55 protein-coding genes and 1 riboswitch (2 of these 56 running past the window's edge) are annotated in these 57,671 nt (G+C 33.7%); of the genes, 52 read left to right on the top strand and 3 right to left on the bottom strand.

Going from position 1 to position 57,671, the window contains the following annotated elements; all coding sequences use genetic code 11:
* The 13 genes from rny to B5X47_RS01070 all read left to right on the top strand — a co-directional run.
* A protein-coding gene (gene rny / locus B5X47_RS01130) for a ribonuclease Y (RefSeq protein WP_041487447.1) crosses the window boundary here: on the top strand, nucleotides 1–698 show its final stretch. It extends 844 nt beyond the left edge of the window; 698 of the gene's 1,542 nt are visible here — the last part of the coding sequence; its start codon lies off the left edge, out of view; it ends in the stop codon at nucleotides 696–698.
* Nucleotides 699–776: 78 nt separating this feature from the next.
* The gene (locus B5X47_RS01125) at nucleotides 777–2,558 is read left to right on the top strand and encodes a DEAD/DEAH box helicase (RefSeq protein ID WP_079588392.1); all 1,782 of its coding nucleotides are present in this window, start codon (nucleotides 777–779) and stop codon (nucleotides 2,556–2,558) included.
* Between the two features lie 76 nt (nucleotides 2,559–2,634).
* Complete coding sequence (locus B5X47_RS01120; RefSeq protein ID WP_079588391.1) at nucleotides 2,635–3,090, top strand: type II secretion system protein; 456 nt, start codon at nucleotides 2,635–2,637, stop codon at nucleotides 3,088–3,090.
* Between the two features lie 10 nt (nucleotides 3,091–3,100).
* Nucleotides 3,101–4,303: a GspE/PulE family protein gene (locus B5X47_RS01115; protein ID WP_079588390.1), complete on the top strand. Its 1,203-nt coding sequence runs from the start codon at nucleotides 3,101–3,103 to the stop codon at nucleotides 4,301–4,303.
* Nucleotides 4,275–5,348, top strand: a complete 1,074-nt coding sequence (locus B5X47_RS01110) for a type II secretion system F family protein (protein ID WP_159446360.1) — start codon at nucleotides 4,275–4,277, stop codon at nucleotides 5,346–5,348. The genes B5X47_RS01115 and B5X47_RS01110 overlap by 29 nt, the downstream gene beginning before the upstream one ends.
* 10 nt (nucleotides 5,349–5,358) lie before the next feature.
* On the top strand, nucleotides 5,359–5,760 hold the full coding sequence (locus B5X47_RS01105; RefSeq protein WP_079588388.1) for a hypothetical protein: 402 nt from the start codon (nucleotides 5,359–5,361) through the stop codon (nucleotides 5,758–5,760).
* Nucleotides 5,757–6,161 (top strand): hypothetical protein, encoded by a 405-nt coding sequence (locus B5X47_RS01100; RefSeq protein ID WP_079588387.1) that lies wholly within the window; start codon nucleotides 5,757–5,759, stop codon nucleotides 6,159–6,161. The genes B5X47_RS01105 and B5X47_RS01100 overlap by 4 nt, the downstream gene beginning before the upstream one ends.
* 3 nt (nucleotides 6,162–6,164) lie before the next feature.
* Nucleotides 6,165–6,512 carry a hypothetical protein gene (locus B5X47_RS01095; RefSeq protein WP_079588386.1) on the top strand — a complete coding sequence of 116 codons (348 nt, stop codon included), beginning with the start codon at nucleotides 6,165–6,167 and terminating at the stop codon, nucleotides 6,510–6,512.
* Nucleotides 6,502–7,116 carry a hypothetical protein gene (locus B5X47_RS01090; protein ID WP_079588385.1) on the top strand — a complete coding sequence of 205 codons (615 nt, stop codon included), beginning with the start codon at nucleotides 6,502–6,504 and terminating at the stop codon, nucleotides 7,114–7,116. Before B5X47_RS01095 ends, B5X47_RS01090 begins: the two co-directional genes overlap by 11 nt.
* A complete protein-coding gene (locus B5X47_RS01085; RefSeq protein WP_079588384.1) occupies nucleotides 7,103–7,567 on the top strand; it encodes a pilus assembly FimT family protein in 465 nt (154 codons plus the stop codon). Before B5X47_RS01090 ends, B5X47_RS01085 begins: the two co-directional genes overlap by 14 nt.
* Nucleotides 7,557–8,108 (top strand): hypothetical protein, encoded by a 552-nt coding sequence (locus B5X47_RS01080; protein ID WP_079588383.1) that lies wholly within the window; start codon nucleotides 7,557–7,559, stop codon nucleotides 8,106–8,108. Before B5X47_RS01085 ends, B5X47_RS01080 begins: the two co-directional genes overlap by 11 nt.
* A gap of 18 nt (nucleotides 8,109–8,126) precedes the next feature.
* Nucleotides 8,127–9,698 carry a lipase family protein gene (locus B5X47_RS01075; protein ID WP_079588382.1) on the top strand — a complete coding sequence of 524 codons (1,572 nt, stop codon included), beginning with the start codon at nucleotides 8,127–8,129 and terminating at the stop codon, nucleotides 9,696–9,698.
* Between the two features lie 25 nt (nucleotides 9,699–9,723).
* Nucleotides 9,724–10,263: a DUF2179 domain-containing protein gene (locus B5X47_RS01070; RefSeq protein WP_079588381.1), complete on the top strand. Its 540-nt coding sequence runs from the start codon at nucleotides 9,724–9,726 to the stop codon at nucleotides 10,261–10,263.
* A 195-nt stretch (nucleotides 10,264–10,458) separates the two neighbouring features.
* Here the strand turns inward: B5X47_RS01070 and B5X47_RS01065 are convergent, their stop codons facing one another.
* Entirely contained in the window at nucleotides 10,459–11,406 is a 948-nt protein-coding gene (locus tag B5X47_RS01065; protein WP_079588380.1) for a metal ABC transporter substrate-binding protein, read from the bottom strand.
* A gap of 148 nt (nucleotides 11,407–11,554) precedes the next feature.
* On the opposite strand from B5X47_RS01065, the gene B5X47_RS01060 reads away from it, so the two are divergent.
* The 3 genes from B5X47_RS01060 (at nucleotide 11,555) to B5X47_RS01050 (ending at nucleotide 13,076) form a co-directional block, all read left to right on the top strand.
* Complete coding sequence (locus tag B5X47_RS01060; protein WP_079588379.1) at nucleotides 11,555–12,280, top strand: energy-coupling factor ABC transporter permease; 726 nt, start codon at nucleotides 11,555–11,557, stop codon at nucleotides 12,278–12,280.
* A complete protein-coding gene (locus tag B5X47_RS01055; protein WP_013361880.1) occupies nucleotides 12,264–12,551 on the top strand; it encodes an energy-coupling factor ABC transporter substrate-binding protein in 288 nt (95 codons plus the stop codon). The genes B5X47_RS01060 and B5X47_RS01055 overlap by 17 nt, the downstream gene beginning before the upstream one ends.
* Before the next feature lie 96 nt (nucleotides 12,552–12,647).
* Nucleotides 12,648–13,076, top strand: coding sequence for a hypothetical protein (locus B5X47_RS01050; RefSeq protein ID WP_242950979.1), 429 nt, complete (start codon nucleotides 12,648–12,650; stop codon nucleotides 13,074–13,076).
* A gap of 132 nt (nucleotides 13,077–13,208) precedes the next feature.
* Here B5X47_RS01050 and B5X47_RS01045 read toward each other — a convergent pair whose 3' ends face one another.
* Nucleotides 13,209–14,939 carry a phospho-sugar mutase gene (locus B5X47_RS01045; RefSeq protein WP_079588378.1) on the bottom strand — a complete coding sequence of 577 codons (1,731 nt, stop codon included), beginning with the start codon at nucleotides 14,937–14,939 and terminating at the stop codon, nucleotides 13,209–13,211.
* A 92-nt stretch (nucleotides 14,940–15,031) separates the two neighbouring features.
* A complete protein-coding gene (locus B5X47_RS01040; protein WP_079588377.1) occupies nucleotides 15,032–15,946 on the bottom strand; it encodes a tRNA modification radical SAM protein MnmL/YtqA in 915 nt (304 codons plus the stop codon).
* Between the two features lie 121 nt (nucleotides 15,947–16,067).
* Between B5X47_RS01040 and B5X47_RS01035 the strand changes: the two genes are divergently transcribed.
* From B5X47_RS01035 to B5X47_RS00860, 36 genes are all read left to right on the top strand, one after another.
* Nucleotides 16,068–16,541 carry an NADH-quinone oxidoreductase subunit NuoE family protein gene (locus tag B5X47_RS01035; RefSeq protein ID WP_013361876.1) on the top strand — a complete coding sequence of 158 codons (474 nt, stop codon included), beginning with the start codon at nucleotides 16,068–16,070 and terminating at the stop codon, nucleotides 16,539–16,541.
* 31 nt (nucleotides 16,542–16,572) lie between these two features.
* Complete coding sequence (locus B5X47_RS01030; RefSeq protein WP_013361875.1) at nucleotides 16,573–17,061, top strand: MogA/MoaB family molybdenum cofactor biosynthesis protein; 489 nt, start codon at nucleotides 16,573–16,575, stop codon at nucleotides 17,059–17,061.
* A gap of 32 nt (nucleotides 17,062–17,093) precedes the next feature.
* On the top strand, nucleotides 17,094–18,044 hold the full coding sequence (moaA, locus tag B5X47_RS01025) for a GTP 3',8-cyclase MoaA (RefSeq protein WP_079588376.1): 951 nt from the start codon (nucleotides 17,094–17,096) through the stop codon (nucleotides 18,042–18,044).
* A gap of 22 nt (nucleotides 18,045–18,066) precedes the next feature.
* Nucleotides 18,067–18,498 carry an MOSC domain-containing protein gene (locus tag B5X47_RS01020; protein ID WP_013361873.1) on the top strand — a complete coding sequence of 144 codons (432 nt, stop codon included), beginning with the start codon at nucleotides 18,067–18,069 and terminating at the stop codon, nucleotides 18,496–18,498.
* A gap of 98 nt (nucleotides 18,499–18,596) precedes the next feature.
* The gene (gene murB, locus B5X47_RS01015; RefSeq protein WP_079588375.1) at nucleotides 18,597–19,505 is read left to right on the top strand and encodes a UDP-N-acetylmuramate dehydrogenase; all 909 of its coding nucleotides are present in this window, start codon (nucleotides 18,597–18,599) and stop codon (nucleotides 19,503–19,505) included.
* Complete coding sequence (locus B5X47_RS01010) at nucleotides 19,495–20,229, top strand: PHP domain-containing protein (RefSeq protein WP_079588374.1); 735 nt, start codon at nucleotides 19,495–19,497, stop codon at nucleotides 20,227–20,229. Before murB ends, B5X47_RS01010 begins: the two co-directional genes overlap by 11 nt.
* Nucleotides 20,230–20,232: 3 nt before the next feature.
* Nucleotides 20,233–21,090, top strand: coding sequence for an RNase adapter RapZ (rapZ, locus tag B5X47_RS01005; RefSeq protein WP_013361870.1), 858 nt, complete (start codon nucleotides 20,233–20,235; stop codon nucleotides 21,088–21,090).
* A 9-nt stretch (nucleotides 21,091–21,099) separates the two neighbouring features.
* Nucleotides 21,100–22,098, top strand: a complete 999-nt coding sequence (locus B5X47_RS01000) for a gluconeogenesis factor YvcK family protein (protein WP_079588373.1) — start codon at nucleotides 21,100–21,102, stop codon at nucleotides 22,096–22,098.
* Nucleotides 22,099–22,203: 105 nt separating this feature from the next.
* Nucleotides 22,204–22,638, top strand: a complete 435-nt coding sequence (locus tag B5X47_RS00995; protein WP_013361868.1) for an NUDIX hydrolase — start codon at nucleotides 22,204–22,206, stop codon at nucleotides 22,636–22,638.
* Nucleotide 22,639: 1 nt separating this feature from the next.
* A complete protein-coding gene (gene whiA / locus B5X47_RS00990; RefSeq protein WP_041487162.1) occupies nucleotides 22,640–23,593 on the top strand; it encodes a DNA-binding protein WhiA in 954 nt (317 codons plus the stop codon).
* Nucleotides 23,594–23,595: 2 nt separating this feature from the next.
* Nucleotides 23,596–23,862 (top strand): HPr family phosphocarrier protein, encoded by a 267-nt coding sequence (locus B5X47_RS00985; protein WP_013361866.1) that lies wholly within the window; start codon nucleotides 23,596–23,598, stop codon nucleotides 23,860–23,862.
* A 95-nt stretch (nucleotides 23,863–23,957) separates the two neighbouring features.
* A riboswitch (SAM riboswitch) is annotated at nucleotides 23,958–24,065 on the top strand.
* A gap of 186 nt (nucleotides 24,066–24,251) precedes the next feature.
* Nucleotides 24,252–25,235, top strand: coding sequence for a methionine ABC transporter ATP-binding protein (locus B5X47_RS00980; protein WP_079588372.1), 984 nt, complete (start codon nucleotides 24,252–24,254; stop codon nucleotides 25,233–25,235).
* A gap of 1 nt (nucleotide 25,236) precedes the next feature.
* Nucleotides 25,237–25,887: a methionine ABC transporter permease gene (locus B5X47_RS00975; protein ID WP_079588371.1), complete on the top strand. Its 651-nt coding sequence runs from the start codon at nucleotides 25,237–25,239 to the stop codon at nucleotides 25,885–25,887.
* Nucleotides 25,888–25,899: 12 nt separating this feature from the next.
* Nucleotides 25,900–26,712 (top strand): MetQ/NlpA family ABC transporter substrate-binding protein, encoded by an 813-nt coding sequence (locus tag B5X47_RS00970; protein ID WP_200805059.1) that lies wholly within the window; start codon nucleotides 25,900–25,902, stop codon nucleotides 26,710–26,712.
* A 93-nt stretch (nucleotides 26,713–26,805) separates the two neighbouring features.
* Nucleotides 26,806–30,258 (top strand): DNA polymerase III subunit alpha, encoded by a 3,453-nt coding sequence (locus B5X47_RS00965; RefSeq protein ID WP_079588370.1) that lies wholly within the window; start codon nucleotides 26,806–26,808, stop codon nucleotides 30,256–30,258.
* A gap of 149 nt (nucleotides 30,259–30,407) precedes the next feature.
* Nucleotides 30,408–31,367, top strand: coding sequence for a 6-phosphofructokinase (pfkA, locus tag B5X47_RS00960; protein WP_013361861.1), 960 nt, complete (start codon nucleotides 30,408–30,410; stop codon nucleotides 31,365–31,367).
* A 22-nt stretch (nucleotides 31,368–31,389) separates the two neighbouring features.
* Nucleotides 31,390–33,141 carry a pyruvate kinase gene (pyk, locus tag B5X47_RS00955; RefSeq protein ID WP_079588369.1) on the top strand — a complete coding sequence of 584 codons (1,752 nt, stop codon included), beginning with the start codon at nucleotides 31,390–31,392 and terminating at the stop codon, nucleotides 33,139–33,141.
* A gap of 106 nt (nucleotides 33,142–33,247) precedes the next feature.
* A complete protein-coding gene (locus tag B5X47_RS00950) occupies nucleotides 33,248–34,252 on the top strand; it encodes an aldo/keto reductase (RefSeq protein WP_079588368.1) in 1,005 nt (334 codons plus the stop codon).
* A gap of 204 nt (nucleotides 34,253–34,456) precedes the next feature.
* The gene (locus B5X47_RS00945) at nucleotides 34,457–36,040 is read left to right on the top strand and encodes a sodium:neurotransmitter symporter family protein (RefSeq protein ID WP_079588367.1); all 1,584 of its coding nucleotides are present in this window, start codon (nucleotides 34,457–34,459) and stop codon (nucleotides 36,038–36,040) included.
* 310 nt (nucleotides 36,041–36,350) lie between these two features.
* Nucleotides 36,351–37,043 carry a hypothetical protein gene (locus tag B5X47_RS00940; protein WP_079588366.1) on the top strand — a complete coding sequence of 231 codons (693 nt, stop codon included), beginning with the start codon at nucleotides 36,351–36,353 and terminating at the stop codon, nucleotides 37,041–37,043.
* Between the two features lie 67 nt (nucleotides 37,044–37,110).
* Nucleotides 37,111–38,472 carry a 23S rRNA (uracil(1939)-C(5))-methyltransferase RlmD gene (rlmD, locus tag B5X47_RS00935; RefSeq protein WP_200805057.1) on the top strand — a complete coding sequence of 454 codons (1,362 nt, stop codon included), beginning with the start codon at nucleotides 37,111–37,113 and terminating at the stop codon, nucleotides 38,470–38,472.
* Nucleotides 38,473–38,797: 325 nt separating this feature from the next.
* Nucleotides 38,798–39,283 carry a hypothetical protein gene (locus tag B5X47_RS00930; RefSeq protein ID WP_143215735.1) on the top strand — a complete coding sequence of 162 codons (486 nt, stop codon included), beginning with the start codon at nucleotides 38,798–38,800 and terminating at the stop codon, nucleotides 39,281–39,283.
* A 238-nt stretch (nucleotides 39,284–39,521) separates the two neighbouring features.
* On the top strand, nucleotides 39,522–40,892 hold the full coding sequence (locus tag B5X47_RS00925) for an AAA family ATPase (RefSeq protein WP_079588364.1): 1,371 nt from the start codon (nucleotides 39,522–39,524) through the stop codon (nucleotides 40,890–40,892).
* Nucleotides 40,889–41,599: an RloB family protein gene (locus B5X47_RS00920; RefSeq protein WP_079588363.1), complete on the top strand. Its 711-nt coding sequence runs from the start codon at nucleotides 40,889–40,891 to the stop codon at nucleotides 41,597–41,599. The genes B5X47_RS00925 and B5X47_RS00920 overlap by 4 nt, the downstream gene beginning before the upstream one ends.
* 163 nt (nucleotides 41,600–41,762) lie before the next feature.
* Nucleotides 41,763–43,274, top strand: coding sequence for a hypothetical protein (locus B5X47_RS00915; RefSeq protein ID WP_143215734.1), 1,512 nt, complete (start codon nucleotides 41,763–41,765; stop codon nucleotides 43,272–43,274).
* Between the two features lie 11 nt (nucleotides 43,275–43,285).
* Nucleotides 43,286–43,489, top strand: coding sequence for a helix-turn-helix domain-containing protein (locus tag B5X47_RS00910; protein ID WP_079588361.1), 204 nt, complete (start codon nucleotides 43,286–43,288; stop codon nucleotides 43,487–43,489).
* A 45-nt stretch (nucleotides 43,490–43,534) separates the two neighbouring features.
* Nucleotides 43,535–45,247, top strand: coding sequence for a type I restriction-modification system subunit M (locus B5X47_RS00905; protein ID WP_079588360.1), 1,713 nt, complete (start codon nucleotides 43,535–43,537; stop codon nucleotides 45,245–45,247).
* Nucleotides 45,247–46,449 carry a restriction endonuclease subunit S gene (locus tag B5X47_RS00900; protein WP_079588359.1) on the top strand — a complete coding sequence of 401 codons (1,203 nt, stop codon included), beginning with the start codon at nucleotides 45,247–45,249 and terminating at the stop codon, nucleotides 46,447–46,449. Before B5X47_RS00905 ends, B5X47_RS00900 begins: the two co-directional genes overlap by 1 nt.
* A 5-nt stretch (nucleotides 46,450–46,454) precedes the next feature.
* Nucleotides 46,455–49,655: a type I restriction endonuclease subunit R gene (locus B5X47_RS00895; RefSeq protein ID WP_079588357.1), complete on the top strand. Its 3,201-nt coding sequence runs from the start codon at nucleotides 46,455–46,457 to the stop codon at nucleotides 49,653–49,655.
* Nucleotides 49,656–49,657: 2 nt separating this feature from the next.
* Complete coding sequence (locus B5X47_RS00890; RefSeq protein WP_242950978.1) at nucleotides 49,658–51,247, top strand: SIR2 family protein; 1,590 nt, start codon at nucleotides 49,658–49,660, stop codon at nucleotides 51,245–51,247.
* A gap of 853 nt (nucleotides 51,248–52,100) precedes the next feature.
* Nucleotides 52,101–53,144, top strand: coding sequence for an AAA family ATPase (locus B5X47_RS00885; protein ID WP_079588356.1), 1,044 nt, complete (start codon nucleotides 52,101–52,103; stop codon nucleotides 53,142–53,144).
* Nucleotides 53,145–53,580: 436 nt separating this feature from the next.
* Nucleotides 53,581–53,874: an SHOCT domain-containing protein gene (locus B5X47_RS00880; protein WP_079588354.1), complete on the top strand. Its 294-nt coding sequence runs from the start codon at nucleotides 53,581–53,583 to the stop codon at nucleotides 53,872–53,874.
* 98 nt (nucleotides 53,875–53,972) lie between these two features.
* Complete coding sequence (locus B5X47_RS00875) at nucleotides 53,973–55,700, top strand: recombinase family protein (RefSeq protein ID WP_079588353.1); 1,728 nt, start codon at nucleotides 53,973–53,975, stop codon at nucleotides 55,698–55,700.
* Nucleotides 55,701–55,965: 265 nt separating this feature from the next.
* A complete protein-coding gene (locus B5X47_RS00870; protein WP_330395719.1) occupies nucleotides 55,966–56,418 on the top strand; it encodes an NUDIX hydrolase in 453 nt (150 codons plus the stop codon).
* A gap of 413 nt (nucleotides 56,419–56,831) precedes the next feature.
* Nucleotides 56,832–57,056, top strand: a complete 225-nt coding sequence (locus B5X47_RS00865; RefSeq protein WP_079588351.1) for a transposase — start codon at nucleotides 56,832–56,834, stop codon at nucleotides 57,054–57,056.
* 80 nt (nucleotides 57,057–57,136) lie between these two features.
* On the top strand, nucleotides 57,137–57,671 hold the 5' portion of the coding sequence (locus tag B5X47_RS00860; protein WP_079588350.1) for a KilA-N domain-containing protein. Its footprint extends 311 nt past the window's final position; the window shows 535 of its 846 coding nt (coding positions 1–535); its start codon is at nucleotides 57,137–57,139; the stop codon falls past the right edge of the window.

Here is a 57,671-nt window from a genome sequence, read left to right as displayed (position 1 = left end):
AAAAAGCTAAAAAGGAAGTAGACAACATAATTAAAGAAGAAGGCGAGAAAGCCGTTTTCGAAACTGGAGTATATGGACTTCACCCTGAACTTGTTAAGCTACTTGGTAGATTAAAGTACAGAACAAGCTATGGACAAAACGTATTGAAACATTCTATTGAGATTGCTCATCTATGTGGAATCATGGCAGCTGAAATTGGCTCAGATGTAAAGCTAGCTAAAAGAGCTGGTTTACTTCATGATATAGGTAAAGCAGTAGACCATGAGATGGAAGGAACACACGTAGAAATCGGAATGGATCTATTAAGAAGATATAAGGAGCCTAAAGAAGTAATCCACGCTATGTCTACACATCATGGGGATTATGAACCTCAGTCAGTAGAGGCAGTTCTAGTGACGGCAGCAGATGCAATATCAGCAGCTAGACCAGGAGCAAGAAGAGAAACTTTAGAAGCTTATATCAAGAGACTTGAAAAACTTGAAGAAATTGCGAATTCTTATGAAGGTGTAGAAAAATCTTATGCGATTCAAGCAGGAAGAGAAGTTAGAATCATCGTTAAGCCTGACAACGTTACTGATGATTTCCTACCACTATTAGCAAGGGATGTAACCAAGAAGATTGAAAGCGAAATGGAATATCCAGGGCAAATAAAAGTAAGTATAATTCGTGAAACAAGAGCAGTTGATTACGCTAAATAAATATGATTTCAATAGGGACTCGCAAGAGTCCCTTTTTTAGTGTAAGATAATAGAAAGCGAGCAATCAGGAGGAGATATATGAAACTTTATTCGAGTAATATAATATCCGACGTTGAAGCATTAAGAGTAAAAGACAGTGAGAGAGAGTTCTATAAGCATCTTAAAAATAAGCTTTCAGGAATTGGCATAACAAAAATAACCCCATTTGAAAACTTCTATGCAGACTTATATTATGAAGAAAATGGACATGTTTTATTTATAAAATTTATGGACACACAAGAAGAGACATTTTCAATACTTGAAGAAGAGCTCATTGAGATTATGAAGGAAGAGCACGATTACTTCATAAGTAAAATCAATGGGTTATACAAAAATTTATATGTGAATTATATATATATAATGCCATATGTAGACTTATCCTCTTATAAAGACGATTTTGCAAAAGCTCATATAGTAGATTCAAATATATTTTATTTGCTAAAAGAAGATAGTATCCAGCTTAAAAAATATTATTCTAAGAAGAATGATGATATTCAATCGAATTTACTTAGGTATAGTATTGCGAGAGAATACCATGTGATAAAAAAAGAGGATGATAAAAGAATTTTAAATAAAGAATTTAAAAAGATTATTTTTAATTATAAGGACCATGAATATCAAGCAACTTTCTTGACTGATAAGCAAATCACTAGAGTAAATTCAATTAGATATGGAAATGCTCTTTTTATAGGGCCGGCGGGTTCAGGTAAAACAACTACACTTATAGCAAGGCTGATTAAATTATCTAGGATATATGATAAAGATAGATTCCTGTTTTTGACTTTCAATAAACAGCTGATGCAAGACATTAGATCGACCTTAGATATGATGGGATTAAAGCTAAACAATGTTGAAATAATAAATTTCCATAGCTACATTCTAAATTTATCTAAAAACTATGGTCTGAAGGTAGATAAAAATAATCCAAAATCCTTTGATGAACAATTTGAAACCATATTTACAAAAACAAGCCAGATTTATAAAAGCCAGCATATCTATAAAGGAATTATTATCGATGAGGCTGAAAATTTTAAGGAAGATTATATCCAGTTTCTTAAAAATTTACTTTATAGAACTAAGCATTTTTTTATGATTTCCTCTGATAAAGCAAAGGATATAAGGGGATTTATGAATAACTTTACTGGTGGCTGGGAGAACTTGGAGTATGCGGAAATAGCAGAATTTAATAAAAATTATAGATGCACAAAAAATCTCTCGGAGTTTACGAACAACTTTATAGATAATGTAACAAAATATATAGATGAAAAGAATTTGATTTTGCCTGAAGATTACTATATCAAGAGCACATCTCAAAGGCATAAAGGACAAACTGCAAATATAATTAAATGTGATACAGTAGAGGATAAGCTTAAGCATATAACTGAGCTTATATCAAAGCTCACAGATAAGGGCATAAAATACAGCGATATCTGTATTATCTATCCATTTAACAAGAGAAGGACAAAAAATAAATCTGTTATATACTTTCAGTATCTATTAAAGATGGCTTTAGAAGAGGCTGGAATTGCTTTTATGATAGCAAATGAGGACTTTACTAACCTGACCTATAAATCAGGTATAACAATATCAAACATATTTTCTATAAATAATTTAGAATATAAGGTTGTAATTCTTTGCGAATTGGAAATGCTTTATGCTCACAGCTTAGCTAATGAGTATTCATATACGGATGCTTTGTCATTTATAAAAAACATAAATATGGTGTATACTGCCATAACTAGGGCAACAGAGGAACTCTATATTTTCACTTTGATGGAGGACTCAGACAGCACTATATTATCATTGTTAAAAAAACCATAAATTTTATTCTTTATAATTGAATATTCTGAAAATAACCACTATAATTTAACTAATACATATATTAGGAGGGATTATAGTGGACTATTATTCTTTTGAAAGAACTAAAATGATGTTAGAGTATAAGAAAAATAAAAACAGAGGCTTCACATTAATAGAACTAGTTGCTGTAATTACCCTACTAATGCTACTAGCATCATTAGCACTTCCAAAATACACTGAGATAGTAGACAAGCAAAGGCTTAAAACAGATGCATCAACTGCAGTCCAATTAGCTAGCATTGCTGAGACTTGGTATTTAGAAAACAAAACATCCTCAACTTTTGATGTATCTAAATTGACAGATCACATAAAAAAAGTATATGGAGGAATTGAACCAAAGTCACAGTATTTAAAGGATAAAACTTTTTCTGTATCTCTTAATGATGGAAAAGCAACGGTTAAGCTAGAATCGATAGAATTTGTTAAGGACGGTATTTTTAATGAAGCCTCTATAGAGACTACGGATTTAACTCCTACACCTGTAGAAGAGTGAGGCAGGTAAAATGATAAACTTAAAATACTATAATGAACAAAGTAATAGCATTTGTGAAACTATAGCAGATTATAAAGTGAATTATAATAATTCTATATTAAATGATAAGGTTGAAGAAATACTCGATTTTATTTTAAAAAGTGCTATTGAGCTAAACGCAAGTGATATACATTTGGATTTAATAAGCACTTCAATGACAGTGAAATTTAGGATTGATTCGCTTTTAAGAACCTTTGTAGTTTTAGATAGTAGATATTCTAATCAGATTATTCGTTTTATAAAATTAAAATGCAATATAGATATCAGTAAAACTCTGCACCCACTAGAAGGAAGATTCAGCCTCGAAGTTTCAAAGCTATCGATGGACTGCAGAATTTCAATAATACCAACGATTAAAGGCGAGAAGCTGACAATTCGATTATTAAATGTCAAAGATTATGGATGGAATGTAGAACAAATTGGATTCAATATAGAAGAATTAAACATAATTAAAAGAAAAATAAATGCACTAAACGGATTTATTTTAATTTGCGGACCTACTGGAAGTGGTAAGTCTACTACCTTATGCGCATTAATAAATGAAATCAACGATGGAACAAAAAACATTATAACTATCGAGGACCCAGTCGAATATTTTATTGATGGTGTAGTTCAAGTAAATATAGCAAAAGGTGAAAATTACAGATTTAGCAATATGCTAAAGTTTTCGCTTAGACAAGATCCGGATGTACTCATGATAGGAGAAATAAGAGATCAAGAAACAGCTGATATAAGTCTTAAAGCAAGTATTACAGGCCATCTGGTTTTTTCTACTATACATACAAAAAGCTCTATAGGTGTAGTTGAAAGGCTTATTGATTTAGAGATGCAGCCATATATGGTGGCGGATGCAGTATCACTTATTATAAACCAAAGATTAGTTAGAACCCTATGCAACAAATGCAAAACAATAGATAGCTCAAACTATAATAATTTATTTGATGGAGTACCTATCTATAAGCCCTTAGGATGTCAAGAATGCCTAGGAACAGGATATAAAGGAAGAAAAGCAGTATTTGAAATTTTAGAGATTACAAGTGATGATTCTGAGCTTATAAGAAATAAGCAATGGAGCAAATTAGAAAATAAATTTATCTCTCTTGAGACTAAAATTTTGGACATGATAAAAAGGGGTGATACTTCTGTTGAAGAAGGATATCGTTACATCTTTTAAGCCTTTATTCGAAGTAAAAAAATTATCTTATGAAGATAAAGCCAAGCTTTTTGAAAACTTCGCTATTCTACTTAAAAGTGGAATTCCCATAGTTAAAAGTCTTGATATTATTAAGCAGCAAGGTGAAAAATTAAAATTTTTAGATATCGTCAAGGAAAACCTTTTCTTAGGAAAATCTCTTAAATTTTCGATGGAGCAGACTTCATGCTTTGATGAGCTTTCTCTTACCTTAATAGAAGTTGGAGAAAAAACCGGAAAATTAGATGAAGCCTTTTTAAGAATGTCTAAATATTACAAGCATATGGATGAAATGTATAAAGATGTGAAAAGTGCTTCTTATTATCCGATATTTATTCTATCAATGCTGCTTTTTCTTTTTGGATTTATAATATTTTATTTCATCCCAAATATCATTTCCCTTTATGGTGGAGAAATACCTAAAATCGGAGGCTGGGCGGAGCTTCTTATTAGCCATAGTCTTTTTATCAAAGAGTATTTTATGGAGCTATTTCTTACTTGTTCAATCTTAATAGCGTTAATTATAAAGCTAGTTATCGTAAGTATAAATCCCTTGTTTTTTTCACAAATAAAATTCAAATTACCCTTAGTGGGAAACTTAATTTTCAAGCAGTCACTTAATAATTTGGTTTGGGCCTTGGAAACAATGTTAGGGTCTGGGGTGGACATTCTCAATGCATTATCTGTTTTGGAAAATGTAACTAATGATCCTGTGGTATTGAGTAAACTAAAAATAATTCAAACAAGTGTACTAGGTGGAAATAGCTTAAGTGATAGTATAGTTGATGCAAAAATATCTGAACCTAATTTGCTTTATTTTGTAAATATAGGAGAAGAAACTGGCGATTTAGAAAATAGGTTGAATAATTTGAGCTACCTATATACGCAAGAAATAAAACGAAAAAGTAAAGAACTTACTTCAATGGCGCAACCTGTATTTATAACGATAATAACCTTAGCGATAGGCATAACTATGCTTACAATTATAATGCCACTTCTTGATTATGAGTTACTGTATAAAATATAGGAGAAAAAGTATGAAAAATAAACTGCTGATTTTTTTATTGCTAGGAGTTTTTTGTATTAATATAAAGCTTATAGCTGATAACTACAGATTGAAAAATGACTACAAATTAGCCTATCTCTCAGCTGAAAATGTTCAAAGCGAAATGATAGATAATGTTGAATCGAATAATAATCTTGAAAATATAAATAGGCTAATGGTACTTGTAGATAATCTTGAAATTAAAGAGCTAAGTAGTATAGATATAAATTCAAATTACTTGATTTTGACCTTAGAAGTTGCAGATATAGAAAGCTTAAAGCTGATAGAAACAGCTCTATCTGAAGAAATTAAGCTTGGGACACCTGAAATGGAAATATATTTTGATGATAATGGAATAACAGGCTTATTAAAATATAAAGGTGATAGACTATGAGAAAAAACCAAATAATAATTGTATTGCTTATACTGCTTAATATTATAGGCTTAATAATACCATATTCAGTAAAAAATTATAAATTAAGTAAAAATATCAATACACTTCTAACAAATGAGACACAAAATAGTATAATCATAAAAAATAAAGCATTGGATTATAAAAGCCTGAAGCAGCTTCAAGAAATTATTTATAGCTCTGGAATAAGCGATGTTAAGGTTGAAACTACAATGTCAGATACCTTTGGCATGAAGGTGAATTTTTCTGCTGATATTGAATCATCCCAGAATCTTATATCAGAACTACATAATCTAAAAAAAGACATATATTTAAAGGATTCTAAATTTTATTTTGATAAAAATATGCAGTCCTATATTGAACTGGTTGTTAGGAGCAAATAGCTTATGAACAGAAAGGGCTGGATTATTTCAGATATAATAATAAGCATTACTCTGATATTGATGTTTGTAATTCCACTAGTCAATATATATAAAGCCACTTATTATCACATAAATAGCGAGGAAACAAACCAGTTATCTCTAGAATTATTGGAAAATTCTATTAAATCTATAGTTGAATTAGAAGCAAGTAGCTTTCCATTGATAATAAATAATGAAAAATTCGATATAAAAGTAAATGAAATGGTAAGTAACGATGCGAGAATTCAGAAGCTAAGTATTGAAATAAGGCAAAAAAGTGGTGAGTTTATTCATAGCTTTTATTTGTACAAAGAGGTAGAGGATGAAATCTAAGAATAAGGGTGTGACCGTTTTTGTTGTTATTATTGTTATAAGCGTATTAACTTCGATAGGGCTTTCTGTATTATCTACTGCAGTTAACCTTCACAAAACCTCGATTCATAAAGTTCAGTTTGTAGGAAGAAGTCATATGCTTAAATCTAGTTTGATTTATCCTAAGCTTATGATAGAAGACTACTTTAAAGCTGCATTTTTTAATGCAACTAATTCTATAAAAACAAAGTACCAGGCTTACACGGAGGATGAACTTAGCGTCCAGCTAATCAATATTCAAAAAGACTACAAAAGGCTTGTAAAAGATGAAATAATTTTTAGGAATCAGATGGATATTCATATAGATATCAACAAAATTAAATTAGAGCAATGCTTATTTAGAGTTACGGATTTTATATCAGAGGATTCTGAAAGTATAAGCATTACGGTGAAGTCTAGCTTTGATAGCAGAGATTATATAAATAGCTATTCTGGAATTTTTAAAATTAATTTAAAAAATTTAAGTATAGAAGATGTACAGTATATCATGAGGGAAGACTATGATATGCTCTGGCAACTACATAAAGAGGATTTGATTGAGGAGAAATTTTATGCAAGCTACTAAAGAAAAAGGCTATACCTTAATAGAACTTATAGCTGTAATTTCTCTTCTTATGCTATTGAGCGTTCCAGTGATTTCATATGCAAATATAGAAAATTTAAAAGCGGATTTTGCCGTTAGAAGATATGTAAGTGATATTAGATACGTCTATAACAAAAATACCTTTGGTGATATAGATTGCTATTTAAAATATATTTATAGCAATAATGAACATGGGAAAATAGCAATTGGATACTTTATTAACGAAAAAAACACACCTAAAAAAACTGTATATTTTCCTTCAAATCTAAAAGTTTCTAATGAAACAGATACATTTTTAAAATTTGGTGTTAATGGCACCTTAACTTTTTCAGGGGAAACTGTATATATTAACAATATAAATACTGATGATTTTTACAAAGTTACAATTGTACCTATAAGTGGAAGAGTGGCGGTATATAAAAATGAAGATTAACAATAAACATAAAGGATTTACTTTAATAGAGTATGTGATGGCTATAGTATTAACTTTATCACTTACTCTTTTAATTTCTAAAATTTCAATTGGCTTTATCTATACTATGAAATCAGCAAGTGTTAATATTAGTCAAAGAGAAAATGCTCAAGTAATTGAAAAAATTATAAAAAGTGAACTAGAAAGTGATAGCTATATCAGTTCTATGTATATAGAGGATATCGGTAATGTCAAAGCTGAAGCCTTTACTCAGTCTGATATATTGGTGCTCTATTATAAAACCAAAAAGAGCACGGGTAGTGCATATAATATAAATGCAGTTAACTTTATAAAGGATAAGAACAAAATTTTTATTAGAAAAAATCTCTTGTCAGAAAACAATTCATTAGGCTCTATAGGAGGATATGAAATAGCCTCTGGAGTAAAAAACTGTTATTTAGAAAAAACAGGCGATAACTATAAGTTTGTGGTAGAATTAATTGATAATAATTTTATATATAAAAAAGAAATTTATATAAATAAAACAAATAGTGATATATAGCTATGGAGATGGAAAGCTTTGAAAAGAAAAATAAGTATAGTTATTTCCTTGATACTCATCCACAATTTTTTGTTTATAGATATAGCAGTTGCTAGTGATAGACCATATATTACGATTGGTGACAGAGAATTTATAGTAAATTATGAGGATTACACTAGGATTAATAATCAGTTTGAGGGATATAATCCGAAGCTGATTTATCCCTTAGCTCAATTCTCTGCATACTTAGCATCACAAAGCTATAGAAACCCTGTTGAATTAAGAGAAGCTGGCTTGGTCGATTCATCGAATAAATATTTTGGTGAGATACTTAAGAAAAATAATTTCCAAGATATCAAGCTAATTCACAATTACGACAATGCAAGAATTTATATGGATACATTTCTAAAAAGCTATGGCGGCCTATGGAGATTTATAAAAAGAGGAAGCAGTGGAGAGATTGATATAACTGACCCTAGGATTCAGACTCTTGCAAAGGCATCAACTCAGGCTATAGTTGGCTACAAGTGGATTCATGCAAAGGGAAAGAAAAGAAGAGTGATTTCTATTACATTTAGAGGGACAGAAGGACTTAATAATATAAGAAAGCTACATGAAGATTGGTTAATTAGTACTTTATCAAAAAAAATAGATTTTAATGGAAAAGGAAAGGTTCATAGAGGCTACTATACTTGTGCATTGGAGTTTGAGAAAATGGAGTCTAAAATTTATTTTGATAATAAATCTCTGAAAGAAATAATCGATAATGCAAATCAAACAGGAGACTTAATTGTTTTGTCAGGGCATAGCAGTGGAGGAGCGATAGCTTCTATTTATGCGGCTATGCTTATTGATAAAGAAGAAAATAGTTTTCCAAGAGATCAAATTCAAATTTATAGCTTTGGAGCGCCGCCATTCTCTGACAAAGCCTTTTCAAAAATTTATTCATCCTCAGCAAATGCTGACAAGCTACTTAACTTGCATAGAATAGTTGAAAGATATGACATAGTTCCATATTCATCTAGAGGTGCAAAGCTTAAATCATATACTAAAGATATATTTGCAGGAGCGGTTTCTGAAAATGAAACCTTGAGAAAATCAAAGCTTTTAAAAAAGCTATTTAAAACTGAAAGCCCTGAATTTAAACAAATAGGCTATTCTGAGGAATATGAAAACGGACAAAAAATACCTTCAGATGATACGGAGGACACTAGCATGACTACAAGAGATAAGCTTTATTTTTTCATGGAGGAAGTTAATAGCAGAAAGTTATCCCATCATACTATGTCTTGGTATATATCAGTATTGAATAAGGAAGCTTTGAAGCACAAAAGAGGGGATTTAGGAAAGCCAGAAGTTTTTTATAAATATAAAAATAATAAGGTATTTATCTATACCTTAGAAAAATCAGAGATATATTACTCATTTGATACAAGCGCACCTTCTATGAAAAGAACCAATAAAATAAATACAAGTGGGTATGTAGATATTAAGGGGAATATATTAACGTTTTTTGCAATTGATGAGTATGGAAATATGAGCTCGATAAAAAGTGTGGGTCTGAGAAATCCAAGCTTAAGTAAACGACACTACGAGAAAGTCGAGCAATAATTATTTAGAAACTGGGAGGTTTATTATGGCAACTGTTATTCTTAACATGATACTAATTATTGTATTAAGGATCTGTGATGTTTCACTTGCAACTACAAGGACAATTCTACTTACTAAAGGAAAATCCAATATAGCAGCACTAATTGGTTTTTTTGAGGTCATAGTATATATGAAGGTTTTAGGGGATGTAGTAAGCCAGCTTGATAAATGGTGGTACTTACTTGCTTATGCTACTGGTTTTTCACTTGGAAATCTCATTGGTGCAAAATTAGAGCATAGACTTGCTTTTGGAGATGCCCAGATGAGATTAATAATAAGAGAAGAGTATAGATATATAGTAGATGAGCTAAGAGAAAAGGGTTTTGGTGTGACTGTTTTTAAAGGAGAAGGCCGAGAAGGTGAAAGACTTATGGTACTGATAACTCTTAAGCGAAAAAGAGTAAAAGAGGTCTATGACTATCTAAAAGAAAAGGATATTAATGTTTTTGTTTCTGTAAATGATATAACCTCATATTCTGGAGGAGTTATGCATCCAAGGGCTGTAAATCCAAACAATAGAGTATAGATTTTAAAATAATTGACTTTGTTTTATTCACAATAGAAAAGGACTGTGAGAATAACCATTAAATCCAGCATATCGAGGTTAATTTTAAGCTACAATATGCTGGATTAAATGATTATTTCGCAGTCCTTTATGAATTTCTTTATATTTTGAATTGCTTAGATATACGAGGTTTTAGCTATTATGATTGCTAACCCATTACTCGACAGCAAGCTTTAGCTTACTTAAATTTAATCTCATTTTTGAGAAATAATCTTCTCCATCATTTATTTCATCGTCTGTCATGCCCTCTATGGTATATAGAATATCTGATTCTACACCAGTTTCATCGGCAATAGTATTTATGATTTTATCATTTGCTAGCTCTTCGAAAAATAAAACTCTTATACCTTCCTTATTTACTAAATCAGTTATTTCAGAAAGAACTTTCAAGCTAGGCTCGTTTTCAGGAGATATTCCAGACAAACTGTGAAATTCTAATCCATAACGTTCACCTATATAAGAAAAGGCGTTGTGAGATACCACGATTTCTTTTTTATTTTGAATAGCTTCTAGTTGCTTATACTCTAAATCGAGAGTTATAAACTCATCCTTTAGATTTTTTAAATTAGTTTCATAAACAGCTTTATTTGTAGAATCTAGCTTTGATAAATTTTCATAAATTATTTCACTCATTTGCGAAGCTCTAAGAGGGTCAAGCCAAATGTGTGGGTCATATTCTGAGTGGGAATCCTCATCTTCTTCTTCACCATGTGAGTGCTCTACATATGGAAGTGGATTTACCTCTTCCCCAAGACTGATTATCTTGGAGCTTAGAGATTCTGGTAATGAATCAGCCCATGGCTCAAATTCTAATCCGTTTAGAAGTATTAAATCAGCATTTTCTAACTCAGCCATAGTTTTAGCACTGATTTCATAGTGATGAGGCTCAGCTCCAGCAGGCACAATGAGCTTTAAATTTATATAATCATCAGCAATTTTATTTGTGAAATCATAAATTGGGTAAAATGAAGCATATACAGTTAACTTTGAATCCTCGGTATCATCAGTAGAATTCGTATCTGAGCTTGATACTGAACTACTGCATGCGGATAATACAACCATCATAATGAGAAGCAATGAAATTAAACCAGTTTTTTTTGTCATGATTTCCTCCTGTATTCTTAAAAAAGAACTTTATATTTTTAAATTATAATGCTATAATATTAATGCAAATGATTTGCATTAAATACCTACATTTAATATTATACCATAATAAGGTATTTGCTAATCAAAAAATTGAAAGGAGAACAAAATGAAAAAGATTAAAATTATAGGTTTCTCAGCTACATATTTAATTCTTCTTACACCTATTTATGCGAGTGCAATGCATATTATGGAAGGGTTCCTTCCTCCACTTTGGGCGGCTATATGGTCAGTAATAAGCTTGCCTTTTATAGTAGGAGGATTCTCTAAAATAAAAAAAATAACAGATGAATCTCCAAATATGAAGCTTCTTCTTGGACTTGTTGGAGCTTTTGTATTTGTACTTTCAGCTTTAAAGCTTCCATCAGTTACAGGAAGTACATCTCACCCTACTGGAGTAGGTCTTGGAACGATAATATTCGGACCTCTTCCTATGGCAGTAATAGGACTTATTGTATTAATATTTCAAGCATTACTATTGGCGCATGGGGGAATAACTACCTTAGGAGCAAATGTTTTTTCGATGGCTATAGTTGGACCTTTTGCAGGTTATTTTATTTTCAAAGCTCTAAAAGATAAAAATAGAAGCCTTGCAGTATTTTTGGCAGCCATGTTTGCAGATTTGATTACCTATATAGTAACTTCACTACAGCTTGCATTGGCTCATCCTGATGCAGTTAACGGAATTGTAGGCTCATTCACAAAATTTATGGGTATATTTGCAATAACCCAGATTCCACTGGCTATAGGAGAAGGGATATTAACTCTTATCGTCTATAACCTACTAGTTGAATATCAAAAAGAAGGAGGTTTTAATCTTGAAAAAACACATTAATCAATTTCTTCTTTTTATCCTAGTTATTATCATGTTTACACTTCCGCTTATATTTTTAAAGGATGCTCCATTTGAGGGAGCAGATGGAATGGCAGAAGAAGCAATAACTGAAATCAATCCTGAATATGAGCCTTGGTTTAGCTCGCCGATTGAACCAGCGAGTGGAGAAATAGAAAGCTTGCTATTTTCTTTGCAGGCAGGGATTGGAGCAGGATTCATTGGATATTTCTTTGGATATATGAGAGGTAGACGAAAATCTGACAAGTCATAGATTTATAACATATATTAATTTAAAAAAATTAGGCATAACTATTTATTTTTGGTATAATGTATCTTGTCAAATATATAGTTAAGGTGGGATGCACTCTTGGAAAGTCAAAAAAGAAAAGTCATGCTTAGAATTGCTGCGATGATTGCTGCATTTTTAGTGCTTATTGCAGGTGCTATTTGGTTTAAAAGCTGGTGGATTAAAGCTCCACTTATAATACTAGCAGCGGCGCTAGGAGCATTTTTAGTAAGAATAGCTATATCTTACAAGCGAAAGAAGTTTTATTTTGAAGGTAAGGTTTTATCAATTATTCCGCCAAAAGGAAAATTTGGAAAAACATCTGTTATTATGAAAAATGGAAAAGTTTCTAAAAAATTATTTTCTCTTCAAAAACTAAATATGAAGGTTGGAAATGATTATGGAGTTTATTTCGAGGATAAATCAAATGAAATAATTCAGTATCAGCCTATAAAGCCTCAGGTTATGAGACCGACAAAAGGTCAACAATCAAAGCTTCCAATCAAATAACATATTGTAGATATGCAATATAAATTAAAAAATCCGACATTTGTCGGATTTTTTTAATTTAACCTTATATAGCAAGAGTTACACCACTTGATATAATTTTTTTAGTCTACAATCACATCTATATTGATATTATTATTTTATGCTGTGAAGCTTTTCTAGTATTAGGGTTTCAAATTCAATTAATTTATTTGATGCCTCTTCTAATGAAGGTGCTTTTGAATAAAGATAAAGCTTAATTTTTGGCTCAGTTCCAGATGGTCTAAGAGCGTACCAGCAGCCATCATCAAATATAAATTTCACTGCATCAGTTTTTTCTATATCTATTGTTAGAGATTCGTTTGTTAGTAAGTTTTTAGAAAGCTGCTTTTCGTAATCTACCATTTTAGTTAGATTAGAAGAACCTATAGCTGTAGGATATAAATCTCTATATTCTTCCATCATACGTTTGATTCGTTTTTGACCTTCTACACCTTCTAAAACCAATGAAATTGTTTTTTCTTGATAATATCCATATTTTTCAAAAAGCTCATTTAGGACATCAACAAGAGTTTTGCCCTGTTCTTTGTAATAGGCAGCAGCTTCAGCTAGCATCAATGAAGCAGAAACAGCGTCTTTATCTCTTACAAAGGTTCCTATAACGTATCCTATACTTTCCTCATAACCAAAAATAAAATTCTTTTCCTTTGTCTTATCATATTCATTTGGAAGAGCGCAAATATTCTTAAAGCCAGTTAGAACGTTAATCATTTCCACGTTATAATCTTTTGCTATAGCAGTTCCCATATCTCCAGTAACAATGGATTTAACTATAACAGGATTTCTAGGAAGCAGTCCTTTTTCTGTCATGGCTGAAAGTATATAGTTAATTAAAATTACGCCGGTTTGATTTCCATTAAGAGGAACAATTTTATTGTTATGCTTTACTTGAACTGCCAATCTATCACAATCAGGATCAGTTGCGATTAGTAAATCTGCATCTACATCTTTTGCTAATCTTTCAGCATATTCAAAGGCTTTTAAATCCTCAGGGTTAGGATATTCAATTGTTGGGAATGTTCCATCAGGATTTTCCTGCTCTTTTACAACATAAACTTTGTCAAAGCCCTTTTCTTTTAGCACTCGTCTTACAGGAATATTTCCAGCTCCATTTAGAGGTGTATATACTATTTTGATTGATTTATCAATTTCCTCGTCGCGTAGAGAAACGTTCATAACTTCGTTGATATAGCTATCGTCTACTTCCTTTCCTATATCTATCAGTAAGCCTTTTTGTCTTGCTTCTTCCTCTGATATAACGGGAATGTCAGCAAAGGATTTGATTTTTGAAATCTCTTCCAAAACTAAATTTGCTATGTCTGATTTGATTTGTGAACCTTCTTCCCAGTAAACCTTATAACCGTTGTAGTCTTTAGGATTATGGCTTGCTGTTATATTTATTCCAGAGCTACAACCATAGTATCTTATGGTATAAGATAGCTCTGGAGTAGGTCTTAGTGATTCAAAAAGATAGGCTTTTATTCCATTGGCAGCCATTACAAGTGCACTTTGCATAGCAAATTCAGGAGAATAAAGTCTGCAATCATAAGCTATAGCTATGCCCTTGTCTACATATTCAGGGCCATGCTTTTTTATAACCTGAGCTAAAGCGTGAGTAGCTCTGGATATAACATAAATGTTCATTCTGTTAGTACCAGCGCCTATTTTTCCTCTTAGTCCTGCTGTTCCAAATTCAAGCTCTTGATAAAATCTATCTTCGATTTCTTCAGGTTTATTTTCAATAGATTTTAACTCATCTTTAGTAGTTTGATCTATAAAATCATCATTCAACCATTCTAAATAGCTATTCATAATATTGTTATCCATAAAACTGCCTCCTCAATATTTAACATAAAAATATAATACCTTAATTATAAATGCAAGCAATAGAATTCTCAAAGCTTAAATTATTAATAAGCTTATAAATTACACCCTTGAGTTAAATTTCTTTTTGCAAGTTCTTTATTAATTCCATTTAATATATATCTTTTGTTTGCGCTCCATAAAGGTGCTATTAAATCTTCTTTTGAGCCATCTCCAGTGAGCCTATGTATGACGATTTCTTCAGGTATAATAGAGATTAAATCACAGATTAAACTGATATAAGCATCTGCATCCATGATATCAAAAGGATGAATTTTATAATAGCTTTCTAAATCAGTATTTTTTAGGATATGAAGCATATGTAATTTTATACCCCATATTTGTTTTTCAACCAAATAATTTAAAGTTTCGATATAGTGCTTTTTTGTCTCATTTGGTAAATTAAGTATAAGATGTGCTACAGTCCTTATATTATTTTGGTTTAAAGCAGAAATTGCTCCGTCAAAAGCCTCTAAACCATAACCTCTTCGAATAAATTCCTCAGAATGCTTATGAATGCTTTGAAGACCTATTTCAACCCAGAGAAAGGTTTTTTCGTTATAAGTTTTTAAAAGCTTAATGACATCTTTATCAAGACAATCACCTCTAGTAGCTATTGCTAGTCCAACAACATTATCAAACTCTAGAGCTTCATCGTACTTTTCTTTTAGAGTTTTAATATCGGCATATGTATTTGAGAAATTTTGAAAATAAACTATATATTTTGCCTCAGACCATTTTTCTTTTAGTAGAGATATTTGGTTTTTAAGCTGACTTTTTATAGGTAAAGCCCTATCACCGGAAAATTCTCCAGAGCCTCTAGAACTGCAAAATATACACCCACCATAGCCTTTAGAACCATCTCTAGTAGGACAAGTAAAGCCGCCATCTACTGACAATTTTATTACCTTAGTCCCGAATATCTTTTTTAATTCATAATCTAAACTGTGATATCTTTTATCAAGCCACATGTATTCTCCTATCTTTATAACTCATGATTTTATCTACCTTCATATGTATACAATGTTATTATTGTGTTATAATCATTATTATAGCAAAGAAATGATAAAAATATCATAAGGAGTGAATAAAATGCCTGCGAGTGTGTTCACACAGGAAAATTTTGCTCGATTAGATTTAGTTATAGCTCAGCATAAAGGTGAGCAAGGAGCGTTAATGCCAGTTTTATATGAAGCTAAAAAAATATTTGGCTTTATAAGCATAGATATTCAAGAGAGAATCTCTAAAGGTCTTGATATTCCACTTTCAGAAATATATGGAGTAGCATCTTTTTATTCTACATTTTCTGATAAGCAAAAGGGTGAGAATATAATTGCAGTTTGCTTAGGAACAGCATGTTATGTCAAAGGCTCTCAAAAAATTATAGACAAGATATCTAAAAAATTAAATATTGAAGTAGGCGATACCACTTCAGATGGAAAATTTTCATTGGTGCCTGCAAGATGTGTAGGAGCTTGTAGCCTGGCTCCAGTTGTTACTATAAATGCTGATGTATATGGTAAAGCAAAGCTAGATGATATAGATTCTATTTTATCAAATTATTAATAGATTAACTAAAATCAAGCGAGGTGAAGTTATGTTTACAGCAGGAGTTTTGACTGCAAGTGACAAAGGGGCAAAAGGTGAAAGAGCAGATGAAAGTGGTAAGCTAATTGCTTTAGAGCTTGAGAAACTTGGTTACAACGTTGTTGAAAAAATAGTAGTACAGGATGAAATCGATGAAATAACGAGTGCTCTAGAAGAAATGGTAGATAGAGGAATAAATCTTATACTTACTACTGGAGGAACCGGTTTTTCCAAAAGAGATGTTACTCCAGAAGCGACAAAAATGGTCATAGAAAGAGAAACCCCTGGTATCTCAGAAGCAATAAGACATTTTAGCTTTCAAATTACAAAAAAAGCAATGCTGTCAAGAGCAGTTTCTGGAATAAAAAAAGACAGCCTTATCATCAATATGCCGGGTAGTCCTAAGGCTGTGAAAGAAAGCATGGATATAATAATGCCTAGCATAGAGCATGGATTAGAAATATTACTTGGACTCACTGGAGAATGCGCTAGAAAATAGATTTTACACAATCTAAGAAATAGGTGAACGTTATGAGAGACGATTTTAATAGAGAAATTAGCTATTTGAGGATATCTGTGACAGATCTTTGTAATTTTAATTGTGAATACTGTATGCCAGAGGGCATAGAAAAAAAAGACCATAGTGATATATTAAGAATAGAAGAAATTGAGAACATTTGTAAGGTTGCGGCCAGAAATGGAATCAAGAAAATAAGATTAACAGGCGGAGAACCTCTAGTAAGAAAAGGTATTTTGAGCCTTATTAATAAAATTAAAAGTATAGACGAAATAACAGAAGTTGCTATAACTACAAATGGAGTTTTGCTAGATGAAATGGCAAAGGATTTAAAAGCTGCAGGGTTAGATAGAATAAATCTGAGCCTAGATTCAATGGATGAAAATGTATTTCGAAAAATCACAAGAGGACATGAGCTAAGTGAGGTTTATAAAGGATTAGAGTCAGCTTTAGATGCTGGTTTTGAAAATATAAAAATCAACACCGTATTAATTAATAAAGTGAATGACAATGAAATCGGAGACTTTATAGCTCTTACTAAAAATAAATATGAAGTTAGATTTATTGAGCTTATGCCAATTGGAAGCACAGCTCGGTATGCAAAGGAACATTTTTTCAGTGCTGATGAGGTGCTAAAAAGATATCCCCAACTTGAATTGCAAGAAAATACTGACAAATCATCCCCGGCAGCTTATTATAAGCTTCCAAACCATAAATATAGATTAGGGCTTATAAGACCTATCACATGTAATTTTTGCAGTAACTGCAATAGATTGAGATTGACCGCTGATGGCAAGCTCAAGCCTTGTCTTCATTCAGATATGGAAATAGATATAAAAAAAATAGCTTGCAATGATGAGCTTTTAGAAAAGAGCTTTCTATCGGCAATCTCACAAAAGCCAGAAAAACATCATTTAGATGATGGCAAATACATAATACGAGGAATGTCTAAAATCGGAGGATAATTAAAATCAAGGAGGAAACTATATGGCAAAAGTAATAGCAGTTAATATTAGCGAAAAAAAAGGGACAATAAAAAAGCCAGTTTTACATGGAGAGTTTAAGATTGATCACGGTATGGTTGGAGACGCTCATGCTGGGGATTGGCATAGACAAGTTAGTCTTTTAGGTCAAGAGAGTATAGACAAGATGATAAGCATGGGTGCAAAGGATTTAACTCCTGGAAAATTTGCAGAAAACATAACAACAGAGGGAATATGCTTATATGAATTGCCAGTTGGAACTCAGCTAAAGATAGGTGATACTATTCAAGAAGTGACTCAGATAGGAAAAAAATGTCACCATGGATGTGAAATTAAAAACCTTACTGGAGACTGTATCATGCCTAGAGAAGGTATATTTACAAAGATTATAAAAGAAGGTCAGGTAAAGCCTGGAGACGATATAGTTATAATCTAGACACCCATTTTGGGTGTTTTTTGCATTAAGCAAGAGTGATTACATCAGCATGATAATATGATATAATATCAAGGTTAAAGATAAATTTGGAGGTCATTATGAGAGAAACCTATGATATTTTGAAAAATATAGTAAGTGAAGAAGATATATTAACAAAAGAATATATGAAGAATCATACATCGTTTAAAATCGGAGGAAGTGCTGATTTTTTAGTCACCCCTAGAACTGTAGACCAGATTCAAAATCTAATAAAAACGCTGAAAAAAGAAAATATACCTGTATTTATTATGGGAAATGGAAGCAATCTTTTGGTTAGCGACAAAGGGATAAGAGGAGTAGTAATTAAGCTGTCTAAAAATTTCAGTAGCTTTAGTATTTCAGGTGACGAGGTAACAGCTCAGAGCGGAATACTTCTTTCTACTTTATCAAAATCCATTGTAAATGAGTCTTTGTCTGGTTTTGAATTTGCAAGTGGGATTCCTGGAACTATAGGTGGAGCTGTGACTATGAATGCAGGAGCTTATGATTCTGAGATGAAGAATATAGTAGAAGAAGTTGTTGCTATGGACATGGATGGAAATATCAAAACCTTTACAAATCAAGAGATGAACTTTAGATATAGAAAAAGCAGAGTGACTGATGAAACCTTAGTGGTATTAGAGGCTAAGCTTAAGCTTGGAAAAGGTAGTATTGAAGATATCAAAGCAAAAATAGATGATTTTACTGTAAGAAGGACAACTAAGCAACCACTTACGGCATATAGTGCAGGTTCTACATTTAAAAGACCTGAAGGATATTTTGCAGGCAAATTGATTGAAGATGCAGGTCTCAAGGGTATAATTATGAGAAATGCGGCTGTTTCTAGTTTGCATAGTGGGTTTGTTATAAACACTGGAGATGCAACCTGTGAAAATATTCTAGAATTAATAGAGTTTATCAAACTGACCGTTTTTTCTAAATTTGGAGTCATGCTCGAAGAAGAGGTGAGGGTAGTAGGTGAACAATAATCTTAAAGTAGTAGCTGATTACCATACACACACTATATACAGTGATGGCAAAGGTACTATTGAACAAAATGTTAAATCAGCTATAGACAAAGGGCTTGAGATCATAGGAATATCAGATCATGGATACAAGCACATGGGATTTGGGGTTAAATATAACCTTTTTGAGAAAATGCGCTATGAAATTGATTTAATGAAGGAAAAGTATCCTCAAATCAAAATATTACTTGGAGTTGAATGTAATATCTTGGATGATAGAGGAAATATTGATATAGATGATAAAATTTTAGGATATTTTGATTATGTCATGGCAGGCTACCATTTTGGTTCCATGCCTACGAGGTGGACAAGAGGAATGAGAAATCATTTTAATAATTATTTCAAACCCTTAAAATCATTAGAAAAAGCTTATAATACAAGAGCACTTGTTAATGCTATGAGAAACAATGATATTTTTGTTTTAACTCATCCAGGAGATAAAGGGGATGTAGATATAATAGATGTAGCAAAAGCTGCACAGGAGACTAAAACCTATATGGAAATTAATTCGCATCATAAAAATCTCTCAATAGAGCAGCTAAGATTAATAAAAAATATTGATGTTGAATATATTTTAGGCTCGGATTCACATCTGCCAAACCATGTAGGAGATTTTACAAATGCTTTAGAAAGAGCAATTTCAGCTGGGGTAGATATCGATAAGATTGTAAATGTCAGGAGGGTTTAGATCATGCATATAGTTATAGTAACTGGCTTATCAGGTTCTGGCAAAAGTGAAGCAATGAATGTCATGGAAGATATGGGATTTTATTGTGTGGATAACCTTCCACCAGCTTTATTACCTAAGTTTGTAGAGGTATGCTCTTCATCTCAAGGAGCTCTTGATAAGGTAGCTCTAGGCATAGATATCAGGGGCTATAAATTTTTTAAGGATTTGAACGAAAGCCTTAGATTTATGGAAAAGAATGATTATAAATTCGACATAATATTTTTAGAAGCAGATGACAACACTTTGGTAAGAAGATATAAAATGACTAGAAGAAAGCATCCTTTAGCACTTGAAGACAATATATTTCAGGGTATTCAAAGAGAACGTGCAATGCTAGAGGAACTAAAACAGCAATCTGGTTATATTATCAACACTACCAATATGAAGCCGAGTGATTTAAAAGATGAGATAAATAATATATTTAAAGAAGGCAAGGAAAAAACAAATTTGATAATTTCAGTTACCTCATTTGGATTTAAGCATGGTATACCAATAGATGCTGATTTGGTATTTGATGTGAGATTTATGCCAAATCCTTATTATATTGAGGATTTAAAAGAGAAAACTGGTGACGATAAGGAAATCAGAGACTATGTCATGAACTCAAATCAAAGTGTAATATTTAAGGAAAAGCTTCAGGATATGATTGAGTTTTTAATTCCAAATTACATCAAGGAAGGCAAAAATCATTTAGTTATTGCTATTGGCTGTACTGGAGGTAGACACCGTTCTGTTACTATTGCAAACCTGCTGTATGACTTTTTAAAGGATAAAGGGTATAGAGTTTTCAAAAAACATAGAGATTATACTCTAAAATAGGTGAAGTCTATGAAGAAAAAAATAACAGTAATAGGTGGAGGAACAGGCCAAGCTAATCTTCTGAGAGGTCTTAAAAATTACAATATAGATTTGACCGCAGTTGTAACCATGGCTGATGATGGTGGTGGCTCAGGAAAGCTGAGGCAAGAAATTGGAATGCTTCCTCCAGGAGATATCAGAAACTGCATTATAGCTCTATCTGATATTGAACCGGCTATGGAAACTCTTATGCAACATAGATTCAAAGAGGGAAGCCTTAAAGGGCAAAGCTTTGGTAATTTGTTTTTAGCAGCCTTAAATGAAATTTATGGAGATTTTGAATTAGCCATTTCGAAAATATCTGAAATTTTGGCCGTAAGAGGAAGAGCACTGCCTGTGACACTTGAAGATATACACCTTGTTGCAAAGCTCGCAAATGGAAACCTAGTAAACGGTGAATCTAACATAGCCCAGGAGTGTATCAATCAGTCCACTAGAATTGATAAAATACTTTTAAGACCATCAAATGTAGAGGCATTTCCAGAAGCAATAGATAGAATTAATAATTCAGATATTATAGTTTTAGGGCCTGGAAGTCTTTATACTAGCATCATTCCAAATCTTTTGGTTGCAGATGTTGCTAAAGCAATATATGAATCTAAAGCTGTGAAAATATATGTATCCAATATAATGACGGAGTATGGAGAGACTACTGGCTATAGTATTTATAACCATATGAAGGCTATTCTTGACCATAGTATATTTCCAATTATCGATAAAGCAATTATTAATAAAAAGGATATCCCTGGAAATATACTGCAGAAATATTTATACGAAGGTCAAACGCCTTTGTTCCTAGACAAAAAACAGAAAAAGCAGATTCTAGAGCTTGGAATTGAGGTCATACAAGAGGATTTGATTACTATAAAAAACGAGCTACTAATTCATGATAGCGATAAAATATCTAAAGTTATTATGGATTTAGCAAAAAAAACTGATAGTTCTAAAATAAATCAAAGTATTTTATAATTTTTATTTATGTAAATTACTATTTTGAATTTGTATAAATACTAATATATAGTATACTATTATAAAGAAACTTGCAGACTAAATTTACAAGGAGTGAGGGGCAGCATGAGGGAAGAAATAAGTTCTGGTGGAGTCATTGTTTTTGGAAACGCCATCCTTCTCCTAAAAAAATATAATGGAGACTGGGTTTTACCCAAAGGTAAAGTAGAACCTGGAGAAAAGAAAGACGAAGCCGCCCTAAGAGAAGTGTTTGAAGAAAGTGGATTGAAAGCTGAGATAATCAAATATCTAGGAGAAATTCATTACACCTATAAAGAAAATTGGGATGAAAATAAAAGAGTCCATAAAACGGTATATTGGTATCTGATGCATTCCAGAAGTATGGATACAGTCCCTCAAAGAGAAGAGGGCTTCATAGAAGCCAAGTTCATTCATATAGATAGAGTGTTAGAGATGGCAAAGTATGATGACGAAAAAGAAATAATAAAAGTTGCATTAGATGAAATTAACAAAAAATCATATAATAACTCAGGTGATTAAAGTGTCATTTTCAACTCAAGTTAAAAACGAGCTTTCAAGGATTATTCCTGAAGATAAGAATGTTAGAATCGCTGAATTAGCTGCCCTAATTCGCATGAGCGGAAGCCTGCAGCTAATGGGCTACAATAAATTGTCATTCAAGGTTGTTACTGAAAATGCTGCAATTGCAAGAAAAGTTTTTTCTTTGCTAAAAATGTGTTTTAATATTCATGTAGAAATACAGGTTAAGAAAAATAAGAATTTAAAAAAGAACAATACATATTTCTTGTTTGTATCATATGAACAAGGGGCAAATGATATATTAGTAGAAATAGGTATACTAAAAAAAGACGGTAAGGATTATACTATACAAAGTGACATTCCTGAATCCTTCATCTCTGATGAAAAATCAAAGCGTGCATATATTAGAGGAGCTTTTCTAGGTGGGGGATCGATTTCAGATCCAGAAAAGACATATCATATGGAATTTGTTACTGTAGATGACGAGCTAAGTACCTACATAAGAAATTTACTAAACACATATGATTTTAATGCTAAAATAGTACCTAGAAAGAACACCTACGTAGTATATATCAAAGAAAGCAATAATATATCAGATTTACTTAACATAATGGGAGCACATAATGCTCTATTTCAGCTAGAGGACGTTAAGATTATGAAGCAGATGAGAAATGACGTAAATAGGATTGTCAACTGTGAGACAGCAAACCTTACTAAGACAGTAAATGCATCTATGAGACAGATAGAGGCTATAAACTATATTATAAATACAGTAGGTATAGACTACCTTCCAGAAAGTCTTCAGGAAATAGCAGAGCTAAGAGTAGAATATGAAGATTTAAGCCTTAAGGAACTAGGCGAAATGCTAGATAAACCACTTGGAAAATCAGGTGTTAATCATAGATTAAAAAAAATAGAAGATATTGCAAACGAACTAAAAGAAGGGAGAAAGTAAAAATGATAACAAAGGAACTTACAATAAAAAATGAAATAGGATTACATGCAAGACCTGCAGCTCTCTTTGTTCAGACTGCAAACAAATTCTTATCAGATATAATGATAAAAAAAGCAGGAAAAACTGTAAACGCAAAGTCAATAATGGGAGTTATGGCTATGGGGATATCTAAAGGTGAGATGATAGAAATAATAATAGATGGCCCAGATGAGGAAAACGCTATCTCTGCCATAGAGGACCTTATCAACGTAAAATTACTAGAGTCATAATATAAAAAAATAAAAAAAATATAGATTAATAGTGTTGACAAACGATATTAATCTATATATAATTCATATTATTCTAAACGATATAAAACAACTGAATCTTATCCAGAGAGGTGGAGGGACTGGCCCTACGAAACCCGGCAACCAGCTGCATTGCAGCATTGGTGCTAATTCCTGAGGTATTATTACATACCTAAAGATAAGAGATAACTGAAATCTTAGTTTATTAATCTCTTTCTTTGTGAAAGAGATTTTTTTATTTTCAAAAAAATTTCTTATATTCATAAGCAATTTTGATTGGATTAAGGTGTGGAGTTTTTATTTGTTTAGAAGTGGATTAGTCGACAAAATCCGATTTGCAATTTAATTATCAAAAATTAAGGAGGCTAAAATTGATTGACATTAGAAATCTATCAAAGGTATATAGTGATTCCAAAACACCCATAATTGCTCTGGATAATATAAACATTCAGATTGATAAAGGAGAGATATATGGAATCGTAGGGCTAAGTGGAGCTGGAAAGTCTTCGCTTGTCAGATGTATTAACAGAATAGAAGAGCCAACAAGTGGCGAAATTTATATAGATAAAATAAATATAATGGATTTAAATCAAAAGGATTTAAGGAAAACCAGAAAAAAGATTTCGATGATTTTTCAAGGGTTTAATTTGTTAAATAGCAAAACTGTATATGAAAATATAGCATTTCCTCTAAAACTAGATAAGCTTCCAAAATCTGAGATAAATGCTAGAGTAAATGAATTACTAAGCTGGGTTGAGCTTTCAGACAAAGCAAATGCTTATCCTTCACAGCTCAGCGGAGGACAAAAACAAAGAGTTGCTATTGCTAGAGCTCTAGCTAGCAAACCAGATATTTTATTATCGGATGAAGCCACTTCAGCTCTTGACCCTAAAACTACAAATCAAATATTAAGTATGCTTAAAAGGATTAATAAAGAAATGAATATAACTATAGTAGTTATTACTCATGAGATGGAGGTAGTAAAAAGTATCTGCGATAAAACAGTGGTGCTTGAAAATGGAAGGATTATAGCTCAAGGAAATACTATTGATATTTTTTCAAATAAAGATAATTGTAGCCCAGATATATTTTCTAAAGAAGAGTCTTTAGATTATAAAGAGCATTATAAGGGAGAGCTATTAAAGCTTAGCTTTGTGGGAGAGAATGCTAAAAATCCAATAATATCAAATCTCGTAAAGAAGTTTGATTTAGAGCTAAATATTATTTCAGGCAACATTGAATATATACAGGAAAAGCCACTTGGAACTTTGATTGTGGAATTAAAGCGCCATGGTAATCTAAGAACAATTATAGATTATTTAAATAATCACGATGTTCGGGCAGAGGTGTTATAAAATGATTGAACTATTAGATTTACTCATACCATCAATTAATGAAACACTATATATGGTATTTATATCAACTGTATTTACGGTTATTCTTGGACTACCCCTAGGAATACTTCTAGTGATAACAAGAGAAGACAGTGTACTACCAAACAGCAAAATTTATAATAGCTTGTCAATTCTTATAAATATCACAAGGTCAATACCATTTGTAATTTTAATGATATTTATAATTCCTTTTACTAGGCTAGTTGTTGGGAGCTCAATTGGAACGAATGCAGCAATAGTGCCTTTAGTGGTAGCGGCTATTCCTTTCTTCGCAAGACTAGTAGAAGGCTCGATTTTAGAAGTCAATCCCGGTGTAATTGAAGCTGGGGTATCAATGGGAGCATCCCCACTTGAAATAGTATTAAAAATATTAATTCCAGAAGCAATGCCTTCGCTTGTATTAAATGTCACCGTGACAATAATAAATATTATAGGCTATAGTGCAATGGCTGGAGCTGTAGGTGGTGGAGGACTAGGATATCTAGCGATTGGATATGGATATCATAGATTTCAGACAGATGTGATGTTTGCAACAGTAATAATATTAATTATTTTAGTTCAGCTAATTCAAATTTCTGGGAATAAAATTTCAAATTCGATATATAGAAAATAGGAGGATAATAAAATGAATATAAAAAAATTATTAGTATTAATATCAGCTTTAATCGTGGTAGTAGCTTTTGTAGGTTGTGCTTCTCAGCAAGAAGTAGCTAACAGTGACAACGTAATAAAAATAGGAGCCTCACCAGTTCCTCATGCAGAAATACTTGAAGAAATTAAACCTATATTAAAAGAGCAAGGTATTGAACTTGAGATAATTGAATTTACGGATTATGTTACTCCAAACCTAGCACTTGACAGCAAAGAAATAGATGCTAACTTCTTTCAGCATCTTCCGTATCTAGAGTCATTTACAAGAGAAAATAATTTAAAGCTATCTAGTATAGGAAATGTTCATGTTGAGCCTCTAGGACTTTATTCAAAAAAACTAGGCTCAATAGAGGAACTAAAAGATAGCGCTCAGATTGCGATACCAAATGACCCGACAAATGAAGGAAGAGCGCTTATATTACTTGAAAATAATGGCTTAATAAAATTAAAAGAAAACTCTGGACTAGAAGCGACGCTTAAAGATATAGAAAGCAATCCTAAAAACATTGAATTCAAAGAAGTAGAGGCGGCTCAGCTTCCTAGAACCTTAGAAGATGTAGATGCAAGCGTAATAAATACGAACTATGCTATTGAAGCAGGACTGGATTTAACTAAGGATGCCTTATTATCTGAAGGCAAAGAATCTCCCTATGCAAATATACTTGTAGTAAGACCTGAGGATGAAAAAAATGAAAACCTAATCAAAGTACTAAATGCACTTCAAAGTGATGAAGTGAAAAGCTTTATAGAAAAGAAATATGGAGGAGCAGTTGTTCCAGCTTTCTAATAAATTTTAAAAATATATCATCTTTATGCTACAATAGAGTTAAAGGAAATCATAAAATGAATTCTTATAAAGTAGTGTTGGATGGTGGTAATTATGGATAAGAAATTTGTGCATCTTCATCTTCATACTCAGTATAGTTTGCTGGATGGATTTGCCAAAATTGATAAACTAATACAACGCGCCAAGGATTACTCAATGGATGCTGTAGCAATAACAGACCATGGAGTTATGTTTGGCGTTATTGATTTTTATAAAAAAGCAAAGGCAAATGGAATTAAGCCTATAATAGGCTGTGAGGTATATACAGCCTCAAGAACATATAAGGACAAAGAAGGAATAGATAAAAAATCAGGGCATCTAATACTTCTTGCAGAAAATGAAAAGGGCTATAGAAATCTAGTAAAGCTAGTATCTATGGGTTTTGTTGAGGGCTTTTATTATAAACCTAGAATAGACTACAAAATACTAAAGGAGCATTCAGAGGGATTAATTGGACTATCGGCCTGTCTAGCAGGAGAAATCCAGCAAAAGCTTATGAATGGTCAATATAAAGAAGCGAAAGAAATTGCACTTATGCTCAGAGATATATTTGGTGAAAACAATTTTTTTCTAGAGCTTCAAGACCACGGAATAAGAGAGCAGAAAAAGGTAAATATATTTCTTAGAAAGCTTTCACAGGACACGGGGATACCTCTAGTAGCAACCAATGATGTGCATTATGTGGATAAGGACGATGCTAAAACCCATGATATTCTCTTATGTATCCAAACTGGAAAAACCTTAGCAGATGAGCATAAAATGGAATTTGAAACAGATGAATTCTATTTTAAGTCGCAATCAGAAATGTATGAACTGTTTCCAGATGATGCGCAGGCACTTAGAAATACTTGGAAAATTGCCAATAGATGTAATGTGGACTTTGATTTTAATACTATTCATTTGCCTGAGTACAGCGTACCGGAAAACAAAGCTCCTAGCGAGTATCTTAGACAGCTGTGCCAAAATGGCCTCGTAGATAGATATAAAACCATAGATTCTAAGCTTCAAGAAAGACTGGATTTTGAACTTAATGTAATAGAAAATATGGGTTATGTTGAATACTTCCTTATAGTTTGGGATTTTATAGATTTTTCGAAAAGAAGCAATATAATGGTAGGCCCAGGTAGAGGCTCTGCGGCTGGTTCAATTGTAGCCTATACTCTAGGTATTACTGATATAGACCCAATAAAATATGGCTTGCTATTTGAACGCTTTTTAAACCCTGAGAGAGTTTCGATGCCAGATATAGATATAGATTTTTGCTATGAAAAAAGAGAAAAAGTAATTGATTATGTAAGAGAAAAATATGGAAGCGACCATGTATCACAAATCATAACCTTTGGAACCCTTGGAGCTCGTTCATCTATACGAGATGTAGGAAGAGTTATGGGAATAAGCTACAGTGATGTGGATAAAGTAGCAAAGGAAATACCTTTTGCCCTAAACATGACAATTGAAAAGGCGCTTGATTTAAATCCTAATCTAAGAAAAATATACAACGAAGATGAAAAAGCAAGAGAGCTTATAGATGTAGCCAAAAACGTAGAGGGCTTGCCAAGACATGCTTCTACTCACGCAGCAGGAGTTGTTATATCAAAGGAGCCGGTAGACCACTATGTACCTTTATATACTCAAGATAACGCTGTGACTACTCAGTTTCCTATGACCACTCTAGAAGAACTAGGGCTACTTAAAATGGATTTTTTAGGGCTTCGTACTCTTACAGTTATCCAAAAGGCAATAGATATAATATTAAGAACAAGAAATATAACCATAGATTTTTCAAATAGCGATTACGATGATAAGGCAGTATATGAGCTTCTTTCGTCTGGAGATACTCTAGGCGTATTTCAGCTTGAAAGCAGTGGCATGAGACAGTTTATGAAAGAGCTTAAGCCAGAGACCTTCGAAGATATAGTAGCTGGAATTTCGCTTTACAGACCAGGGCCAATGGATTCTATTCCTTTATATATAAAGAATAAAAACAATCCTGATTCTGTAGTTTACGACCATGAATCAATACGCCCTATATTGGAAGTAACTAGAGGAATATTAGTATATCAAGAGCAGGTTATGCAAGTGGTTAGAGATTTAGCTGGATACTCCTATGGCAGGTCAGACCTAGTTAGAAGAGCTATGAGTAAGAAAAAAATGGATGTCATGGAAGAAGAAAGACGTAATTTTGTATATGGAAAAGAAGACGAAAATGGAAATATAGAAATTAATGGATGTGTAAGAAATGGGATTCCAGAAAAAATAGCCAACAAAATATTTGATGATATGATAGATTTTGCAAATTATGCTTTTAATAAATCTCATGCAGCGGCTTACGCTGTGCTTGCTTATGAAACAGCATATTTAAAGGCTTACTATCCTGTTGAATTTATGGCGGCTATAATGACGAGTGTCATGGGAAATACAGATAAAGTTGTAGAGTATATCAGAGAATGCGAAAGGCTAAAAATAGAAGTCCTAAAGCCAGATGTCAACAAAAGCTTCACAGAGTTTGCAGTTGAAAATAACCACATAAGATATAGCCTATGTGCAGTAAAAAATGTAGGAGTACATTTTGTGGAAAATCTGGTAGCTGAAAGAGAAGAAAAGGGCATATATATTGATTTTGATGACTTTGCAAGAAGACTAGATAAAAAGGATATAAACAAAAGAACCATTGAGAGCCTTATAAAATGTGGAGCCTTTGATGAGCTGATACCAAATAGAGCTAGTATCATGGCTGGATATGAAAAAATCCTTTCTAGTATTTCAAATTCAAGGAAAAATAATATAGAAGGACAGGTTTCTCTTTTTGATACTCAGCTTCAAAATGAAGTAAAAGCTAAAATTATAGAGCTTTCTGAGTTTAATGATAAAGAAAAGCTTCAGATGGAAAAAGAAGTACTTGGACTTTACTTAAGTGGTCATCCACTTAATGAATATAAGGATATGCTATCTAGAATAACAACTACAACAACCTTGACGCTAAGAGAAATGAAAGATAATTACATTGAAAACCAATTCAAAGACAATATGAGCGTAAAAATTGGTGGAGTAATAAATAAGAAAAGCATAAAATCGACTAAGAATAAAGACATGATGGCTTTTTTAACCCTAGAGGACATATACGGAACAGTGGAAATAATAGTGTTTCCCAAAATTTTTCTTAAAGAGTCTTCTCTTTTGCAAGAAGATGTAGCAATCCTAGTTCACGGAAGATTATCCTTAAAGGAAGACGAAGAACCAAAAATAATTGCAGAAAAAATTGAATCTCTTTCAAATCAAATGGATAATTCTCTATATTTAAGGGTAAATAATATTGAGGACAAAGACTTGCTAAAAGAAATAAAAAAAGTAATAAATCAATATCCTGGAAACACCTATATTTATTATTTTGACAGCAAATCAAAAAAAGTATTTGCTCCTCAAAAAATAGAAGCTGTAGAATTATGCGAGGAATTGCTCGAAGAGTTAGCAGATATAATAGGTGAAGAGAATATTAAGATAAAGTAAAAATAAAATCAAGCACTATGAATAACGGCCCTTATCTGATATAATATTAAAAAATGGTAGGGGCCACCTGCCATATATTTTTATATATAGTGGGATGAAAAACGACAATAAGGGACAAAAACGCTCCCTTGATTTGGAGGGATAGTATAATGAAGAAAATTGCAGTATTAACAAGTGGGGGAGATGCTCCTGGAATGAATGCTGCTATCAGAGCGGTAGTAAGATACTCAATTTATCATGATATTAAGGTATACGGAGTTCAAAGAGGCTATAAAGGTCTCATGGAAGGCGAGCTACAAGAAATGTCAATTTCATCTGTAGGCGATATTATCCATAGAGGAGGTACTATACTTCGCTCAGCTAGATCTTTAGAATTTAAAGAAAAAGAAGGTCAAAAAAAGGCTTTAAATGTTTTAGATGTATTTAAAATAGACGGCTTAGTAGTAATCGGTGGAGATGGTTCATTTATGGGAGCTAAAGCACTCAGTGAACAGGGCTTTCCTGCAATAGGTATTCCAGGAACGATTGACAATGACTTGGCATATACAGATTTTACTATAGGCTTTGATACAGCTGTAAACACTGCTCTAGATGCAATCAGTAAGCTTAGAGATACTACCTCCTCGCATGAAAGAGTGAGCATAATTGAAGTGATGGGCAGAAACTGTGGGGACATAGCATTATACGCAGGACTAGCAGGTGGAGCTGAGGCAATTTTAGTTCCAGAAATGCCTTATGATTTGGATGAAATATGCAAAAAGCTTATAAGCTCAAATAATAGAGGAAAAACTCAAAGTATAATTTTAGTTGCAGAGGGTGTAGGCTCAGCTACAGAAATAGGCCACGTTATACAAGAAAGAACTGGACTAGAGGCGAGATCTACTATACTTGGACATATACAAAGAGGTGGAACACCATCAGCTACAGACAGACTACTTGGAAGCAGGCTAGGAGGAGCGGCAGTTCAGCTTCTAATAGATGGAAAATCTTCTAGAGTCGTAGGAATTAAAGATAATGACATTATAGATTTGGATATACATGAAGCACTTAGCATGAAAAGACAATTTAATTTAGATATGTACAATCTAGCTCAGATACTTTCTATATAGAAAAAATAAAAGGAGTGATAGTATGTTCAATAAAAAAACAAAAATAGTATGCACTATAGGACCAGCTAGTGAAAGCATTGATACGCTTAAGGAGCTTATAAAAAGCGGCCTAAATGTATGTAGACTTAATTTCTCTCACGGTAATTATGAAGAGCATGGAAAGAGAATAGATAACATAAAAGCAGCTAGAAATGAAATGAATCTGCCAATTGCAATACTGCTTGATACTAAAGGCCCTGAAATTAGAACAGGTAAATTTTCATCTCCAGAAGTAAATCTAGTAGAAGGACAAAACTTCATCATTACTATGGAAGAGGTTTTAGGCGATGAAACAAAGTGTACAGTTTCATATAAAGAACTAGTTAACGATGTAAAGCCTGGCAACCAAATTCTTATAGACGATGGTCTAGTAGGTCTTGCGGTAAAAGAAATCAAAGGACAAGAGATACTATGCATAGTTCAAAATGCTGGCACTATCAAAGACAATAAAGGCGTAAACGTACCTAATGTAAAAATAAATCTTCCTGCAATAACTCCAAAAGATAAAAAAGACATAGAATTTGGTATTGAGCAAGGAATTGATTTTATTGCGGCATCATTTGTACGTAAAGCATCTGACGTGTTAGCGATAAGAGAAATCCTAGAAGAAAATAATGCTACTAATATACAGATTATTTCAAAGATAGAAAACCAAGAAGGCGTAGACAACATAGACGAAATATTAGAGGTTTCTGATGGCTTGATGGTTGCAAGAGGTGACTTGGGAGTTGAAATCCCTACAGAGGATATTCCTATAGTTCAAAAAGAGTTAATCAAAAAATGTAATATACTTGGAAAGCCAGTAATAACAGCTACTCAAATGTTAGATTCAATGATAAGAAATCCAAGACCTACAAGAGCAGAGGTTACAGATGTTGCTAATGCTATATTTGATGGTACAGATGCTATCATGCTGTCAGGCGAAACAGCAGCTGGAAAATATCCACTTGAATCTGTTAAGACTATGGCGTCTATAGCTATAAGGGCAGAGCAAACCTTGGACTATGAAGAATTACTAAAAACTAAAGTTAAGCTTCGTCAGCTAAACATTACAAACGCCATCAGTCATGCAACTTGTACGACAGCTATTGACTTAAAAGCAAGTGCAATTATATCAGCTACAGCTTCTGGCTACACTGCTAGAATGGTATCTAGCTATAGACCATCTGCTCCAATAATTGCAGCGACAAACTCTGAAATGGTTATGAGACAAATGGGTCTTGTTTGGGGGGTGTATCCTCTACTTACTGAAAAAGGAATGTCTACAGATGATGTATTCGAAAAATCAGTTCAAAGTGCTTTAGATATGGATTATATCTCATCTGGAGACCTTGTGGTAATAACTGCTGGTGTTCCAGTAGGAATAGCAGGGACAACAAACCTAATCAATGTCCATATTGCTTCTGAAATACTTATAAGAGGCGTAGGTGTTGGAACTACAAATATTTCTGGTAGAGCTAGACTTATTACAGATTCTAATATGGAAATAGAACAAGGTGATATTATAGTAGCATCTAGTACAGATAAAGATATGATGAATATAATAAACAAGGCATCTGCAATTATTACAGAAGAAGGCGGTCTTACTAGCCATGCTGCTGTAGTTGGAGTGAGCCTAGGAATACCTGTAATAGTATCTGCCACAAATGCTTTAAAGCTAATAGAAGATAATGAAACTATAACTATAGATGCTCAAAGCGGATTAGTATATAAAGGCGAAGTGAAAATGCTATAGAAAAATTTTCTCAATTATGATGACTAATATATGTATTATAAAAAACTGTCCAATGGGCAGTTTTTTTGTATAATATAATTAAGACTAACAAAAGGGGGCTATTAGAATGTTTAGATTGGGCAAAACACATATGACGATAAATAAACTGGGATTTGGTGGAATTCCTATACAAAGAGTAGATATTTCAGAGTGCAAACAAATAATAAATCAAGCTAAAAAATCTGGAATCAATTTCATTGATACAGCAGTAGGATACACAGTAAGCGAAGAATACATAGGAGAAGCTTTAAAAGAAAATCCTCATAGCTTTTATCTTGCAACCAAGAGCATGGCAAGAACATATGAAGCCATGAAAAAAGATATCTTGGGCTCACTAGATAGATTGAAAAGAAGCTATATAGATTTATACCAAATTCATAATCTAGGAGAAGCTGATTTTGAGCTTGTATTTTCTGAAAATGGAGCATTAAGAGCTCTCAAAGAGGCGAAGGAGCAAGGGTTAATTAAAGAAATAGGAATAACTAGTCATAGCGTGAGTGTGCTTGACAGGGCAATAGATACAGACGAATTTGCTACAGTTCAATTTCCTTTTAATATAGTTGAAAATCAAGGAGCGCAAGTATTTAGAAAAGCCAAAGCAAAGGGCATGGGAACTATTGTTATGAAGCCACTTGCTGGAGGAGCGCTAGAGGACGCAAGACTAGCGCTTAGGTACCTAACAAAGCTAGACTTCTTAGATGTACTTATTCCTGGTATGGCAGACGAAAAAGAAATAAAAGTAAACCAAAGTGCTGTCGAAGATGATTCCCCTCTATCAGAGAAAGAGCTAGCGGATATCAAATACTTAAAGGAAAATATGGGAGATAAATTCTGCAGAAGATGTGGCTACTGCATGCCGTGCACAGTAGGAATAAATATACCTATGCAATTTCTTCTTGAAGGCTATCTAAAAAGATATGATTTGGAGACTTGGGCAGTAGATAGATACAAATCATCTGATAAAAATGCATCAGATTGTATACACTGTAAAGAATGTGAGCCTAGATGTCCATATGGATTATCGATATCTGACATGATGGTTAAGGTATCTACTGAATTTGACAAATTATAAACAAACAAATTTCATTTTTCTCATTTGCCTTTAAATTATGAATATACAAGAAAACTTATATATCTGATTAATATTTATTATTAAGAACCTTTAGAATTATCAAAAAATTAATTGATTAGATTATGCAAAGGTATTATAATAAGGGATATACTATGATATATTTCAGAGTATACAGAATATTCAATAAAAAGGAGGAATGGAATAATGGCAGAAAACACAAGAGGCAGTTGGGGATCCAAAATAGGACTTATTCTTGCCATGGCAGGTAATGCTGTAGGATTAGGTAACTTCTGGAGATTCCCTTATCAAGCAGCAAGCAATGGTGGAGGAGCATTTATGCTTCCATACTTTGCAGCACTTATTATCCTTGGACTTCCGCTAATGCTTAGTGAGTGGAACTTAGGTAGATATGGTGGTAAATACGGACATGGTACACTTGGACCTATGGTGTACTTACAAGCAAGAGAAGGCGCAAAGCCAAAAACAGCACTTATACTTGGAGCAATTGCTGGAGGTCTAGCATTTGCAGTTACATTACTTGTTAATTCATATTACAACCATCTTATCGGATGGACACTAGGATTTGCGGTATCATCATTTACTGGTGCATACATGGATCAAAGCCAATCTACAGCAGATTTCTTTGTAGGTTATATCCAGGATCCTAAAATGGTATTTACTTTCTGGATAATTGCACTTGTTGGTTTATCATTTGCAGTTATGCGTGGAGTAGAAAAAGGTATCGAGGCTTGGGCGAAGTTAATGATGCCAGTACTTTATGTATTTGGTATAGTACTAGCTATTAGATCTCTTACTATTGGTTCTCCAGTTAACCCTGAGTGGAGCTCACTAAAGGGTCTAAACTTTATCTGGAATCCAGATTTTAGTACACTTACTTGGAGATCAGCTCTTGCAGCAGCAGGACAGATATTCTTCACATTATCAATTGGTATGGGTATTATTTGTAACTATGCTTCATACTTAAAACCAGATGATGACGTTGTTGTTTCTTCTATAGCTACAATTTCATTAAATGAGTTTGCGGAAATCGTTCTTGGTGGATCTATAGTTATTCCTATAGCTTATGCTTTCCTTGGACCAGATGGTATAGGAGCAGGAGTTGGATTATCATTTATAGCACTTCCTAACGTATTTAGAACTATGGCTGGAGGTCAGTTCTTTGGAGGATTATGGTTCTTGCTACTATTCTTCGCTGGATTTACATCAGCTATCGCAATGTACAACTATCTAACAGCTCTAGTTGAGGAAGACTTAGGAATTCCGAGAAAAACTGCAGCTTGGATAATATTTGCGGCTTATGTTGTAGTAGGATTACCAGTTGGTCTTGAGCAAATTATCAATAAGACTGCTGACCTAGCTTACTTTACAGAAATAGATAACTGGGTAGGTTCATACCTTCTTCTAGTTCTAGGATTAATAGAAATCATAGTGGTTGCATTCCTTATGGGAGAAAAAGCTCTTACAGAAATCAACAAAGGTGGAATCTGGCAAATGCCTAAGTGGTTCTACACAGTATTCATGAGAGGACTTACTCCAGCAGCATTAGTAATAGTTTTAGTTTTCTCGACACTAGACTATATTAAAGCTGGATACTTTAAATTTGTTCCTGACTTTGTAGCAGGTACTCCGGTTCTTATTCCTTGGGTTAACGCAGCAAGATTAGTTATTCTAGTTGTTGTTGCAGCTGGAGCTATGCAGTCTTACAAATCAATCAAGAACAAATATGGTAAGGAAATTGAAGAAAACGTTGTAAGTATTAGAGTATAATAGGAGGCGATTACATGACAGGTGCAGCTTTAGGATTTTTAGTAATAACTTGGGCTATAGTATTTTCTGTTGCTGGAATTAGCCTTAGAGCGATACTAAACGCTGAAAAAAAGAAAAAGCAATAAATCTAATTTATGATTTTTCAAAGGCTTTCGCATTGCGAGAGCCTTTGATTATATCTTTACTTAGAAATAGTGCTTGATAATATTTATTTTAAGCAGATTATACTTAAAAAAATATAATAAAATAGTCAATAATTATTTCATATGGTATTATAAGTTAAGAATAAATTTATGCAAGGGGGAGTTTTGTGAGTACGAAAGACATCGTAATTGTAATTGATTCACTTCAGAATAGGATTCAAAAATACCCTCAATTAGGTAATAAAAAAGATAAATTCTATAATCTGTTGGAAAACATTAAAAATGAATACAAAAAACTTGAGGTACCAGATAATTTATTAGAGGTTTATAATTCTTTAGTTAAAAAAGGAAAAGAACTAAATAATAAATTTTCAGCCACTGCCAATGCAAAAGAAGTTAAAGATCAAGTGGAATACTATATCAGATATCTTAATGCCGCTCTAGGGGATTTAAGAAATGAAGTAGGCTGGGTAAATGTATACCAAAGATGGTTTTTATTTACATCAATTTTATTTTTAGTACTCTCTCCACAGTGGTTTGGATTTGTACTGCCAGCACTTTTCTTTGTTCCTATATTCTTAGGCTCAAGAGGATTAAAAGCTAGAAGCGTTAATGGATTTTATATGAGTCTATCAGTTGCTCCTATTGGATTCATGACAGGAACCGTATGGGCAAAAAATGGACTATATGTCATGGGAAACATGGCTACTGCTATAGCCAATAATATGGCTCAAACTGGAAGAAGCCAAGGCTTTGCTACAGCACTTACAGTAGTTCCACCTATTCTTGGTGTGATACTTGTAATAAGTAGTATAGTTATGGCATATAAAGGTTATAAAGCAAAGCATCTTTTTGTATAGTTAAATATTGAATAATATGGCCGAAAGCCTTGCTTTCGGCTTTATATATGTCATTAAGGAGAAGATTATGTTAAAGCTAGGAAAAGAATATGAAATAGAAATAGTTGATTTAGGTCACTCGGGAGAAGGAATAGGAAAAGTAGATGGCTTTACTGTATTTGTAGAAGGTGGACTTGTGGGAGATATTGTATTAGGGAAGGTAGTAAAATCTAAAAAGAATTACGCAGTTGCTGACCTTAAAAAAATATTATCTTCATCTGCAGATAGAGTAAAACCAGTATGCCCTATTGCCCATAGCTGTGGTGGATGTCAGATAATGCAGCTAAACTACAGTAAACAGCTAGAAATAAAGAAAGACATAGTAGTACAAAACCTAAGCCGTATAGGAAAAGTGGAAAATCCAAATGTAATCGATACTATAGGAATGGACAATCCATACAACTATAGAAACAAAGCCCAGTTTCCAGTGGGAATAGATAAAAAAGGAAAACCTGTGATGGGTTTTTTCAAAAAAATGTCTCACGAGATTATACCTCTGACTACTTGCTATGTTCAAGACACGGTTAATGATGTTATTTTGGAGATAATAAGACGGTACATAGAAAAATACAAAATTTCCGTATATGATGAAAAAACACATAAAGGAAACCTAAGACACGTAGTTACAAAAGTAGGCTTTCATACACATGAAATAATGGTAATACTAGTAACGAAAGAAAGTAAGCTGCCTAAAATAGATGCTCTAGTAGAGATGCTAGAGGCTAAACTTCCAGGGCTTAGAACTGTGGTTCAAAATATAAACCCAAACAGAACAAATGTTATTCTTGGAAGAGAAAACAAAATTTTATATGGTGATGGAATAATAGAAGATACGATTGATGATTTAGTTTTTGAAATATCGCCACTATCGTTTTATCAGGTGAATCCTATACAAACAAAGGTGCTCTATAATAAAGCCCTAGAGCTAGCAGCTATATCAAGTGAAGACGTAGTTTATGATATTTATTGTGGTATAGGAACCATATCTTTATTTCTAGCAAAAAAGGCCAAACATGTATATGGTATAGAGATAGTAAAAGAAGCAATAGAAAATGCAAAGAAAAACGCTGAAAGAAATAATATAGAAAATGCTAGTTTTTACGCAGGAAAAGCCGAGGAAGTAGTACCGGAACTCTATAGCAGAGGAATCACAGCCGATGTAGTAGTGGTAGACCCACCAAGAAAAGGCTGCGAAGAAATAGTTTTAGATACTATAGCAAAAATGAACCCTAAAAAAATAGTATATATTTCATGTAACCCATCTACCCTAGCAAGAGATGTAGAAAGACTTTCAAAGCTAGGGTATGAGATGGATATAGCTTATCCTGTTGATATGTTTAGCCACACCATGCACGTAGAGTGCGTAGTGGGACTACGGAAAATCAAGTAATGTCTGATGGGAGTCCGAGAGGGGACTTTTATAGAAGGCAGCTGCTATTTAGCTTTAAGAAGCGGAATAAACAGAGTGCTTATGGGACTGGAGCGGCAGGGAATAAGGTAAAATGTGATGATGGGTACACGACGGGGAATGTGTGGATTTAAAAAAATGTAGTATGAGACTAGATCCGATACGCAGTGAGTGCCGAATTCCTTTGTGAGTGGTCACGCACTGCGCGACGTTTTCAAAATAAAATTTCCAAAAATAAGTTTTGATAATAAAGTTTTGAGTGGTAAATAAAAAGAAGAGTTGTGATAACGTGGATGGATTTGTTAGATTGAAAAAAGTTGATTCAGGGGTATTTATAATTAAAACAAACAAAGTTCTAAAATATAAAAATATTAGTGGCGTTTGGGCAATGTTTGGAAAGTTTAACTCCTGTGAAGAGTATATTTGTTTGGAAGTTGGTCAATCAAATAATATTTATGAAGAACTGCAATATGATATAGACTGTTTACTCCAAGATTATAGCAATATTGATTTAAGAAAAAGATATACCGCTCGACGATTATTTAAGGAGTTTAATACTTCGTTTGATGTTTGTGTCTGCGATAAGAATAGAACAAACGCAAAATATAGGGTTATTGCTACCACATTTGTAGATATAAAAATCTTTTTGATAGCTCATGATAATGACAAAATTAATAGAGAAAAAATCGAGTTAGAGTTTGCGGTTGATAATAAGGCAATGTTTTGGAATGCCTGGGGGAAACAAAGAAGGATGGCGAAAGAGTATTATAAATCTACACATACTTTTGGGTAGTAGTGAGGGTATGTTTGTAGCTTAAGAAAATCGAATAACTTCGAATCTATTTAATTGTACTTAACTATTTTGACTTTTACGCTCAAAACTTTTAAAGAGTTGAGCGTAAAAGTCTTTTTTATTGCTATAAATGAAAATAAAGAGAAAAAATCTCTTTAACTTTGACAGCCGAATAAAACAGGGTTATAATGAGTATAATAATGATAAAGAGAAAAAGTCTCTTTAGGAGGTATGAATTATGCTTATAAGATTCAGCGTTGAGAACTTTAAATCTTTTAATGATAGACAAGAACTTGTAATGATTCCAGCTAAAAAACTTAAAACCAATAAAGAACATATTATTGCTTTGAATAAGGTGTCTGTGCTTCGCAATGCAACTATATACGGAGCTAATGCTTCGGGTAAAACGAATATCATAGATGCAATCAGATTTGCAAAGCATGTAATTACAAAGAAAATTCCTATGGAAGCCAGCAAAATGTACTGTAGAGTTTTCTCTGAAAATCATGAGAAAGAAAGCAAATTTGAATTTGAAATCTTCAAGAATGGCAAATTTTATGCCTATGGTTTTAGTCTTTTAATGAGTGATCAAATCATAAAATCTGAGTGGCTTTATGAACTATTGCCTTCAAAAAATACTCAGACCATGCTTTTTGAAAGAGAGACAGATATGAACAGACTTGAACTTGGCGAGAATTTGATGCTCGATGAAATTGACACCATGCGTTTTAAAACCTATAAATTAGACTTTGAAGACAACAATACAGGGCTGTTTATTAGAGAAATGAACCGTAATAAAAAGATGAATAAGGAATCAAAACTGACCTTTTTCAGAGATGTCTTTGAATGGTTTGATGAGGATCTGGTAACGATATTCCCTGACCAACCCATTACCGACTTTGAATACTTCTATGGTGACGGTGGCAGCGACAAAATCAATGAAATCATTGAATTGTTTGACACGGGAATCTCAAAAGTAAAAATTGAAGAAATATCAGTGGCTGACTTAAAGAATAAAATTCCTACTAAAATAGCTGATGATATTTTGCAATCCTTCAAAAATAAGCTTGAGGACTCGGCAGATAATATGAAAGCCATGATGTCCCTTAGAACCAATACAGCTTTCTATAATATAAAGGGTGCTAAGGGTGAAGAACCTGTTATTACGACAATCATGCTTGAACATGGCAATGCATTTAGTGACTTTGAATTCTCTGAAGAGTCTGATGGCACAAGAAGGTTATTTGATTTACTGGACATTTTGATCAGCAATGAAAAGAACAAGATTTATGTGATTGATGAGCTGGAGCGAAGCCTGCATCCAAAGCTGACTTATAAGTTCTTGGAACTCTTCTTTGAGCATCTTAAGGAAAATAATACACAGCTTATCTTTACAACCCATGAATCGACTATTATGGATCAGGAGCTCTTAAGACGAGATGAAATCTGGTTTGTAGAAAGAAACAAAGACAATGTTTCTCATCTTTATTCACTAGACCGTTTCAAAGAGCGTTATGATAAAAAGTTGAGTAAGGCATATTTGGAAGGTCGATATGGTGCGGTGCCGGTGCTGAAAAACTTTTCTGACAAGGTGGGTGAAGATGAATGAGCCCACTAAGAGAATTTAGGTCACTTACAAATAGATTTGACGAAGATATTAAGATTGAACCTTTAAGAAGATATTATTTGATATTTGAAGGAGCCAATACAGAAAGAAAATATTTTCAAGGCATTGATAACAACAGAAAAGAGCTTGGCATCAACAGTCATATTGAACTGGTTATCCTTCATAAGGAAGGTGACATCAGTAGTTACAGTCACCCAATTAAATTGTTAGAGCTAATTGAGGAAAAGAAGAAATCCTTAATGCGTGATGGAAAATTTGACAAAGCAATTGATAGATTTGTAATTGTGTTTGATCGAGACAGCTATGAAAAGCCAGAGGACTATGTCGAGTTTGTTGAAAAAGCATGTGCAGACAATATTCTCACAGTGACAAGCCCATGCTTTGAACTTTGGTTGATATTGCATTATGAAAATGCTGTTGAAAAGTATGTTAAGCCGAATAGAGATAAGTTGTTTGATAATGAAAAAGTGAGCAGGGCACATTCTTTTGCCAGTAATTTATTTTCTGGAGTATCAGGAACTAATCCGAAATCGGGATCGTTTTTCAATAAACTAAAGGGCGGTATAGACCTTGCAATTGAGCAAGAGAAAGTATTGGAACAAGACATTTTAAAAATGGCAACAGAAATTGGTTCAAATGTTGGAGTTTTGCTTGTGCAGATGAGAGAAGATCCGAGGGATGTATTATAACTTTTTAGACCATTTTCGTGGGGTTGCGAAAATGGTCTACTTCAGTTTGGATAAAGTATTTGCAATTGCATTGACGGAATGCGTTAGAACGAATAAAATAGTATTTGGAAGTATTTTACGATTAAATAAAATAGAAATGTAATATAAAAACAAGGGGGATATCATGAAAGCTGGATTTTTATTTGGTGCAGGCGCAGAAGTAGGATATGGATTGCCAACTGGTGGAAAATTTGCTTTGGAGATCTTTAGACAAGATAGCTCAATAAGTAAAAAGAGTTTTAAGGAGAACAGAGACTCTATTGATTCTTCTACTGCATATGCTGCGAACTGGTTGCCAGATGACTATTTAAGCAAAAGTGTGGGCTCCTACGGCAAAACAGTTTTTGAGTCTATTATCAAGGATACTATTGAACATAACCGTGAGAGAATTATTAAGAAATTAAATGATTTTGATGATATTGCAAAGTACGAAGAGGACAAAATTAATAAGAAGTACGTAAAATCTATCACTGCTATAATCGAAGAGAAATTAGGTACAAAACTAAATAATTGTAATTTAAAGCAACAAATCGCCTTTATAAATTACTTTGAAGATGGTAACAAAATATTTTCGAGTAACTACTTGTCAGCCCTATTGAAGATATACAAGGACAAGTCATTGATTCCAGATAATATCAGATTGGAACTGCGCAAAATCATTCTTTCAATTTTCCAGTTGCAAATTGGGGCTTTAAGTGAGACGTTAACTAAGAAAATTAATGATGGAATATTTTCAAAAAAAGACGACGAAATTGACTTGTTTGATGACATTGGTGAAATATTGCAATTAAATTATCAGGCATCTGGCTTGTCAGGACTTGAGTATGTTATGGAAGCAAAAACGATTGAAGTCATTTCAGATGATGATCATGCGATATTACAATTTGCACGTAATATCATAGAAAATATTTATGCATCAGTTTTAGATTATAAAACTTTGATCGATTCCAATTGGCACTATCTATATTGTCCTAAAGAGGAGTGGGCTAAATTCTGTAAGATTAACATATTTCTTCATACTGTTAGAGCTTATATCAAGAATCAGATTTCTGAAGTCGGTGGTTTTTCTAATGAAGGCTATTATCACGATCTGAAATCGAAAATAGATAGCGGTGAAATTGAGCCCACAACAATTGCTACGACAAACTATAATACTTTCATTAAGGATGTTTTAGGTACAGAAATATGCTATTTAAACGGTTCGACAGAGTTATGGTATGATCCGTATATAAATAGAATTGGCACTAAAGAAGAACTTGATGCCAATGAAATACATTTCCTTGTTCCTTTGCTTTTTACTCAAAGTGGAACAAAGCCAATGACATGCATTGAGATGTCAAAGAAGTATGTAAAAATGTACGATGACTTCAAGTCATCTGATTTAATATGTGTTATTGGATTTGGTTTTAACACTGATGATGAGCATATTAATGGAATCATTAGATCTTTAATTGATATGGAAAACAAGAATATTGTTGTAATTGAAATTAATCCTGATACAAATTCAGAAAAAATTGCGCAAAAGCTGAAAACAAATAAACTAAATAATATTCATGTTATTAATATCAATAAAGACAGGCAAAGTAATTCTAGTAACTGGATTGACTCCTTGGCTTTGCTTTCTACTGACAACTAAGAGGTGCATTTATGTTTGAATACATGACTGTAAAAGAAGCTGCAGAAAAATGGGGATTATCCGTAAGGCGCGTTCAATTTCTTTGCGTTGAAGGACGGATAGAAGGTGCGATGAAGCATGCATCTGTGTGGGCAATTCCAAAAGATGCAGATAAACCAAAAGATGAGCGAATTATTACTGGAAAATACATTAAACCGAAGAATAATAATCAGTAGGCAGAAACCAGATTATTGAATACAGATAACACGGAGGAAATAACTGTGACAAATACAGAATTAAAAAACTTAAAAGATACTCTCTGGCAATCAGCCGATACACTTAGAGCTGATTCCGGACTTAAGTCCAGTGAATATGCAACACCAATACTTGGACTAATCTTTCTGCGATTCGCTGAAAGTAAATATAAACAATACGAGCCAGCAATTTTAGAAGAATATAATAAACTAAAAGGATCTCGTATGGAGCGAGCAATTCATGAAATTGCTATTGAGAAATGTGGATTTTACCTACCAGATGAAGCACGATATGATTTTTTATTGAACTTGCCTGAGACTGAGAATATCCCTGAAAAAGTGAAGCAGGCAATGGTTGACATCGAGCTATATACAAAGGAATTAGAAGACACTCTTCCAAAGGATGAATACTATGCAGTTGATGGTAAGGACGGGAAAGCAGTTCTGAAGAAATTGCTTAAAGCATTTAAGGACATTCCAGATAATACGAGCATTGATATTTTCGGAGATATTTATGAGTATTTTCTTGGAAAGTTTGCACTGGCAGAAGGTCAAGGTGGTGGTGAATTTTTTACGCCATCGACAGTAGTACGTTATATGGTTGAGGTGTTGAATCCAACTGAGGGTGAAATATTTGACCCTGCATGTGGTAGTGGTGGTATGTTTGTTCAAACTGCCCATTATATAGCAACCCATAGAGATAAAGGCAATGAACTGAACCTTCGTGCGTATGGTGTTGAAAAGACAGGTGCGACCGTAAAACTTGCTAAGATGAATCTAGCTCTCCATAATATCCGTGGCACAATTACACATACCAATTCTTATTACAATGACCCATATAATTGTTTTGGTAGGTTTGATTATGTAATGGCAAACCCGCCATTTAATGTGGATGGAATAGAGCTTTCTGATGTAAAGGATCAGCCGAGATTTAATACTTACGGTGTTCCTCAGAATAAGAGTAAGACAAAGAAAAATGCCAGTGAAACAGTTCCAAATGGTAATTACTTATGGATTAATCTATTTGCTACATCCATCAAAGAAAAAACAGGAAAAGCTGCGTTGGTTATGGCGAACTCCGCATCAGATGCGGGCAATAGTGAAAAAGATATACGTAAGAAATTGATTGAGAGTGGTGTTGTTAGTCAAATGGTGACATTACCCAAAAATATGTTTAATACAGTAACCCTTCCAGCTACACTGTGGTTTTTTGATGCTGCCCATAAAAATAAAGACGAGATCCTCTTTATTGATGCCAGAAATATTTTTACGCAAGTGGATCGAGCACATCGTAAATTCTCTGATGAGCAGATAAAAAACTTGGCAATCATTTCACGCCTTTATGAAGGGGATAGTGATGCGTTTGTCGCGCTGATTGATGAGTATAAAAATGAAATCGCACATCTTGAAGGCGGTGGTGAGGTTGATGAAAATAAAGATATCGCCTACTGGCAGGCCAATATTGACTGGCTCCTTGAACATTTCCCAGAAGGTAAGTACGTTGATGTAACAGGACTTTGTAAAGCGGCTAAGATTGAAGGCGAAGATGGTATTAAGGATCAAGATTACTCGCTGAATCCAGGTAGATATGTTGGGGTTGTTATTGAAGATGACGGGATGACTGTGGAAGAATTTAAGGAAGAAATGCTGTCTTTGAATAATGAACTTTTGAGTTTAAATGATGAGGCGCATGGGCTTGAAAAAAAGATTACTGACAACTTAAGAGAGTTGGTGATGTAATGGGAGAATGGAAAATCAAGCGCATCAATCAACTTGGGGAAATATCTCGTGGGAGATCAAGACACAGACCGCGTGATGATAAATCGTTATATGGTGGTGAATATCCATTTGTTCAGACCGGCGATGTTAAGGCTTCGGAATTTTATTTGAGTAAATATTCTCAAACATATAATGAAAAAGGGTTAGCCCAAAGTAAACTATGGAAAAAAGGAACGCTTTGCATTACAATAGCTGCTAATATTGCTGAAACCGCAATTCTGGATATAGATGCATGCTTCCCTGATAGTATTGTTGGTTTTATTCCTTTCGATGATGAAGCTGATGTAAGGTTTGTAAAATATAGTTTTGACATGCTAAAGAAGGAAATGCAATTAGCTTCATTAGGTGCAACACAGGATAATTTTAGTGTTGAAAAGATGCTGAAGTTCAAATTCATTGTTCCCGATTTCAAGAAACAGAAAAGAGTTTCTGATATTCTCTCAACCTACGACGATTTAATAGAGAACAACAACCGTCGAGTTGAGTTGCTGGAAAAAGCAGCACAAGAGCTGTATAAAGAATGGTTTGTACGTTTTCGCTTTCCTAACCATGAGAATACAAAGTTTGTGAATGGTTTGCCTGAAGGTTGGGAAGTAAGACGCGTGAAAGAATATGGTCGAGTTGAAACTGGTAAAACTCCTCCTACGTCGGATCCCGATAACTATTCAAATGAGATAATGTTTGTTAAAACACCAGATATGCATGGAAATTCATTTGTGATTGAGACTGAAGAGTGGTTGTCATTTAAAGGGCATAAGACACAACCCAAAAAATTACTGCCTGAAAATTCAATTATGGTTAGTTGTATTGGTACAGGTGGTGTTGTTGCTATAAATTCATCAAAAGCACACACCAATCAGCAAATAAATTCAATTATTCCTGATGATGCAAAATATTTAGAATGGTTATATTTCACTTGTAAATCTTTAAAAGAAACAATAGAACTTTTTGGTGCAACTGGTGCAACAATGACAAATTTAAGTAAAGGTAAGTTTGAAAAGTTAAAGGTTATCAATCCAAGTAAAGGGCTAGTATATAATTTTAGTGAGAAAATAAATCCCATTTTTATTGAAATTAAGAATTTGATGAAACAAAATCAAAACCTCAAAAAACAGCGTGACCTTTTACTCCCACGTTTGATGAGCGGCAGATTGGAGGTGTAAACGCTATGCCGAACTTTATATCTGAAGACAACATTGAGCAAGCAGCAATCAGTCGATTGGTAAACGAAAACAAATATGATGAAATCAATTGCATGACTGCTGAACCTGAAACTCTGCCGGATGGAAGTGGTAGAGATAATAAGAAGCAGGTGGTCTTGCCTTCGGTATTATTTCAAAGTCTTTGTAAAATCAATCCCATTATTCCGGTAGAAGTAGTTCACAAAGTTGCTGATGAACTTATAAAAACCCCTACAACTGCAGAACTTATGCATACGAATTACCTGAATTACAATAAATTAAGAAATGGTATTCAAGTTGAATATGAAAAGAATGGTAGAAAAACACCGGATCGATTAAAGGTTATTGATTTTGAAGAGCCAACAAATAATCAATTCACTGTCGTTTCTCAACTTTGGATTAAAGGAGAGGTGCATTGGCGTCGCCCAGATTTGATTATTTATATCAATGGTCTTCCAATCGTTTTTATAGAACTTAAGAATTCAAATATCCCAGTCAAAAATGCTTATGATATGAACTTGCAGAACTATTTGAAGGACATCCCGTATTTATTTCATTACAATCAAATATGTGTACTTTCAAATGGCACAGAAACAAGGCTTGGAAGCTTTAAGGCAGGATATGAGCATTTCTTTGAATGGCTCAAAACCGATGATGAAAAAGAAAGTCCTAATCGTAAAGACATCAGAGAAAATGCAATAAGCTTAGAGTATTTGATTGCGGGGCTTTTGAGAAAAGAGAGTCTAATTGATTATATAGAAAACTTCATTTTGTTTGATCGCCAGCGTGTAAAATTGATCGCTAAGAACCATCAGTACTTAGGTGTCAATAACGTTTTTGAATCCTTTAAGTGCAGAGAAAGTCTAAAAGGAAAGTTAGGCGTTTTTTGGCATACTCAAGGAAGTGGGAAAAGCTATTCTATGGTTATGCTCGCACGAAAAATCAAGCACAAGGTTCCTGGCAATTTTACTTTTTTAGTAGTAACAGATAGGGAAGATTTGGACACTCAGATATACAAGAACTTCTTAAGAACAGAATTCATCACCAAAGAAGAAAAAGTTCAACCGGCTAACAGCTCTGCACTGCGTGAAGAATTGAAAACCAATAAAACCATCCTATTTACACTCATTCATAAGTTTAGATACGACAAAGGCAAAGAGTATCCTGTTTTGTCAGAACGTGATGATATCATTGTCATTGTGGATGAAGCACATAGAACTCAATATAAAGATCTTGCTGAGAATATGAGAAAGGGACTTCCTAATGCTCAATTCCTAGCCTTTACTGGTACTCCTCTTTTAGGTTCCAAAAGACTGACTAATTCTTGGTTCGGAGATTATGTCAGTGAATACAACTTTGCAGAATCCATCAAGGACAGTGCCACTGTTCCTCTTTACTATGTCAACGGCATGAAAGAGGTACAGCTTCAGAATGATTATCTCGATACGGATTTGGCAGAAATTCTTGAGAATGAAGAATTAAACGATGCTGAACGGCAGCGTCTAGAAAACCACTATGCAAGGGAATTAGAGATTATCAAAAGAGATGATCGACTAGATAAGATTGCAAGGCATATTGTCTATCATTTCCCGCGCCGTGGCTTTTTAGGGAAAGGCATGGTTATTTCTGTTGATAAATTCACCGCAGTTAAAATGTATGACAAAGTACAGCACTACTGGAAAGAGGAAATCAAAATATTAAATGCTCAGATTGCTAAGCTGAGAGAAGAAGAAAAGCGAAAAGAGCTAAAGGCTATTGTCGACTACATGCGAAAAGTAGATATGGCAGTTGTTATTAGTGAAGAAGATAAGGAAGAAGAAAAGTTCAATAAAGTTGGGCTGTCTGTTAAGTATCACAGAGAGAGACTCAATAATGTTGATGAGAATGGATTGGATATTGAAGACAACTTTAAAAATCCTGACCATACATTGCAACTTGTGTTCGTATGCTCAATGTGGTTAACCGGATTTGATGCACCATCTGTATCAACTTTATATTTGGATAAGCCAATGAAAGGTCATACGCTTATGCAGACCATAGCAAGAGCCAATCGTGTATACCCTGGAAAGACCAGTGGTATTGTTATTGGTTATTTGGATGTGTTCAAATCACTGAAACGGGCACTTTTAGACTATGCATCGGATGACAGTGAAGATATCCCTGTTAAAGAAGTGGATAAACTGTATGTGCAATTACTTGAAACCATTGAAGAAACAAAGCAATTCTGTCTACATCATAATGTTGACCTAAGCAGATTAATTGATGAAGATGATGTGTTTATAAATCTTTCTTTATTTGGAGAATTTGCAGATATCCTTGTATCGAAAGATGAAGTGCGAAATGAGTTTAGAGTCTATGCCAATACTGTAAGCAATCTTTACGAAGCACTTAGACCGGATATTTTTAAGATGGATTTTGAGCCTGTCTACAAGGAAGCTATTTTGTATCTAAAAGGGATAATTGATGGGAAAATTCGCCCCGAAAAACTGGAAAGTGCAAAAGAGAAGATTAATCAACTACTTGATGTAAGTGTTATCGCTGAAGAATCAGGTCACTACGATGCAAACAGTGGTACGGCATTGACTATATCCACATCAACACCCGTAGATCTTTCAAAGTTAGATTTGGACGAGCTTAAAAATCATTTCCGTAAGGCTAAATATAAAAACTTAGAAATTTCTAATCTGCGTGAACATATTGAGAAAAAATTAGCTCAAATGATGCGTGAAAATGTTACACGTGATAAATTTTCTGAACGCTTCCGACATATCATTGAAGAGTATAATGCCGGTGGTTCTCAAAATGATCAGTTTTACTTGAAGCTGCTAAAGTATATGGAAGAATTGAAGGAAGAAGAAGCACGCCATATCAAAGAAGAGCTTACCGAAAGTGAACTTGAAATCTATGACTTATTGCAGAAAGATAAGCTGACAAAAGAGGAACTCAAAACAGTAAAGCTGGCAGCTAGAGAGCTTTATAAAACTTTGACAGAAAAGAAAAAGGATCTATTTGTTGTAGGCTGGGAAAAAGACGATCAACCGAAACAAAAGGTGCGAAATGAGATTATGACGGTATTGAATAGCTATCTGCCGGAAAGCTATGATAGAGAGGTATTCTCAAATAAGATTAATGTCATTTTTACTCATATTGTGGATCAGGCAATGATGGGATTCAATTGGGTGGCGTAAAAATGATGGATTATCAAGTGGGGGTGATAAAAATGAAAATTGAAGATGTCATTTACAGATTCAATACAACGCCAATTTTATTTATAGGATCTGGGATTTCAAGAAGGTACTTGAATTTACCTGACTGGAAAGGGCTCCTTGAACATTTCGCCAAAGTGATAAATAATGATCCATTTGCTTATAGTGCCTATGAGAACAAAGCAAAAGGCTTAGAGTGTAAAGCTGGTATCATGCCTAAAATAGCAGAGTTAATTCAACATGATTTTGATGTTAGATGGTTTGCTGATCCGAGCGTTAGAACTGTTGATGGGGATGTTTTAGAACTGATAAAGGACAGTGGATTATCTCCGTTTAAGGCTGAAATTTCAGCGTATATCAAACGGAGTACAAGTGTTGTTCCAGCATATCAAGATGAAGTCAGTATGCTATCACAAATTTCTGAAAAGAGTATTTCGGGCGTTATAACCACCAACTATGATTCTCTACTTGAAGAAACATTGATAGGATTTACAAAATATGTTGGGCAGACTGAACTAATTTTTTCAGCGATTCAAGGAATTGCTGAAATATATAAAATTCATGGATCGGTTGAAAGTCCAGATAGCATTATTATTAACGAATCAGATTATTTACTCTTTGAAAACAAAAGTGCTTATCTTGCAGCAAAGCTAATGACTATTTTTATGGAGTATCCAATCATTTTTCTGGGGTACTCTATAAGTGATACGAACATACTGAGCATTATAAAGTCTATCGTGAACTGCCTTGATGAAAAGCAACTTAAAATGTTAGAAGATAGGTTTGTATTTGTTGAATATAAGAAAGATATTGTTGGGGTTGATGTAAGCCCATTTACAATAATGGTTGATAACAAGCCATTGGGAATGAAAAAGATAGTATTGTCAGATTTTATGTTGCTTTACCGAGCAATGGATCATAAAAAATCTAAACTTCCGGTAAAAATCTTAAGACGATTCAAACAAGAATTATACGACTATACCATTACAAATGTGCCAACTGCTAATTTGAGAGTTGCTGCCTTGGATGACAGTCGTGTTGACGATGAAGAACTTGTCATTGCTATTGGGAAAGTGTCAGATTTAGGTCTTAAAGGGCTCAGTGGAATTGATGCAAATGAGTGGTACCGTAATATAGTTATTGAGGATTTAGAATTTTCGGCTGATGAACTCTTAGAATATGCTTTTCCAAAAGTTCTAAGGCAGAACTCAGGAAAATTACCAGTCAATAAGTATATCGCATCAGCAACTAAAGAATTTCCAGAATGTAAAGAATTTGCGGATAAATGGACGTTTGACAACATAATTTCACCCACTATACAAAAAAGTAGAAACTGCCTTGGTGGATATGTATCTGTAAAGCAAATATGGGATCAAGAAAAAGTTTCAGTGGAACGCGCTACGAGACTAATATCTCATCTTGAAGAGACTCAGATTGATATCAATGAGTTGGAATGTGTTCTTAAAGAAATTTTCGAAGAGGACATCAATTTGTTGCAAAATAGTAGTTCACCGGTTAGGACAAATGTAAGGCGGTTAATCATGGTATATGATTACTTGAAGTGGGGAAAGTAAAAGAGCCTCCAGACTCAAGCGTTTGTAAACAAACACCGTACAGGAAACCCTTTTTGATTTCGACGCACCTAGCAGATTCAGCACCTATAGATAGACACCTTTCTGTTCAGCACAATATTAACTTTTGTTGTTAAGTTCATTATACAGAAGGGAAAGCAACTTGTAAACAGTTAAATAGTGGAAGTGATAGAATGTAACATTTCAGTGTTAGTCAAATAATTGTAGTATTTTTGATGGTTTATGTATAGCAATAATGTGTAACCAATCATGCAGTCTAATTTGCCTATTCATAAGAATTCTTGCCTATTGAATAGGCGAATTTATTTCGTATTGATCATATGCGCGTCTTTTTAGAGCAAAAAAGTGCCGTTTGGATGTAAAAAAGTACCGTTTGATATCCCAAAAGCGCCGATTCATTTTGAAAAAGTATAGTTATAAAGTTAATAAAACAAGGTGTACAGATGCCCTTCTCAACGTGAAAGTATATGAGGGCATCTTTTTTGTTGCAAATTTTTCCGCTCAACAGTGCTTCCCATCGTGGAAATAAGTGAGGGCATGAGATTCCTGATGCTAAAATTTATTATTTGTCATGTATTGTATTAAGATTTTTTTTGTAGAACACCCATCTTGTCGTGAAAGTATATGAGAAGAAAAATTTTGTAAGGTAGCCGAAAAATTACCTTAATAGTAGGGGGCAAAATTATTTTTCGTCCAACTGTGCATTTCATCGTTGAAATAAGTAGAGATACTTTTTTCTAAATGGTTTTCAAAAAGCTGTTCTCACTGCCTATACAGTAAGGGCTTCACTCAACTTCAGAAAAAACAACTTAATATCAAAGGAGGCATTACCAAAATGAAAAAACGATTCAATACCATCGATGGTCAAACTTTAATGACCATGCCACTGCAACCATTAGAATTTGTCATTGAAAATCTATTATCCAATGGACTTCACGTTCTTGCAGGTTCACCAAAGGTGGGAAAGAGTTGGTTAGCTCTATGGCTTGCCGTTACAGTTTCAAAAGGTGAAGAAATATGGGGGAACAAAGTAAAGCAGGGCGACACTTTATATCTCTGTTTTGAAGATAGTCAAATCAGAATTCAAAATCGACTGTTTGAAATAACGGATGAAGCTTCTGCAGCCGTTAATTTCTGTACGGAACAAGCAACACTTGGAGGTGAGCTTGAAGAACGGATCAGAACCTTTGTTGAAGAGCATCCCAATTGTGTTCTTATTATCATTGATACCCTACAAATGATTCGTGTTTCTTCAACAGACAATAGCTATGCCAGTGATTATAGTGATTTATCTGTTCTCAAAAACATTGCTGATGAACTTGGAATTGCCATTCTTCTCATTCAACATCTGAGAAAAGAAAATGACAACGATCCGTTTAATAGAATATCTGGTACGACTGGTATTCAAGGTGCGGTAGATTCTAGTTTTATTCTTTCTGAAGATGTTCGTGGTAGTGGTCAGGCGAAGCTCTATTGCGTAGGCAGAGATATTGAGTACCGTGAAATTTGTCTGAAACGAAATGAAGAAAATATCTGGGAAGTGGTATCTGACAGTTTTCAAAATAAAGATTTGTTGCTCCATGATATTGTCCTTCTCATTTCTGATTTCATGAAAGATAAAAACTACTACACGGGATCACCAACAGAATTATCGATCCTGTTATCTGTTCAAAGTGGTGATCAAATTTCTTCAAGACTTTTGTCAAAACACATTCGTCTAAACCTAGAAGAACTTCGCAAACGCTTTATACATGCGGATTTCAAAAAAAGTAATGGCAAACGCATTATTTCTCTTTCTGCTATGAGGGACGATAGTGACGATAATCAGGAGACTTCTCAAAGTGCTCCAGATAATGACCCTTTCGACCCTGTGAAGTAAGCAGTGATTAGTTAAATTCAGATAAAAATATCAAATGAGCGATTGTTCGCCCCTGTGTGGCAAATTATAGAGCCGTTGGCATCACAATGCCTGATGCCGATTATAATCGGAATTTGGGGCGAATGTGGACCACAAAACGGCAGAAAAGAAAAGTGGCATAGTGGGGCCAGTTGAAATTACTGCATTTTCCACCGTCAAAATTTAATATTAAAAAAGTGCAGGATAAAGGAAGGTGGTCGTGAACGCCCACCTTCCAGTCACAAACGCCCGCAGTGCCGGCGTTACAGCGATTTGCTTTAGGTGCTGTAAAACGGGTTTTGTGCTGTATAGGGTGCTGTAAAAAGTAAGGAATGGCGAAATTCAGCCATTTATAAGGTGCTGTATAGGTGGTCGTGAAGGTGCTGTTGGGAAAATAGAGAAAATTGGAGGTAGCAAAATGCTGCAAAATTTCAAACAAGAAATATATATAAACTGGTCTAAAATTTGGTTCGAATTTCAACTAAAAATAGCAAGACGAGTCTTAAAAAACAATAGGGGTGAAGGAACAATTGATGGTACATTAACTGCTTTATCCATCGTGCCTGCTGACTATATTTTCTTCAAAAACAACGAAGAAAAATATGCGGTTCAGCTAAGCTTGCTCAATACCTTACTGCAGGAAAATATGTTAACACTAAAAGAATATGAAAAAGTAAAAGGCTTTCTAAAGCAAAAATACAAAGTCGCATAAGCCTTGAAATGACTGAATTAGATTAATAAATCTTGTCCTAGACTTCAAAAAAGTCTTCGGCTATACTGTGTCGTAACACATATAAGGAAGGAGAAGCCATGGCAGAAGTACAAGTTATAAAAGCCAGTGAAGGCAAAGTCAATCGCCGAACTGGGAAAATTATGGACCAGTTAAGGGTGGCAGCTTACTGCAGAGTCAGTACCGATTCTGATGAGCAACTCAGCAGTTACAACTCACAAGTGACTCATTACACCGACTTGATTCATAAAAATGAAGCCTGGGAATTCGTCAATGTCTACGCAGACTTTGGTATCTCGGGCACTCAGACTAAGAAAAGAACTGAATTCCAAAGGATGATCAAAGATGCTAAAAATGGTCTCATTGACATGATCATCACCAAAAGCATATCCAGATTTGCCAGAAACACCATTGATACCTTGGAGCATGTGAGGGAGCTAAAAGAACTTGGCGTAGCCGTTAGCTTTGAAAAAGAAAATATTAATACCCTTACTTCCAACGGAGAACTGATCTTGACCATATTGTCTTCTCTAGCCCAAGGGGAAAGCGAATCCATATCCCAAAACACCAAAATGGGACTGAAAATGAAAGCCAAGCAAGGAGAAATGATCGGCTTCAATTCTTGTATGTGTTATGTTTATGACACAGAAACAGGTAAGTTGATTCTTAACGAAGAAGAAGCTGAAACCGTAAAATTTATATTTAAAAGATATGTGGAAGGGGCTGGTGCCCATACCATCGCAAGAGATCTAGAAGCTAAAGGCATCAAAACCAAGAAGGGCAAGGACAACTGGCATGACAGTGCAGTAGCGGGCATTATACGAAATGAAAAATATGTGGGCGATGTGGTCATGGGTAAAACCTACACAGTTGATCCCATCAGCAAGAAGCGAATTGTCAACTTTGGGGAGCAGGACAGGTACTACATCAAAGACCACCATGAACCTATTATCTCCAGAGAGCTTTTTAATAAGGCTCAAGAAATCAGAGAAAAAAGAAGTAGACGTACCAACGATGGTAAAATCAAACGTCACAGTATGGAATATCCGTTTAGCAATATTATGAAATGCAAATACTGCGGTGGAACCATCATTCGAAGGTTATGGACTTCAGGTAAGAACCCAAAATTCGTTTGGTACTGCCATCATGCAGCGAAAAAGGGCAAGAAGTTCTGCCCACATTCGAAAGCCATACCAGAAGAAGTATTGGAGCAATCCTTTGTGAGAGCCTTCAATGCTTTATGCAAAGACAATGAAAAAATCATAGACGAATTTCTAGACAATCTATCTAAAAGCCTTGAATACCGTGAGCACGAAAAGGAAATTAAAAAACTAAACGACAACATCAACAAGCTTTACAATCAACGAAATCAACTGGTGGATTTGCTACTAGAACAAAAAATCAACAAAGACGTATACGATCAAAAGTATGCAAAAGTCTCTGAAGAGATTGAAATTGCAGAAGGTGAATTACAGGCGTATAATGAAAACAACGAGTTTGGTGAGGACTTCAGAAGCAGGCTTCTCAGCTTCAAAAGGATCTTCGAAAAGAAGAAAACCATGGAAACCTTCGACGGTGAAATCTTTAGAACCCTGATCAAAGAAGCCTACATAGGCGAGACGGATGAAGCCGGAAACCCACTACCACAAACCATCAACTTTGTATTCAAAACGGGGCTGAAAATCAACATTTCGCCCCTGTTTCCTAAAGAGTCACCCCCAGAGGACGACCACGCATGTGGAGAGTATAATTCTGATGACTTATTGTGGTTCAGAGAAGAAATGATAGAGATCTACCACGACATATAGTGGTTTAGGTCAAAATTTGGGTCAAAAATCGGTGAAAAAAGACCGTTTTTTGACCCTTGAAAATAGGGCAGTTTACAGATGACATATGGTAATTTGAGTGATGACAGATCAAAAATGGGAATATTAGGTTGATAAATGGATGGATGATTTATATACTGTAGATGAACATAAGCAGTTAAATGCGAACCAACTAAGTATTAGTAGAGGGTTGCGAATAAAGGAAATTTGCCTGAAAAGTAGAATTTAATTGCATACTTTTAATAAAGTGGGGTATAGTATGAAACTAAAAGTTAAGTTTTATAATGAGATTAACGATAAAGATTTAAAGTTTGCTGTAATTATGGCTAGATATGATAACAGATGGATTTTTTGCAAACATAAAGAAAGAGAAACTTATGAAATGCCTGGTGGTCATAGAGAAGTAGATGAAACTATAGTAGATACTGCAAAACGTGAACTACAAGAAGAAACAGGAGCAATTGAATTCGAAATTCAACCTATTTCAGTGTATTCAGTAACAGGGAAAAATCGTGTTAATAGTAATGGAAATGAAACTTTTGGAATGTTGTTTTATGCAGAAGTCCATTCTTTTAAAGATACTTTAGAAGATGAAATTGAGAAGATTGAGTTTTTTAGTAACTTACCAAGTAATCTAACATATCCAGAGATTCAACCCTATTTATACACTAAAGTAATTGAAATAAAGGGGAAAAAATGAGCGTAATTTATACTTAAAGTTAAGACGAATTCTTTATATTTAGCGTCGTATCAGTTGATTTATGTTCAACTGAAAAATATAACTAATGAACAATGTTTATCGTACCGATAAATAGGAATTTGTGGAGGTGAGAAAATGACATATATCCTTTGCATGATGATTATTATTCTTGGTGTTGTAAATGTCAATTCCAAAATGCATTTTTTTGAGAATCTCAAAATGTACAATTATTAGAATTTTATGTACAAAAAAATCTAGTTTTTATTATTCATCTTTTTTTCTAACAGGTCCATTTTATCTTTTAAGCGATATGATTGACCTGTTATTTTTATTACTGTTGGATAGGTTACACTAATTTAGACATAAAATACTAGGACTTGATAAAATAAATTAAATTAATTTGGAGGTTTATCATGTCTAATACAAATAAAAGGTATAATGAAGAATTTAAAAAGCAAATTGTAAAACTTATAAATAGTGGAAAAAATATAAATGAAGTTGTTAAAGAGTATAACATTGCTAGACCCACTGTAAATAAGTGGGTAAAAGACTATTCTTCTTCTGGTTCTTTTAAACTAAATAAAAAGATGATTTACACAAACGAGAACGCTTGTTCTAAAATCGCGAATGATTTATAATAAAGGATATAGAACGACGTTTTTATGCCATGAATTAAAGAAATGTGTCAATTGATGTTTTGAATGTAGGAGGGTTAGGCATGTTAAAAAAGCCAATCAAAGAAACCATTCATGCTAAAGGAATAGATATTTCAATTTACAGTGAAGATTTTCATAATGAATACATTTCACTTACAGATATTGCAAGATATAAAAGCGATGAACCAAATGATGTAATAAAGAATTGGATGCGTAATCGGGATACTTTAGAATTTTTAGGTTTATGGGAAAGCTTACATAACCAAGATTTTAAACCCGTCGAATTCGACGGGTTTAAAAAAGATGCAGGTTTGAATGCATTTACAATGTCTCCCCAAAAATGGATTACAACCGTTAATGCAATTGGTATTGTTTCAAAATCAGGGCGATATGGCGGTACATTTGCACATGCTGATATTGCATTTGAGTTTGCATCTTGGATTTCGGCTGAGTTTAAACTCTATATTATTAAAGACTATAAGCGATTGAAAACTGATGAAAGTAGCAGACTCTCATTAGGCTGGAATTTAAACCGTGAAATCTCGAAATTGAATTATAAAATTCATACAGATGCCATAAAAGAGAATTTGTTGCCAC

This window comes from Acetoanaerobium noterae, assembly GCF_900168025.1.
GTDB classification, from domain to species: domain Bacteria; phylum Bacillota; class Clostridia; order Peptostreptococcales; family Filifactoraceae; genus Acetoanaerobium; species Acetoanaerobium noterae.
This window is presented reverse-complemented; position numbering and strand designations above follow the sequence as displayed.

Bases quoted from the DNA above. Each gene is read 5' to 3' on its own strand.
- murB (WP_079588375.1), top strand. From the start codon at position 18,597: ATGAGAGAAACCTATGATATTTTGAAAAATATAGTAAGTGAAGAAGAT.
- pfkA (WP_013361861.1), top strand. From the start codon at position 30,408: ATGAAGAAAATTGCAGTATTAACAAGTGGGGGAGATGCTCCTGGAATG.
- B5X47_RS01030 (WP_013361875.1), top strand. From the start codon at position 16,573: ATGTTTACAGCAGGAGTTTTGACTGCAAGTGACAAAGGGGCAAAAGGT.
- B5X47_RS00950 (WP_079588368.1), top strand. From the start codon at position 33,248: ATGTTTAGATTGGGCAAAACACATATGACGATAAATAAACTGGGATTT.
- B5X47_RS00890 (WP_242950978.1), top strand. From the start codon at position 49,658: ATGATGGATTATCAAGTGGGGGTGATAAAAATGAAAATTGAAGATGTC.
- B5X47_RS00995 (WP_013361868.1), top strand. From the start codon at position 22,204: ATGAGGGAAGAAATAAGTTCTGGTGGAGTCATTGTTTTTGGAAACGCC.
- B5X47_RS01045 (WP_079588378.1), bottom strand. From the start codon at position 14,939: ATGGATAACAATATTATGAATAGCTATTTAGAATGGTTGAATGATGAT.
- B5X47_RS01000 (WP_079588373.1), top strand. From the start codon at position 21,100: ATGAAGAAAAAAATAACAGTAATAGGTGGAGGAACAGGCCAAGCTAAT.
- pyk (WP_079588369.1), top strand. From the start codon at position 31,390: ATGTTCAATAAAAAAACAAAAATAGTATGCACTATAGGACCAGCTAGT.
- B5X47_RS01105 (WP_079588388.1), top strand. From the start codon at position 5,359: ATGAAAAATAAACTGCTGATTTTTTTATTGCTAGGAGTTTTTTGTATT.
- rlmD (WP_200805057.1), top strand. From the start codon at position 37,111: ATGTTAAAGCTAGGAAAAGAATATGAAATAGAAATAGTTGATTTAGGT.
- moaA (WP_079588376.1), top strand. From the start codon at position 17,094: ATGAGAGACGATTTTAATAGAGAAATTAGCTATTTGAGGATATCTGTG.
- B5X47_RS01060 (WP_079588379.1), top strand. From the start codon at position 11,555: ATGAAAAAGATTAAAATTATAGGTTTCTCAGCTACATATTTAATTCTT.
- B5X47_RS00895 (WP_079588357.1), top strand. From the start codon at position 46,455: ATGCCGAACTTTATATCTGAAGACAACATTGAGCAAGCAGCAATCAGT.
- B5X47_RS00965 (WP_079588370.1), top strand. From the start codon at position 26,806: ATGGATAAGAAATTTGTGCATCTTCATCTTCATACTCAGTATAGTTTG.
- B5X47_RS00945 (WP_079588367.1), top strand. From the start codon at position 34,457: ATGGCAGAAAACACAAGAGGCAGTTGGGGATCCAAAATAGGACTTATT.
- B5X47_RS00915 (WP_143215734.1), top strand. From the start codon at position 41,763: ATGAAAGCTGGATTTTTATTTGGTGCAGGCGCAGAAGTAGGATATGGA.
- B5X47_RS01115 (WP_079588390.1), top strand. From the start codon at position 3,101: ATGATAAACTTAAAATACTATAATGAACAAAGTAATAGCATTTGTGAA.
- B5X47_RS00925 (WP_079588364.1), top strand. From the start codon at position 39,522: ATGCTTATAAGATTCAGCGTTGAGAACTTTAAATCTTTTAATGATAGA.
- B5X47_RS01065 (WP_079588380.1), bottom strand. From the start codon at position 11,406: ATGACAAAAAAAACTGGTTTAATTTCATTGCTTCTCATTATGATGGTT.
- B5X47_RS01020 (WP_013361873.1), top strand. From the start codon at position 18,067: ATGGCAAAAGTAATAGCAGTTAATATTAGCGAAAAAAAAGGGACAATA.
- B5X47_RS00875 (WP_079588353.1), top strand. From the start codon at position 53,973: ATGGCAGAAGTACAAGTTATAAAAGCCAGTGAAGGCAAAGTCAATCGC.
- rapZ (WP_013361870.1), top strand. From the start codon at position 20,233: ATGCATATAGTTATAGTAACTGGCTTATCAGGTTCTGGCAAAAGTGAA.
- B5X47_RS01100 (WP_079588387.1), top strand. From the start codon at position 5,757: ATGAGAAAAAACCAAATAATAATTGTATTGCTTATACTGCTTAATATT.
- B5X47_RS00975 (WP_079588371.1), top strand. From the start codon at position 25,237: ATGATTGAACTATTAGATTTACTCATACCATCAATTAATGAAACACTA.
- B5X47_RS00865 (WP_079588351.1), top strand. From the start codon at position 56,832: ATGTCTAATACAAATAAAAGGTATAATGAAGAATTTAAAAAGCAAATT.
- B5X47_RS00970 (WP_200805059.1), top strand. From the start codon at position 25,900: ATGAATATAAAAAAATTATTAGTATTAATATCAGCTTTAATCGTGGTA.
- B5X47_RS00910 (WP_079588361.1), top strand. From the start codon at position 43,286: ATGTTTGAATACATGACTGTAAAAGAAGCTGCAGAAAAATGGGGATTA.
- B5X47_RS00985 (WP_013361866.1), top strand. From the start codon at position 23,596: ATGATAACAAAGGAACTTACAATAAAAAATGAAATAGGATTACATGCA.
- B5X47_RS01070 (WP_079588381.1), top strand. From the start codon at position 9,724: ATGGCAACTGTTATTCTTAACATGATACTAATTATTGTATTAAGGATC.
- B5X47_RS00920 (WP_079588363.1), top strand. From the start codon at position 40,889: ATGAGCCCACTAAGAGAATTTAGGTCACTTACAAATAGATTTGACGAA.
- B5X47_RS01040 (WP_079588377.1), bottom strand. From the start codon at position 15,946: ATGTGGCTTGATAAAAGATATCACAGTTTAGATTATGAATTAAAAAAG.
- B5X47_RS00885 (WP_079588356.1), top strand. From the start codon at position 52,101: ATGAAAAAACGATTCAATACCATCGATGGTCAAACTTTAATGACCATG.
- B5X47_RS01085 (WP_079588384.1), top strand. From the start codon at position 7,103: ATGCAAGCTACTAAAGAAAAAGGCTATACCTTAATAGAACTTATAGCT.
- B5X47_RS01035 (WP_013361876.1), top strand. From the start codon at position 16,068: ATGCCTGCGAGTGTGTTCACACAGGAAAATTTTGCTCGATTAGATTTA.
- B5X47_RS01125 (WP_079588392.1), top strand. From the start codon at position 777: ATGAAACTTTATTCGAGTAATATAATATCCGACGTTGAAGCATTAAGA.
- B5X47_RS01080 (WP_079588383.1), top strand. From the start codon at position 7,557: ATGAAGATTAACAATAAACATAAAGGATTTACTTTAATAGAGTATGTG.
- B5X47_RS00900 (WP_079588359.1), top strand. From the start codon at position 45,247: ATGGGAGAATGGAAAATCAAGCGCATCAATCAACTTGGGGAAATATCT.
- B5X47_RS00880 (WP_079588354.1), top strand. From the start codon at position 53,581: ATGCTGCAAAATTTCAAACAAGAAATATATATAAACTGGTCTAAAATT.
- B5X47_RS01095 (WP_079588386.1), top strand. From the start codon at position 6,165: ATGAACAGAAAGGGCTGGATTATTTCAGATATAATAATAAGCATTACT.
- B5X47_RS01090 (WP_079588385.1), top strand. From the start codon at position 6,502: ATGAAATCTAAGAATAAGGGTGTGACCGTTTTTGTTGTTATTATTGTT.